Raw genomic sequence first — 57671 nt, 5'->3', positions numbered from 1 at the left:
TTTAGAATCGTTTCTTGTCTACTAATAGCCTCGTCCACACTAGAAATGGCCTGTGAATCTAAATAGCTTTTACTAATAAAATCAATGATCATATTGTAAAAGATACTAAAGAATATCCAAACTGCGATTCCAGATAAGGCGGACGTAGCAGCTTGTTTAAACCTTACAGAAAATAGAATTCCTAGATTTAACCAGAATGCGATATAAACAATACACAATACTAAAAAGCATACGATTCGAATAAACTCTTCAAACGTAATTGGTAACCCAATAATGATAATCCCTAATGCCATCACCAGAAAACCAAGTGCAAAGAATAATACAACATTAACTAATAAGGCGGCAACAAATTTTGCATTAATGACATAGTCTCTAGGAATCGGTTGTGCCATTAAACGAGTCAATGTTCCCTTATTCCGTTCAGAATTTATCGCATCGAATCCTAGTGCAACACCGAGTAAGGGCCCTAAAAACGTTACAAACGTAATAAACGGTGGTAACGTACCATCTGAAGTGGTAAATAGTTTCAAGAATAAGTAAGAATCTTTTGCAATCTGCTTCGCTTCATCGGATTGATCTAACGCATCTTTTATCGTTGTAATCGCTGTGTGCAACGAACCAAGACAGGTTAAGCCAATTATAATGAGCAGGATAATGATCCTCCAACTTCTAATATAGTCCGTAAACTCTTTTCGTACGATTGAACCAAATACAGATGTTCTTTTTTCTTTCTTATCTCGTTCTTCCGTATTGACTTGTTTTTTGAAGGTAATCTTAGATAGAACTTGCTCAAGCTTCATTTGTTTCACGCCCTTCAAAATACAGATGATAAATCTCGTCTAATCCGTAATTTTTCTTACTAATATTCGTTAGATTGCTATCATAGGACATAACAGTTCTAGCAATGGTCGGTGTAATATCTTTATCACAATAAATCTCAAGTGTATTGTGATTAAGTCGCTCCACACGACTTACTTCCTTCATTCCCTTTATGTCGTTTACCATGTCATCTTCAATTGGGTCGGCTTCTACATGGACAATATAAGCTACATTTTCAAATAATTGTCCAGCTAAATCATCCATATTCCCTTTCGCAAGTAACTTTCCTTTAACGAATATTCCAACTCGATCACATATCTGCTGTACCTGATGCAAGTGATGGGAAGAGAGTAGTACCGTTATGTTCTTCTCTTTATTTAATTTGTTAATCAAGCTTAATAGCTCCCGTACCCCTTCTGGATCAATTCCTAGGGTCGGTTCGTCTAAAATAATAACTTCTGGGTTCTTAATTAATACATCAGCTAGACCAAGCCGTTGCTTCATACCACGGGAATACTTTCCCGTTTTCTTATGCATAGCCCCCTCTAGACCTACTTGCTCTAGCAATGAACGGGCACGTTTTTCTGCTTCTTCCCTCGGAATTTCATTTAAGGATGCCGTATATAAGAGATTCTCATAGCCTGTCATATTTTGATAGAATCCTAGATCATCTGGTAAATAACCTACTCGCTTTTTTACTTCAAGTGGATTTCTTGTTGGGTCAATCCCACAGACATGGACTTTTCCACTTGTAGGCTCTGTCAAACCTAATAACATAAAAATGGTTGTTGATTTTCCAGCACCATTCGGGCCTAATAATCCAAAAATCTCTCCTTTTTGGATGGAGAGGGATAACTTATCAACTGCAGGTACATCGTCATAGATTTTGCTAAGCTCTTGTATTTCAATAATTGCCTCATTCACTCGTTATCTCCTCCCATATTTTCTTACAATAGAATACAATCCACCTACTACTACTAAAATAATTCCAAATCCAGCAAATCCCCAAGCAGTAGACGTTTTAACGGATACACGGAAATTAGCATCAGAGGAAGCTTCAGCACTAGATGCACTAAACGTGGTCGCATAATCCCCTGCTATAGCATCTTTTGGGGCTTTTAATGTAGCTTTAACGGTAGCTTTTTCTCCCGCCTTTAGTGTAGAAATGGTATCCTTGTCAAACTCTACTTCCCATTTTGGTGGAGTAGTTGATTTTAGATTAATATCGGTCAAATCCACGCTTCCTGTATTTTCAACTACTAAATCAACAACTGTATCTCCTCCAGCTGTAATATCATCACTTAGTACGCCATCTGGAGTGGTTAATGTTAACCCATACGTACCAGTAATGACAGCTTCTAATTCGATTTCACTAGAGGTTCCACCAGATTGTGCACTTACAGGAATTTTATACGTATCTGATTTCGCATTGTTAGCAGGTGTCACAACAATTTCTATCTTTTTTTCCTCATTTGGTTCCAGTGTGATCGATGTAACAGCCTTTCCATCTACCTTAAATTCGGTATTCCATCCATTTGGGGCTTTTGAGGTTAAGGAATAATGCTGCTCTTCTGCCGTTTGGTTTTTCAATGTCGTATTGTATTCAAAAGTTGAATCTGTATGTCCTTGCATATTTGGTTGGTCAATCGTGAAATTCGTTTTAAATGTACCTTTCTCTGTAACATTTACCGCTAACCCTAATGTACTTGTACTACTTCCATCTGCTACTAAATCAAATTCATAGGTTCCTTTTTCTACCTGAAGTGGTACAGTTACAACTAATCGTATATCTTGCTCATCGTTCGGGCGAATTGATAATTGCTCAATACTCGTTCCATTTGCTGTGATTTGATATTCCCAATCCTTTGGTAATCCTTTCATCCCAAACCTAACATTTTCAATGGAACTACCCGAATTAATAATAGAGACATTGTACTCAATATCTTCCCCAGGTGATACAGATAATCCCGTGTATGGAGTATAGACAGAGACCTCTGCATAGACAGTTGAAGTAAGTAACATTCCCCCCAATACTACTGCTAAAAGTGAATAGAACATCTTTTTAAGCATCTGACATATCCTCCTCTTTTTTTCTAAAATTCATCTATGATACGAGCAAAAATAACAGATGGATTTAATTTTTTTATAATTTTTCCATATTTTTTTGCTAAGATAGGCTCAGTGAATGTGAAGGGGGTAAAATAATGGATACGAAACAAGATGAGAAGCTACTAAAATTAATTGCTAAAGGCTCTCAAGCTGCTTTCAATCAATTCTATGAAACCTATGTATCCTTTGTCCTTCAAATTGCGATAACTGTATTAGCAGACCGCCGAGAAGCAGAGGATATTTGTCATGATGTCTTTATCGAAGTATTTCAAAAACCGATGCAATACAAGCCAGATAAAGGTAGTGTGAAGGCTTGGTTAGCGGTCAAAACAAGAAGTAGATGTATCGATCGTCTCAGAAAGCATCAACCTGCCTTATTAAATAAACTAGAAAAACTCGATACAATACAATCAGTAAAATTGGAAATGTACGTTTTAAAGGAGATAGAGAAAGAGATTTTAGAAGATGCAATGAATAAACTTCCGCCAAAACAACGGGAGCTTATATACGGGGCTTATTTTGAAGGTAAAACACAACGGGAGCTTGCAACCATTTACGGGAAACCAATTGGGACAATTAAATCTTCGATACGTTATGGACTACAGAACCTACGCAAGCAAAAGTCCTTACTTCATTGGGCAAGAACCGATAAGGAGTGAAACGCACGAATGAAACATATCCCAGAAGAATTAATGATAGATTATGTATTAGGGAATTTATCAAACGAAAAACGTCAATCAATGGATGAACATATATATCAGTGTTCACATTGTCAGGAAGAATTAACGTCGTGGAAGCTACTACTAAGGGACAATCAGAAAGTAACCCCTTCTGAAAGCTTAAATAAACGAATTAAAAACACCATTCATATAAAAGGGCACTCTAAACCAAAGATAGGAAATCGTAAAGCCTTCTATGTCATCGTAGGTGCAGCAGCCATATTCACTATATGCGTAGGACTATTGCAATTTACCCAACAGCAGCCAATTGCAGATAGTAGTGACCAAGAATATTTAACTGCACAATATGATTTAATACCGGAACAACCTTTCATGAATAACCCAGCTACTAATCAACTCGATATCATCCCGGTTACAATGGATCAAAATATTACCGGTAACATATGGTTAAATGAAGTAACTAATGAATTGTATTTACAGGTTGAAGGGCTTAGACCTTTGGAAAGTCAGGATTATCAAGTATGGCTTGTCCGAAATGATAATGATTGGCAGGATGAGCTACTACATCTAAATAATGGAATGGTTCATGTATATTATAAGGGACCCGATGTACAAACAATCCGTTTCATTAAAGTAAGTGTTGAACCACCTGGAGGTAGTAGGATACCTACAGGACCAGAGACATTGTATATTGATTTACAGCAGTAAGGAAAAGATTGTGTCTAGAACATAGCTAAAAAAATGAAGGGAAAAACCGAATGTTATACGGTACTAGCTAATCATTCGGTTTTTCCTCTATCTTTTTCTCACGCTCAAACTGGTTACACATGTATATAATTTATAAGGTTGTTAATAAAAACACGGATAATATAGCTCCAATGACGACAAAAATAACATTCAATCCAATATAGGCTAGGGCTACAGCGACAAGTCCACCAATTAATCCAATATGTGGTTTATCTGGATTTACACTTAGTACACCAGGAAAAATTAAAGCACCTAATGCTGCATACGGAATTGCATTTAACCATCTGTTTACCCAGTCCTTAAATTGTAATTTGTCTACAATAAATGCTGGAATAATCCTTGGAAGCATGGTTACTAAAGACATTCCAATGATGATGAACCATATCATGAGCGTTCCCCCTTCAACAAAAAGACACCACTATATCCACCAAGCACTGTACCGACAACAATTGCCCAACCACTACTCATGAACTGAAGGCAAATAGCATTAATCAACATCGCAATAAGTGCAATTAAGCCTACTCTTAGCTCCTTTTTAACGGAAGGAACTAATAATCCGATGAACATGGCATATAGCGCAATTCCCATACTTTGACTCAATGCTTCTGGAATTATTTCCCCTAACACACCGCCAAGTAATGAACCAATGACCCAAGATACGTATGCAATTAAGGTGAGCGAACCATAAAAGAAAAATCCCTTCTCTTCTTTTGCTTCTTTCGTATGTAAGGAAGAAACAGCAAATGTCTCGTCCGTTAACCCTAATGCTAATGGCAGCTTCCACTTTAACGCAACCGGCCGCATGCGATTCATAAAGGATAAGCTCATCACAAAATGACGAAAGTTTAACACAAAGGTTGCGATAATGATTTCCACAGCCCCTGCACCAAGAGCAATCATATTGGCTCCCATAAATTGACTTGCTCCAGCAAATACCAATACACTCATTAACGTAAGCTCTGTTAATGTAAGTCCGGCCTGTTTCGCAAGAACGCCGTAGGTTATCGCAATGGGAATATAACCAAGCATGATAGGAAAACCTACTGTTAGACCGCGTTTGATCATGGTCATTGACGTCGATACGGGATTCTTTGTTACGTTAACGGTCTCCATCCTAGTCTCCTCCACTTAGAAATTTTAACTAATTATAACTGATTTTATTAGTAGTGAAAACTTCTTTTCATTAAAAAAAGAAAATCTGCACTTTTGTACAGATCTCCTAAAGGATTATTTATCTTGCTCGGTTAAAATAATTGGATCTCCCTCTGTAATCACAATCGTATGCTCATATTGTGCCGAGCGACCACCATCAACCGTTCTAGCAGTCCAATTATTAGAATCTACTTTACTTTGCCAATCGCCTTCGTTTAACATCGGCTCAATCGTAATTACCATTCCTGGTTTTAAACGAAGACCTTTGTTAGGCAATCCAAAATGTGGGATATGTGGATCCTCATGAATCGTTGGTCCAATGCCATGGCCGGTAAAGTCTCTTACAACAGAGAAGCCTTCTCCCTCAGCATAGGTTTGAATTGCATGACCAATATCACCAATTCGGTTACCAGCTTTTGCTTGCTCAATTCCGATATAAAGTGATTTCTTCGTTACTTCCATAAGACGAAGACCTTTTTCATCGACATCTCCTACAGCATAGGTCCATGCAGAATCTGCTAACCCACCGTCTAGATTGACCACCATATCAATCGTTACAATATCGCCATCCTTCAGTTTGTCTTCTCTAGGAAATCCATGGCAGATTTCATCATTAATAGAAGCACAAGTTGCATAAGGGAATCCGTTATACCCTTTTTGCTCTGGAATAGCTCCATGCTTTTCTAAAAATCGGTCTACAAACGTATCAATTTCCATCGTACTAATTCCCGGTCTAATCATGTTGGCAATCTCTTTGTGAACTTGAACTAGTAAGTCTGCAGCCTTCTGCATTTGTTCAATTTCACGTTTACTTTTTCTTGTAATCATCTAATCGTCCTTTCTATTTATCAGCCTAAGCTGCTCATTACATATTTTTCATTTTCCTAGTGTACCACAATTTCTAAACACTTTCATTACACCATATATATTCACCGAAGCATGTACTCTCGACGAAACAAAATTCCCGGTTTCAACTTGCTTACCAGTACATTCGCCCTGTCACCATGATAAATGATACATACATTGTACTAGAGGAGGTGGCAATGCATGAGTAAAGATAGTGGAAATGGAAAAGGCTTTGCTTTGATTGTTGTGTTGTTTATTTTGTTAATCATTGTTGGTGCTAGTGGCTACGGTGGTGGCTACGGATCCGGATATGGCGGCGGTTGGGGCTATTAATCGTCGGTAATTATAAATATTCTATAACGGGAGGTGACATAATGGGACGCGGATTTGAAGGCGGATTTGCATTAATCGTTGTTCTTTTCATCCTGCTAATCATCGTTGGTGCAGGTGGATATGCTGGCGGATACTATTAAACGATAACGAAGGATGTCATGGTGATAATTCCACTATGACATCCTTTTTCATCATTATACATATTCGTTAACTTGATATATTTTTCCATTTTCAATACTTGCTTCATCATTCAAAATATCAATTAGAATGCCACCAACCGTATCACTATCTCTTAGTTGATTATCTTCCTTATACGCTTTAAACTTTTCTACGTCGTTAAAAGCCTCTTTAGCGCTTGATCGAATAGTTTGTTGCATATCCGTATCCATAATCCCAGGATTGAAGGCAATTATTTTATGACCAGTCTTTAATGTTTCTTGTTCGAGTGCTGCTGTTCTCGTATACATATTGATACTCGCCTTCGAGCTACAATAAGCAGCCCAACCATATATTGGCCTTTCCGCAGCACCCGAAGTAATATTGACACAAATGAAAGAGGTATTTATTTTCGAAGAGAAATCTAACATCTCCTTCGTTAATATCATCGGGACTACGGTATTAAGATGAACATGGTAGGCGAGTGCTTGATTATCTAGTTGGCTTACTTGATTTATCGGATCAATGACAGCTGCATTATTGATCAAATAGAGTAGTGATGGGTCATACTGCTGAATATCTGTCTTAACGTTTTCCATTGTTTCCTCTAATTCTTCCGTATTTCCAAGGTCACAAGTATAATGATGGTATTTCACATGATTATCGGCTGCAATTTTTTCAAGCTGTTTATTTATACTTCTTGATATACCTAAAACATGAATCCCAGACTCGAGAAATAGCTTCGCAATGGATTCTCCCAATCCTTTAGAAACTCCTGTAATTAGAGCTAATTTCATTTAAACTACCTCTTCTCATTGGTTAATAATTACGATTGAAATACGCTGTTCAATACTGTGTATAAATTGATTCATCTTTACATTCTGATCTTCTGATACTTTCTAGGATCTGGGACAAAACTATTTCTAACATAGGATAAACCGAACATGAAAGTTAGCGCATCAAATCCGCCCCGGAAATATACTACGCATCCGTGGGCGGCTGGTGAGCCTCCTCAGAGCTAAAGCTCTTCCGGGGTCTCAGGCAGTGCCCTTTCCTCCCACAGGAGTCTCCGTATATTTCCGGGGCTAATGTGGTGGTTGTTCGTATTTTATTAACTTTGTTTTCGTTATGTCCCAGCCTCTTCTATAACTTGTTTACTTCATTCCAATAATACACTAATGTTTCCATTCCTTTATCAAAACTGTCTAGTGGGAAGCTTTCATTTGGTGAATGTAGTCGATCATCTGGTGTACCGAATCCTAATAGAACAATCGGCATTTGATAGATATCCTCAATCCACTCCACTACCGGAATGGAGCCGCCCATACGAACATAAACCGTTTCTTTGCCAAATGCTTTTGTATAGCTTTTTGCTGCTTTTTCAATCAATGGATGGTTAGGTTCCACTTTATAAGCTTTTGCAGAAAGCTTTTCTTTCTTCACTTCTACGGTTACTCCTTTAGGTGCAACCTTCTTCACATGTGCTTCAAGAGCTTGTTGAATATCCACTGGGTCTTGTCCCGGAACTAATCGACACGTAATTTTAGCCGTAGCTGAGGTAGGGATAATGGTTTTCGTTCCTTCTCCTTGATACCCGCCGTATATTCCATTAACCTCAAACGTTGGGCGAGCCATCGTATGTTCCTTAGGTGTATAGCCCTTTTCTGATACGGTTTCCGGAATTCCAGTAGCCTTCACAAAGTCTTCTCCAGGTACTTGCTCCATTAATTTTCTCTCTTCCTCGGTTAAATCTTCTACGCCGTCATAGAAACCCTCTACTGTTACTACCTCTTCTTCATTTTTCATAGAGGAAAGAATATGAGATAGAGCCATAATCGGATTACGCACTGCGCCACCATACATTCCTGAGTGTAAATCATGATCTGGTCCGGTAACGGTAATTTCAATACCGGTGAACCCTTTTAATCCATAAAGAATAGTTGGTTGATTTTTGGCTACCATCCCTGAATCAGAGATTACTGCAAAATCAGCCTCGAATAATTCTTTTTTCTCTTGTAGCATTGAATAGAGATTTTCACTACCTATCTCCTCTTCTCCTTCTAAACAAACCTTTACATTAAGAGGAAGCTTACCGGTTGTTTTCATCAGTGCTTCAAACACCGCTAGATGCATAAACACTTGTCCTTTATCATCGCTAGATCCTCGTGCATAAAGTCGTCCATCTCTTATTTCTGGTTTGAATGGATCACTTTCCCACAATTCAATCGGATCCACTGGCTGAACATCATAATGGCCATATAATAGAACCGTTGGAGCTTCAGGCCCAGCTTCCATATATTCTGCATAAACGATAGGATGCTTTTGAGTCTCGATTTGTTGAATATTTTCAAAGCCAATTTCAGTTAAGTAGTCTTCTAAAAAGCTTGCAGCTTTTCTTACATCTTCTTTATGTATACTATCCGTACTCACACTAGGAATGGATAAAAATTCATTTAGCTTCGTTAATAATTGGTCCCGATTATCAGTTAAATATTGCAATGCTTTTTCACTCATTATGGACATCCCCTTTTAAACTAATATTGTGTTCATTTTAGCATATTTCTTTTAAAAATAACTATAAGACTTTCATGCTACAGATAAACTTCTATGAATACGATCAATCAAATACTACTGTACATAACTAAAAAGGACAGCACATCCGCTGCCCTTTTACTTAGTTACCTAATGCCTGTGATAAATCTTCTATTAAATCACGAACATCCTCGATTCCTACTGAAACTCGGATTAACCCATCGGTTATTCCTAGCTCTGCTCTTCGGTCTGCTGGGATTGATGCATGGGTCATTTTTGCTGGTAATGAAATTAAGCTTTCGACTGCACCTAAGCTTTCTGCAAGCGTAAAGTACTTCACTTTTTTCAATACTTCTTCCGCCAGCTCACCACTACCTACATCAAATGAAATCATTCCACCAAAACCACTCATTTGTTCTTGCGCCAAATCATGACCTCGATGTGATTCAATACCTGGATAATAAATTGTCGTTACTTTTTCATGTCCTTGTAAAAACTGAACAAGTTCATTCGTATTCGATTCAATTGCTTCCATGCGTAGTGCTAACGTTTTAATTCCTCTCATTAATAACCAAGAATCCTGTGGTCCTAATACTGCACCAACAGAATTTTGTAGAAAGTGAATTCTTTCTGCTAGTTCCTCAGATTTAACTACCACTAATCCTGCTACGACATCACTATGCCCACCAATATATTTGGTTGCACTATGAAGGACAATGTCTGCCCCCATATCTAAAGGCTGTTGCCAGTATGGTGTTGCAAAGGTATTATCAACTATTAGTAGTAGATTATGTTTTTTCGCTATGTCTGCCATTTTCTTTATATCTGTAATTTTTAGTAATGGATTTGTAGGTGTTTCAACATATAAAACCTTCGTATTCTCTTGTATTGCTGCCTCTACTTGTTCAGGATTACTCGTATCCACAAATGTATGATGTAAATCAAATCGATTTAATACTTTGCTCATTAATCGATAAGATCCACCATATACATCATCGGTTAGTACAACATGATCCCCTGCATCTAATAGCATCATGACCGTTGTAATGGCAGCCATTCCGGAGCCAAAAGCAAATCCATGAGTTCCATTTTCTAGCTCTGCTATCACCGTTTCGAGTGCATGACGAGTTGGGTTACCTGTACGAGAGTATTCATATCCGCGGAAGTTCCCTACACCATCCTGCTTATACGTACTTACCTGGTAAATTGGAACAGACACTGCTCCTGTTTGTTCATCACGAGTAATACCACCATGTACCATTTTTGTTTTTGAACGCATATTAAATCTCCTTCCCCATGACATCCGGGTAAATCTTTTTACTTAAATAACGATCACTACCATCTGGAAAAACGACCACAATATTCGTACCCTTCTCTGCTTGTTTCGCTTCTTCTAATGCTGCGCACATCGCGGCACCGGAAGAACTACCAACTAACAATCCTTCCTTACGGGCAAGGCTTTCCACCATTTGAAAAGCATCTACATCACTGATTGTATGAATCGAATCAAAATAGCTTGGATCCATAAAAGCAGGTAAAAATTCCATCCCAATTCCTTCCGTTCGATGCGGACCAGGCTCACCACCTGCAATAATTGATCCTTCTGGTTCTACAATCACAGTCTTGATAGTTGGATCTATTTCTTTAAAAAATCGAGAACACCCCATGAATGTACCACCAGAACCTGCTCCTGCAATAAAAACATCAACATTCCCATCTAAATCATGCCAAATTTCTGGAGCGAGGGTTTTATAATACGTATTTGGATTAGCAGGGTTGGCGAATTGTTGCGGCGAGAAGCTATTTGGGATTTCGCTTAACAGTTGCTCTGTTTTTTCAATTGCCCCCTTCATCCCAGCCTCTCTAGGCGTATGGACAATCTCTGCACCCAAAGCTTGCATAATCAGTTGCTTCTCCTGACTAAAATGTTCTGGCACAACAAAGATTACGTTTAAGCCTTTTTCTTTCGCTGAAAGTGCTAAGCCAATTCCAGTATTACCAGCTGTAGGTTCTATAATTGTGCCACCTTGCTTAATCTTCCCTTTTGTAAGAGCATCATCAATTAGTTCTGCTCCCAGACGGTCTTTTATACTTCCACCAGGATTATAAAATTCTAGCTTTGCATAGATGTTAACTCCATCTGGAATAGCATCAATATGGCGTATGTTAAGCAGAGGAGTATGGCCGATTAAATCATGAATCGATTGATATAATGCCACAGTATCACCCCATTAGTTAGAAAACTTCTCTCCAACCCTCTTTTTTCGCAAGCATCTCTTTTGCGATTTCCTTTGCACCTTCAAGGCTATGGTTGGCTGCCCAGCCGCATTGTACTTCATTACATGCCGGCACTTCAACTGCTGCTAAAACATCTTCCAATGTCTTTTCAAGTGTTACTAATACTTCGTCAAATGAATCATTGTTTAAAATAGCCAAATAAAATCCTGTTTGGCATCCCATTGGGCTAATATCTAATACATTGTCCATATGATTACGAATGTTTTCTGCCATTAAATGCTCAAGAGAATGTAATCCAGCCATCTCCATGTGTTCTTTATTTGGTTGCTTGAATCGGATATCGTATTTATATACCTTGTCTCCATTAGCTCCTTCTGTTACACCAACTAGTCGAACATATGGTGCTTTCACCTTTGTATGATCTAAATTAAAGCTTTCTACATTCATCTTTTTCATCATCTTTCACTTCTCCTTTAAACCTTATTTAAATGTTGCTAAGATAAGCCAAGCAAAATCATTCATTTGCTTGAAAGAAACATTAAACTGTTGCTCAGTAAAAATTTGTTCAATTGTGTCAATATTAGGATAATACTCTCTTCGTAAATCCTCGGCAAGATTAGAATATCCAACTTCCTCGGCCTCTCTTATCTTCCGTTGCTTAGCATTGTCCGATACAAAAAGTGTATCTGCAAATACAATTTTACCACCTTTAGGAAGTAATGTTGCAAAATTTTTAATTGCAAGTTCTTTTTCTTCATCATTTAGATGGTGAAATGCAAATGTGCTAACTATCGTATCAATTGGAGTAGTAGGCTTTGGAAAATCTAAAAAATCACCATCTAATACTGTTACATCGGGTAACTTCAACTTTGCGATGTCTCGCATAGCTGGTGAAGGTTCGATTCCAATCACAGTATGTCCATTCTCCACTAGCTTCTTTGTTAAATTGCCAGTGCCTACTCCAAATTCTAATACAGTACCAATCGAATTTTCTACCACTTCGTCTAATATCTGATCGTATTGATGAAAAACTTCTTTATATTCACGGTCATGCCCATTAACTGTATTATCATAGTTCTCTGCCCAATCCTCAAAAATCTCTAAGAATTCTCGTCCCATCTTCTCATCTCCATATAATGAAATCATAGTAAACCACTATGTTTAATATGAATTATATGTAATACATTATCACATGTTAACGGTTTTTAAAAGAAAAGAGATTAGTGCAAAAACTTAGGCTATTATGTATTAAATAATAATGGAAAGAGGCCGGGACAAAACTATTTCTAACATAGGATAAACCGAACATGACAGTTAGCGCATCAAACCCGCCCCGGAAATATACTACGCGTCCGTGGGCGGCTGGTGAGCCTCCTCAGAGCTAAAGCTCTTCCGGGGTCTCACCGATGCCTTTTCTCCCACAGGAGTCTCCGTATATTTCCGGGGCTAATGTGATTGTTCGTTTTTATTACCTTTGTTTTAGTTTTGTCCCAGCCTCTTAGGCATTATCTATTTTGTGGGAAAACTCGTTCAATCATATTACCAATTTCTTCAAAGAATCCTTCAATTGGTCTTCCCTCATCGACATCACGTGCGTAATTATCGGCTAAATCCATAAAATCTGGGTTAGTGGACACATATACATTGTCAATATTATTATCCACTGATTTTACGATGGATGAAATTTTTTCTTTCACCTCATCGGTTAATTCTCCATCCTTGTGATTTAAATTATTACCATTCTGATGTGTGTCTAGTTCAGCCGCAACATAGGCATTATTGTCTGTAGTCAGAACATACGCATTATCAATAACATTGATTCGTTGAACGATTAAATCCGCTGCTTCTTCAGCTACATCATACCGATTTGCATTGGTTTGTTCATTGGTATTATTTATATTACGTGTATTATTGTTTCCTGGATTATTTATATTTCGGAATCGATTTGGTTCCTCCAAGTCACGTTGCATCGTGTAGTTTCGATTATCACGCGTACCAATGCCATCTGGATGATTTTGATATCTTACGGGATCGATATTATTATTATCTGTTCCACGCTGGCCTTCTTCATTATCTGCTGCACAACCAGAAACGATAAATAAAGCTGCTGCAGCGACAGTAATAAGTTGCTTTTTCATTTTATCCCTCCCCTTTTCGTTTTTTAGTATGTATCAGTGTAAACTGTTTATGCTAATTAACCCTGACCTTAAATTGGAAACCACACCAAATAGTCTCTCGGAAATATATATATAATATGGGGAAGCTATAATTACCCTTGGAGTTTTAAGGAGGGGAATTCATGGATATTCCAGACTACGACAAGGCGTTGTACTACACATTATGGGGACAGTGGGATGATCTTCTCGTTCTAATGGTCCGCACAAAAGACGATTTGCTATCTAAGAAAATACAGAATTTCTTGCACGCTTATCACTATTCCCTAGATGAACAAAAAATTATCGATTCACACGACAACCTTCTTTACTATATAGACCACGCAATGAAATACACACCCGAAACCGCCTTAAAAATGTAGATAAAAAAACGCATTTGCTGTTCTTTTAAGCAAATGCGTTTTTTCTTATGACGACAGGAAAACAAATTATGTATCTTGATGAAACCTTCATAAAAAATAGCGATAAATCCGTTATTCCCAACCTGTATCATCACATGTTGGAATTATCTTTGTGGTTATGACCATGTTTTTTCCCATTATTGTGGTTGCTGTTGTTATGATGGCTACCTGATTTAGGCTCTTTGTCATTACCACGCTGTTTCCCCTTGTCCTTGCCATTTCCTTTACCGTGGTTTTTCTCTTGGTGCTTATCGTTTGTTTTGTCCTTCCCCTTGGTGTCTTGCTTGTTTTGACTTTTCTTGTCTTTTCCATTCATGCCAGGGTGTTTTTCTTTATTATTTCCCTTGATTTCCTTTGATTCTTTGCTCTTTTTAGGATGATTTTCTTTATGCTTATTCTTTTTTTGCTCATTACTATTTCTGTTCTTTTCTAATGAATTACTTTTTGAGGTGTTTAATTCTAATTCCTCATTATCAGCATTGTTAGTATCATCTTGTATAACCTGATTTGAATCTTTCTCGTTTGTCACGTCAGCTTTAGCGTTTTTATTAAGGTAAAATGATTGCAATACTTGACTATCCTCTTCTGTGACAATTGATTGTAACTCTTCATCAGGTTCTTCGGTAACCTTTTTAGCTAATGCTTCATTCATCGATTGATTATTTTCTTCTGCTACAACTCTAACGTCTTCGGGAATCTTAATGGTAACCAATTCCCAATCAGTCGTTTCAAAGCGTTCATCAATCCTATTAATAATCGGTTCTGTTTCTGTTTCCTTTATGTAATGAACACCAATCAAAACATTTTTAGCTGAATTGACAAAGCCTTTATCTTCACTTTTCATCATAATAATAGCAATGGCATCATCAATCTCTTTTCCGGTTAAATCACCAAGCTCATGGATAATTAATTCTGCCTCTTCATTAAAGGGAGTTACATTGGTAATCTCCAAGCTACTATTCACTTCTAGTTCCATACTCGGGTTAATATCAATATCCACATATGCATATGCTTCATCCCCATTTACTACCATATACAGCGGAAATAACATAATTAAACATATACATGCAATAGCTATAACACGCACAGTGAAAAACTTTTCCCTTAATCTAGAAGAGTTTTCATTTTTCGTAAAAGGCTCATAGGCAACTTCAAAACCAATTTCGGCTCCTTTAACCGGATAAGCTTTTTCAAATAAACCATCGTGTGTCATTACAATGGTATATTTCTGATGCTGCTCCATGACTATTCCTTTTTTCACTGGCCCACCCCTTTCAAATAGTCATTAAGAAACACATAATCCTCTCCAAGAATAATAAAAATGGCTAAAATGAATTTCCGATTACGCTCTAACGTTTTTTTACTCACATCAACTTTCTTAGCCAATTCTTTTATCGGGAGTTTTTTCTTTTTTTCGACATATTCACTTAACATTTTATCATCTCGTATCATTCTTGCAATACGAACTGCACTATCTCGTGCATCACGATGCTTTGGTGAAACTTCGACAAGATCTTGAAGTGATAGCTTATACATGGCCAGTTTGTTCTGAAATTCAAGAATCTCTTGTCTACGATACCATGCTTCTTGTTCTAGTTGATACTTGCTCTTAACTGCTTCTACTTCGGTTGGATTCTCCATTTTCTCTTCATCATAACTTTCGTCAAACGATATGGTTACAGGATATTTATTTTGATAACGAATATAATCAATTACTTTGCGTTTGACGATTAAGCTACTAAAGGTTAAAAAAGAGCTCCCACGATCTGGTGAATACATACGTATTGCTTCATTAAATGCTGACAAGCCAATACTAAACTCATCATCTCGCTCTGGATCAATGTATCGTTTACAAACTTCGGATACTGTTTTAGCAATAAAGGGTTGGTATGTCTTTAATAAGAAATTATGTGCGGCTTCATCACCTTTTTGTGCTTGATCAATTAGTTCTTCTATTGGGATGTCTTTTAACATTTCTCGTGTCAAAGTAGACCACCCCTAGCATTCATATATTTCGATTCTGCTACAATTTTTTTGGGTGTGTCGAATAGCTTATTTATTATTATATATTGTTTTATATTTAAACAGGTCATTTTTAACCCACCATACTTTACTAATTTTCCATTTCAAGAATATGACTATCTTACAGTACAAGTATTACAGGGAGTGTCACAAGAGGATTACATTTTGTTTAAAAATAGGTAACTTTCCCTATAAAAAAAGAAGAGACGAAATATCTCTTTCTTTTTATCGGTAGCTTTATCGAATTGTGGAAGCGTTTTAGATAATATTATGAAACGCGAAAAAGAAACTACATTATTACTTCGTCTAGGTCTAATAGGGTAAGTGAAGGTTCACTCCTTCTGAATAATAATAGTCAATAGGTACGAAGAGCCCTACCTTTCCGTGTTCTGTATGATTTAAGGTTGCAAATACAACCCCAATTACTTGGCCTCTTTCATTTATGATAGGACTTCCGCTGTTTCCACGATATACTGGTGCATCTATCATGAGAACTGGTAGATTCCAACTAGTTAATTGTGTATATCCGATTATCGTTCCTTGATTAGCTATTCCATTGAAAGCAAGTGGGTTTCCTATGAAACTTATTTTTTCATTTTCTTCAAAAACGGTTTGCTCTGCTAGCTCTAGGTACGGTAACTTCTCTTCACTTTCTGTTTTAAGTAACGCTAAATCCACATCTGGATAGGTTTCTAATACATCTGCATTATATAAGCCTAAATTAGGAAAAGCGACTGATACGTGCTTCTCATCATCCACTACATGGGCATTAGTTAAAATATACCCATCTTGATTGATAGCAAATCCAGTCCCTTTACTATCCTGTGTTTCCACTACGACTACAGCTTCTTTGTACGCTTTTATCTCATCATCAGCCGATAATTTCGCCGAAGTAATTAAAAAATCAATTGCTGGAATCGAAAAAGTCTTTGGAAAAAATGCTACAACATTAATTAGCATTGCAATAGCAATAAGCCAAAACGTCCATTTAGGAAACGGACGCTTTGGCTTTTTATCTTCCATAGTAGATTTGATGAGTGCTTCTTTACGAGCTTCCTCAACAATTTCTAGTAGCTCTTCCTCATCAAATTCCTCATATAAATCTTCGTCAATAATGTCAGGCTTTTGGTCATTATTACGTTCCATCACACTCACCCCACATTTGTCCTTCCGTACTATACAGCTCGTTGTGATATCCCTTGCTGCATCTTGTACATTTGGTAGTATGTTCCTTTTTCAGCGATTAACTGTTCATGGTTACCTTCTTCTATAATTTTACCATGTTCTAGGACAAAAATGTTATCCGCTTGTTGAATCGTTGATAATCGGTGGGCGATTACTAAAGTAGTTCTTCCTTTTTTCAAAACTTCTAGTGCATGTTGAATGACATTTTCCGTCTCCGTATCAATATTAGCTGTTGCCTCATCCAATATTAAAATAGCCGGATCAAATGCAAGTGCACGTGCAAAGGAAATAAGCTGTCTCTCACCTAAGGAATACGTGCTTCCTCCTTCTGTCACTCGCTCATCATATTTTTTCGGTAGCTTCTCGATAAAACGGTCTGCACCTACTGTTTTTAATGCTTCAATTGCCCGTTCTCTACTAATCTTCGGATCGTTCATCGTAACATTGGATATAATCGTTCCGGAAAATAGAAATGGATCTTGTAATACTATCCCCATATGACTTCTAACCTGTTGTCTGGACCAATTACTTGTATCATGGCCATCAATCGTAATTTTTCCTTTTTGCGGATCATAAAATCGGAATAATAGGTTCATAATCGAACTCTTTCCAGATCCTGTATGACCAACAAAGGCAACGGTTTCTCCATCCTTTATGGAAAGGGATAAGTCTTTTAATACATATTCTTCCTTCTCATAAGCAAAGGAGACGTTGTCGAATTTGATATTCCCCTTATAACGTGGAATTTCCTTCTGATTTACTTCTTCTCCATCTAAATCTAATAATTCAAATACACGACCACCTGCGACCCTTGCCTGCTCTAATAATGGTAGCTGGTTCACAATATCATTTACCGGTTCAAATAATCTCGTTAATAAATCCACGATAGCATAGAGCATACCTATCGAGATTATCGTCTCCAAATTTAATGAGCCGGTGCCAAAATACCAAATAAATGCTACAAAAGCAATATTTCGAAAGACTGTTACAAGGTTATAGGACGTAAGTGCACTTAGCTTCAATAGCTTTCGCTGATACTTAAAGTGTCTCGTATTTAATTCTTCAAATTCTTTCTTTGTCTGTTTCTCTCTTCGGAATGCTTGAATAATAGTCATCCCTTGAATGGCTTCATTAATCTTACCGTTTATCTCACTTATCGTGGACCGGATTACTTTATTATATTTCGTTCCAAAGAATTTATAGAATCGCATCCATACTAGTAGTAATGGAATCAAGAGCAAGAACCACACCGCAAGCTTCGCATTTAAAATAAATAATGCAACAAAGATTCCAGCCATATAGATAGCACTCGTAACAATAATACTTAAGACACGTTCATAAAGATCACGGATTGCCTCTGTGTCATTTGTCACACGTGCCACAATCTTCCCTGCTGGTTGATTGACGTAGTAATTAATTGGAATTCGTTGCGTATGCTCAAAAATATCATTACGCATCTTTTTAACAATCTGATTCGAAGCTTGTTGTAATAAAAATGTTTTATAAAACTGGAAAATACCAGCAATAAGTAGCAACCCAATGTATAAAGCTAATAACCATAAAATCGGTCGTTGTTCTGGTTGGAAAAAGCTATAAATGTCACTTACAGAGATTTTTTGCCCTGTAAAGGTTGTTACTTCTTCTTGTGACTTCACAGAAATTGTATTATCCTCTACTGTTCGCTCCCCAAGTATTGGAACTTCTCCTTCTACAAGGTAGTATTCCTTACCAATTTGCAGTAGGGAGTTGGTACTAATTATTTCATCCTCTTCATTCATACGATCTGCTCTCTTATAATACCGTTTATTGAATTCGACCGTATTTCGGTCATTGTCACCGCTTATTTCATACCATGTACCTTCTATACCGACAATGTGATCATCAATAATTGTCTTGGCAATTAAAGGTCCAGCTAACTCAAGAGCCGTTGCAATGATTAAAAATAAAATACCGATGATGATTTTCTTTTTAAATTGTAGTGCATATTGAAATAGTCTTTTCTCAGTAGATTTCTTTCGCATTAGGAGATCGCCTCCTTATCACCTTCAAGCTGCTGTTGTTCATACTGTTCCTTATACCATCCATCATTTTGGATTAATTCTTCATGTGTACCCTCTTCGGCAATAATTCCATCTTCTAACACAATAATATGGTCAGCATGTGTAACAGCGGATAACCGATGGGCAGCAATAAAGGTTGTTTTGTTTTTTCTTTCTTCTCGTAAATGCGCAATAATCTTTGATTCTGTTTTTCCATCTACAGCAGATAACGAATCATCTAGTATTAAAATTTCTGGATCCTTAATAAAGGCCCTCGCTAAGGCTACACGTTGTTTCTGACCACCGGAAAGGGTTACACCACTTTCTCCTACTTTCGTATCCAAGCCTTGTGGCAACTGCTTTATATCTTCAACAAAATGAGCTAGCTCCATAACGCGATAAATTTCCTCATCTGTCGCATCACTTTTACCAAATTGAATATTTTCTCTAACACTTTTCGAGAACATCACTTGGTCTTGTGGAACATAACCAATCCAAGAACGAATTTGATCCAAGCTCATCCGCTCTAAATCAACTCCGGATACTTTGATTTCACCAACTACTCCTGGATATTGACGGAGCATTAGCTTAAATAATGTCGTTTTACCGGAACCAGTTTTCCCTACTACTCCTATAGTCTGCCCCTTCGTAATGGAGAGGTTTATATTCTCTAGTTGATTTCGCTTTGTTCCCGGATAGGAGAAGGAAACATTGGCAAATTCTATTGTCTCTACTTCTGTTACCGACATTGGCTTCTCTGGGTCCTTTACATCGGCTTCATAGCCAATTGTTTCATTAACACGGTCCAAGGATGCATTACCACGCTGTAAAACATTGATTAATTCTCCTACAGCAAACATTGGCCAAATCAACATTCCTAAGTAAACATTAAAGGAAACTAAATCCCCTAAGGAAATCACATTTTGAAATACAAGTACTGTCCCATATCCGAGACCAATTGTATAAGATAAGCCAACTAGAATTTTCATCGTTGGTTCAAACATGGCATCAATTTTTGCAACTGCAATATTCTTTTGATACACATCCTCTGTCATGGCCTCAAAACGGTCCTTATCCTGCTTCTCCTGAACAAAAGCACGGATTACCCGAACACCACGAATAGATTCCAATACCTCATTATTCATATTTCCAAATGCAGCCTGTGCCTCAGTAAAACGAGCATGGATCGCTGCACCGTATTTATTCATAATAATAGCCATTATTGGAAGTGGAATTAAGGCAGCAAGTGTTAACTTCCAGCTTATCGAAAACCCCATCATCGCAATGAGCATAAACATAAAGGTCGTCGAGTCTACTAAGGTTAAGACTCCAAATCCAGCAGTTTGGGCAATGGCTTTTAAATCATTGGTACTTCTTGCCATCAAGTCACCTGTTTTGTATTTCCCGTAAAATGTTGGTGTCATGCGAAGAAAATGATTAATTAACTTTGAACGAGTCCATCTTTCCAAAATCACCGCCCCACTGAATAACGTATAATCCCAAATAAAGGAAACACTATAGTGGACTACGATTAATACCAGGTAACCGACAACTATTATCGTAAGTAGCTGGGAAGTTAATGTCTGAAATTGAATATGATCTATCGCATATCCAAGAAGTCTAGGCGGGATTAGTCCGATTGCACTAGCGATAATCAATGTAATAATGGCAAACGTATACCGCTTCCAATAATGCTTAAAAAACCAATCTAACTTTTTAAAAACCTGAAACATTACGTATCACCTTCTTTATCTCTTTCGTTGCTATTTTTGAATTGCTTTTAGCTGCTTTACATATTCAACCATTAAAAAATGCATGCGCCAATGACGCATGCATGTAAACGAACAGAATAGCTCTCACTAATCCCTTATATTACAAAAAGGCCACAGCACATGGGTGACCTTTTACAAAACGGAATATATTCTACCTTAAATCGAATCAAATTTCGTTCTTGTAAGAGGTCATATAATTATTCAATTGTAAAGCAACGTTGTTTACGATAATGATGTTTTTCATTTTGATGACCTCCTTTTCTTAATTTTGAATACTTTTTTAGTATAAATTGGTAATAATGAATAGTCAACATTTTTTTAAGATAAATTGTTTTCAAATATATTGACCTATACTCATACTAACAAACTTTTGTGCATTCTTTTCACCTTACCCTTTTCTTTTCCAGGTAACTCATAATTTTTTCAATAACCTACATACTAAACTCTAACCAGTGTTTTTAATGGAGGTTCCTATGTGGAAAAGAAATAAAGAAAATAAGGATACTATTTTCCCGGTTACAATTGATAAGCTAGAAAAATTGTTAGTAGATAAATTCAACAACAATCCCAATTTAAAGTTCTCAAAATACAATATAAACGATAAAAAAGTAGCTGTCTTTTTCATTGACTATCAAGTAGAGATTGATAAAATACAGCAATCCCTACTTCAGCCTCTACTTAATATGGATAAGAAAATAACCAATAGTACGCTACTTTATGAACTACCATTAAATTCTGGTTCTACCTCGCACACCTTACAGGATGTCTTAGAAAAATTAGTCATTGGCGAGGTATTTATCTATATAGAACTTGAATCTGAGATTGTCAGCTTTTCAATGATTTTAAAGGAAAGTCGTAATATCGAAAAAGCGGAAACAGAATCATTAGTACTTGGTCCAAAAATTTCCTTTACGGAATCACTTTCCAAAAACATGAATATTATACGGTCTCGAATTATTTCAAAAGATTTAGTATTTGAAGAAGTGAAGATTGGGCACTTATCTCCACGTGATGTTCGATTAGTTTATTTAAAATCCATTGCAAATGAAGTCGACGTCAATACAATGCGCCAACGACTTAATGAATTAGATGTAGATGAGATTGAAGATACAATTGTATTAAAACAATATATGGAGGATTCACAGACGAACCTTTTCCCGCAATTTGTTGAGACGGAATTACCTGACCGTTTTACTTACAATATTACAAGAGGAAAAATCGGTGTCTTAGTTGAAAATAGCCCAACAGCATTTATTGCACCGGCTACTCTTTTTTCCTTTTTGGAATCGACAGAGGATCTGTATATGCGTTGGCATGCAGGGTCCTTTCTACGGATTATGCGATTTATGGCGATGATTTTCTCTGTGTTGATTACACCAACCTATGTGGCCGCAGTGACATACCAATATGCTATTATACCAACGCAATTACTTATATCAATTGGGCAAACTAGGGCTGCCGTACCGTTTCCTCCAATATTTGAGGCCTTACTTCTGGAATTTTTACTAGAATTACTACGAGAAGCCGGTGCCAGACTACCAACAAAGGTTGGTCAGACAATGGGTATTGTAGGTGGTATCGTTATAGGTCAAGCAGCAGTAGAAGCCGGTTTAACCAGTAATATCCTCATCATCGTTGTGGCAATGAGTGCATTATCATCCTTTACAACACCTAGTTATTTATTTGGTACAACACTTCGAATCATTCGTTTTCCATTTATTGTACTTGCTGGAATATTAGGCTTATTAGGTATTGCATTCGGGCTATGTTGGCTCATTATCCATATGCTACGACTAACATCCCTTGGCCGTCCATATTTAGCACCGCTTTATCCATTACAAATTAAAGATTTTAACAAAGTGTTCTTTAGAGCACCCTTGAGCTATTCCAGTCGGAGAGCTAAAACCTATCGCCCCAAATCTATTATTCGTTTTAACAAAAAAGATGCCAAGCAGAAACGTGATATCGATGAGTAGGTGACATATGGAAATCAATCTGAATGTTAAGACCAATTTACAAATACGGGCATTTTACCTATTTTTTATCATCGCCGGATTACAGCTCGGTGTTGGCATAATAGGTGCTCCGCGCTTTATCTACCTGGAGGCAGAACGTGATTCATGGTTAGCTATACTGATTGCATTTCTGTTTACTTGTCTAGTGGTTGCTGCTATGTTTACTATTCTCAATCAATATGAAAATGCCGATTATTTTGGAATACATGTAGATGTGTTTGGAAAATGGCTTGGAAGAATATTAGGAACACTATTCATTTTATATATATGCATAAGCTTTCTTTCGATCCTAATGACCTACATTCAAGTTATTCAAATCTTTTTATACCATGCTCTTCCCAATTGCGTACTAACCGTTCTTATTATGATTCTTGTTGTTTATGCTGTATTTGGGGGAGTTAGAGTTGTAGTTGGGGTAACCTTTATACTCTTTATCATAACCTTTTGGTTAATTGTTACACTCTATGACCCGTTTATACGAATGAATTGGGATAACTTCTTACCATTGTTCCAATCTTCGTTTCCTGAGCTATTAAAAGGTGCTAAGGCTACCGCTTATACGTTATCAGGATTTGAGATTCTAATGGTTATTTATCCTTTTGTCAAAAACAAAAACAAAGCCAAACTACCGACATTTCTCGGTCTTACGTACACTGCAATCGCTCTTATTCTCGTTACCATGATATCGATCGGTTACTTTAGTCCAACAAGGCTAAAGAATATTAATTGGGCTGTACTAATATTAGTGAAAAGTACATCGTTTACGTTCCTCGAACGTCTAGACTATATTGTAGTAGTAGGATGGTTACTGGTCATTATTCCAAATCTCGTCTTATTAATGTGGGCAATTGCACACGGAATGAAAAGAATGTATTCTATTTCTCAGAAAAAAACCCATTGGGTCGTGACAATCTTGATTTTAATCATCGTGAATTACTTTCGATTTGATTACCAAATTACCGCCTTAACCGATTGGGTAGCCAAGTTAAGCTTTTGGGTCGTATATATATATCCGTTTATTTTGTTACCTTTAGTCTTGTTGAAGAAGAAATGGAAAAACAAAAAAGGCAGTGGTTCATCATGAAACGTTTACGTATCTTACTATTGCTCGGTATCGTTCCTATATTAAGTAGCTGTCTTGAAACAGCGCAATTAGAAGATCTTGGCGTGATTACCGCTCGTGGTGTTGATCGTATAGAAAATCAAGAAATTGAAATGAATATGACTATATTACAATTTCAAACCAATTTTACTCATCCTACTACCGTCGTTAAAGGAGTATCGGACACCATTAAGGGAGCAAGGGCCGATGCTAACAAGAAGGTAAGTCAATATTTAGTACCTGGGAAAATGCAGCTCGAAATATATGGTAAGGAACTCGCACAATCCGGGGTCAATCCTTTCACCGATACGTTAATACGAGATGCAGCGATTCCTGATACATTGTTATTAGCTGTCGCAGAGGAGAAAGCTAGGGATATTTTTCATATCCAAGTTGAAAATATTTCCACTAACCTTGGAGAATTTTTGCATGGATTAATTGAGCCATCAGGTGAATCTCAAATATTTCCTAGTGTAACCCTTCATAAGTTTGCCGCTATTATAAATACTGAGGGTGTAGATCCAATATTACCCATGATGGGTGTTCGTGATGATATCCCGACAATTACTGGCATAGCGCTATTTAAAGGCGATAAAATGAAAGGGCAACTCCCTATCGAACTGGAACACCTCTTTATCATTATGGATCGTCCTCAGACTGGAATATTACTTGAATTAATCATTCCTCGCGAAGCCGTTTCTGAATATCTAATGAATTCTGAGGAAGCGGAGAAGATAGGTGAGATAAGACTCGTGTTCTTAATCGAGCATGGAACTACGAAAAAGGTTCTTACAGACAAAGAAAAGCTTACATTTGATACGAACATAAGGCTTGATGTAAGCTTACAAGAAATCTCCAGCAAATATAATTTAGATGATCCGAAAGCAATTAATAGCTTAGAAAAGGAAGTAGAAAAAGTACTAACAGCCCAATATGAGGATATTCTGGAATATTTAAAAGAAATCAATGCGGATAGTTTCGGATATGGAACCGTTTATCGAATAAATAATAAGGATGGAAAATTAACCGATAAAGAATGGGACGAAAAGTATCCTAAACTTGATGTAACCTTTAATATTAATGTTAATATTATTCGACATGGAACTATAAATAAGTAGGGGTACGAAGAAACCCCTACTCATTTGCATATGACGTTAGTTGCTTACACATAACGATTAGCTATAATACTGTGCACTTTCTGTCACTTCTTCTGAAACTAACCCGGATAACACATGAACCCGTAGAATGAATCCTACTAGTTTAGCTTCCTCATTCTCGACAGCTAATGGATATTTCGATTCCAAGGCTTTCGGGATAAGATCATGAATATATTCATCTTGTTGAACGGTGACATAATCAGCACGTAAAATATCTACTAACGTTTTCTTCTCTTTTTTTGCTTGTATTGCATCATCAATGGTAATGATTCCCTTAACACGACGACCTCTATCAACAACATAGACACTGGAGATACCGTTGTCTTCCATTTCTTTAATTGCTACATTTAGCCCATCCTTTAAGGATACTAATGCATTCGGTTTAATCATAATATGTTCTGCCTGAAAGACTTTAGAACGGTCAATATCTTTAATAAAATCTGAGATATAATTATTTGCCGGGGCTTCAATAATCTCCTCCGGCGTTCCAACCTGTACCACATGACCATCCTTCATAACCGCTACCCTATCACCTAATTTAAATGCTTCATTTACATCATGAGTGATAAAGATAATGGTCTTTTGCAGTCGCTCTTGGATATCTAATAATTCCAGTTGCATCTCCCTACGAATTAGCGGATCAAGCGCACTAAATGGTTCATCCATGAGTAAAATATCTGGGTCATTTGCCAATGCACGTGCAAGCCCAACACGTTGTTGCATCCCACCTGAAAGCTCATCTGGATACTTATCTTCATACCCCTTCAGGCCTACTATCTCAATATTTTTTAAGGCAATCTGTTTTCGTTCTTCTTTGGATACAGCACGTATTTCTAGACCATATTCAACATTAGCCAATATCGTCCGGTGGCTAAATAGACCAAAGTGCTGGAAAACCATTGCAATTTTTTCTTGCCTAATCTTTTTTAAATCTTGCTTATTTGATTTCGTGATATCGATACCATCTATATAAATAGAGCCTGCAGTTGGCTTGTTTAATAGGTTAAAACAACGGATTAGGGTAGATTTTCCGCTACCAGACAAGCCCATAATAACAAATACCTCACCCTTTTTTATGTCTAAAGATGCGTCATAAACGCCTACCGTGTGTCCTGTTTTTTCCAGAATTTCTTCTTTCGTCTTCCCTTCCTCAACTAAGGGTATAACAGACCTCGGCTTTGATCCAAAGATTTTCGATACATGATCTATTTTTATCTTCGTCTCCATTAACTAATCCCCCTTTGGAACTTAGCTGCCACACCATTTGTCACCCGGTCGATAATAATCGCTAGAAATACGATACTAATACCTGCTTCAAATCCTAGTGCTATATCAATACGATTTATCGCAACGAGCACTTGCTCACCTAACCCTTTTGCACCAACCATGGAAGCAATTACTACCATTGCGAGTGCCATCATCGTAGTTTGATTCACTCCAGCCATAATCGTAGGCATTGCTTGTGGGAGCTGTACTTTGCGTAGCATTTGCCCCCTTGAGGAACCAAAGGATTGCGCGGACTCAATGACTTCTTTGTCTACCCCTCGTATCGCAAGCTCTGTTAACCGTATAACTGGTGGTAGTGCATAGATTAGTGTCGCAAATATTGCTGATACATTACCAAGCCCAAAGAAGAAAATAGCTGGAATCAAATAAATAAAACTTGGCATTGTTTGCATGGCGTCTAGAATCGGGCGCATGATATTGGAAAACCCTTTATTAAAGGCCATCCATATTCCTATCGGTATACCAATTATTAAGCAAATGATGACCGCTACGACTATTATTGCTATCGTAGTCATCATATCCTCCCATAACCCGAAGCTTCCAATTAGGAATATAAAGATTGCAAATAGCACCCCTGAGAAAATCGATTTAAAGTACCACCCTAGTAAAAAGATAACGATAATAAAGCTCCACCAAGGCATGGCTACAAGCATATTGTCAATAAAATTAATCGTTCTAGAAGAAATAAAATAAATTAAGTCAAATAAACCTTCTAAGTTTGTAGCTAAGAAACTAACAAACTGATCCACATAATCTCCTATATTCGTACGTATATCTGGAAAGCTCTCCATTAGTAGACTGCATGACGCAGTCCCTTCACCTCACTTATTATTCACTATAAATTAGAAAGCAGCCAACCAACAGGCTAGCTGCTATGGGCTTTACTGTAGTGCATTCTTAACCTTATCTGCTACCTCTTCTGATACCCAGCTAGTCCATATATCTTCATGCTGATTCATCCACCAAACGGCTGTGTCATAAGCATCTGCACCATTCTCATCCATATACACCAACGCTTCTTCTGTAAGTTCACTACTTGTCTCATAGTGACTTAAGAAGTCGTACACTTCTGGCACTTGCTCCTTAAAATCCTTATGAACAGCTACCACAACATCATTCGGAGGGAATTCCGTCGCTTTTGATTCATTCCAAATTGCTTCTTCATATGGTGCTTCCTCTAGTAGTGTTAAGTCATATTTCGCCGTTATTAATGTAGGTTCCCAGTAGTACCCTACCCATGGCTTGCCCGATTCGTAAGCATTAACTAAATCCGCAACTGCAGCAGAGTCAGAACCTGGCATAAAGTTATTCATCGTTTCGTCTAATCCATAAGCCGTAAATTTATCATCAATAGCTTCTGCAACTACCCATCCACTCGGGGCATTAATAATACGACCACGTCCTGGATCTTCTGGGTCTTGAAACACATCAGGGTATTTCTTTAAATCCTCTACTGTGCGTAAATCCGGTGCTATAGGTTCAATACCACGTTCCGCATCTCCTTCGATAACATAGGTAGGAACATACAATCCTTGATTATTATCATTGAAGTTTACCGATACCGTTTCAAAGTCTCCAGCCTCTGTTGCTTCTTCATATAATTCTTTAATATTATCTGTCCATATTTCCATATAGGCATTAATATCACCTTGACGAAGGCCCTGTACTGTTGCTGTCGAAGATCCGGATGTTACTTCTATATCATAGCCAAAGCCTTCTTCCATAATTATTTGTGCAATACTATTATGAATACGAATACTATCCCACCCTGCATCTGCTAGAACAATCTTATCAAGCTCACCATCTGAACTAGATCCACAAGCAGAAAGGATTATCAATATACTAGCTAAAAATAAAATGCCAATCTTTCTCATTAATATAAGCTCCTTTATCGTCTACTTTTTTTCGAATCCATGATAATCCCACACGAAATAGATAATATAAAATTCCTAATTATCCATAAATTATAAATATAATTATTCCGCTTAATCTAAACCGCTATTTTAAATGAAAGGTGAAAACACTATCCACTTTAGAGGAGAATAATAGAAATGGTGTGGGGGTAATGAAAGAATATACCATGAATACAACAACATCTATTATGTTACTGAAATATTCCTATTCTATCAAACGGCATAAGTATGGAAATTATTGAATTATGTTACATTTTCCAAGCTTAAAGTTATATAAACATATAAAATTAGCTTTATTACCACCGATTCTCTCTATAACTAACGTATACTCCTGTTTTACTTCTCCATCATCTTGTGACAATAGTGGTCATTATACTATGCCAAGTCAGATTCGATCCATCCATCACGTTATCCCCTCAACTGCTTGCATTTTCAAGGTGATAATCATTGCATCTCCATGTATACCTTGCTATGATATAATAGTTCAAAACGTGAACTATTCAAAACGTGAACCATATTACATCATTAGGGGGTGCTATTACGTGGAATTAAAGGATCTCGTGGAAAGGTATCAGAGTGCAATTACCCACGTTTATCGACGAGTAAACATTATTTTAAAAGAAAAAATCCAATCCGATATAACAACTGATCTATTTACGACATTACATTTTATTTATAAGCGAAAAAAATGTACCAGTACGGAAATAGCAACTGAATTTGGAATTGGCAAAAGTGCTGTTACAGCGCAAATTAATAGACTTTATGAAAAAGGTCTAATTGAACGTGATCGTGATGACGATGATAGAAGAGTGATTTATTTATATGTATCAGATAAAGGGATAGATTTTGTTGAAAATACGGAAAAGGAACTCTTTCAAGAGCTAGGCAATTATTTAGGAGATTTTGATGAGAAAGAAATTTATACCTTTATTTGTTCATTAGAAAAATTAGCTGAGAAAATGAAAGTACAATAAGGAGAGGAAATGTCGTATGAAACAAATCATTCGTTTACGATGGTTCATAGCCGCTGCTTGGATAATAGCTGCTGTCGGCTTATTTATCTTTGCCCCTAACCTCCAAGAACTAGTGCGGGAAAAGGGACAAATTACTGCACCAGAAGATTCACCATCATCTCAAGCAAGTAAGCTTATTGAATCGATGTCTGATGATAGTACCTCAAATTCCGCAAGTGCTGTTCTAGTGTTTCACGAGGATAATGGATTTGATGATGAAAAGAGAAATGAAGTAATCGAGGCGATTGATCTACTAGAAGCAGATCAGGACAAACTGGGGATTTCTGATGTATTAGCATTTCATACAGATCCCGCTATTGAAGAACAAACCGTCTCTGAAGACGGGAAGACGATAATTGTTCCCTTTCAAGTATCGTTAGAAAATCAAGAAATAGAAGAAGCCCGTGAAGGAATCTATACGGCACTTGAATCTATTGATCTAGAACATTACTTAACTGGTGAATCATTTATTACCAAAGACATTATTATTAATTCTGAAGAAGGTTTAAAGAAAACGGAGCTTATTACCGTTGGATTAATTCTTATCATATTATTTGTTGTCTTTAGATCCTTTATCGCGCCATTTATTCCGTTATTAACAGTAGGTATTTCTTATTTAGCTGCTCAAGGAATCGTGTCCATTTTAGCAGATAAAGTAGATTTCCCACTGTCCACCTTTACCCAAATATTCATGGTAGCCGTCATGTTTGGGATAGGGACAGACTATTGTATTCTATTAATTAGTCGATTTAAAGAAGAAATGGCTAATCACGATACAATCAAAGATGCCATATTACACACATACAAGTCTAGCGGTAAAACTGTGCTATTTGCAGGAATTGCCGTGTTAATTGGCTTTTCTACCATCGGCTTATCAACCTTTTCATTATATCAATCTGCTGTTGCTGTAGCGGTTGGTGTAGCCGTCGTATTAATTGCCTTAGTCACATTAGTACCATTTTTCCTAGTTGCTCTCGGAAAAAAACTGTTCTGGCCTTTTGATAAATCCGTTTCTCATAAGGATAGTAAATTATGGGGATCGATTGGTACACTCGCATGGGCTAGACCAATTATTGCATTAGCGATTATTGCGGTGATTACCGTGCCGGCTTTATTAAGCTATCATGGTGACAAATCGTATAACTCTCTAGAAGAGATTGGAGAGTCCTATGACTCTGTAAAGGGATTTAATTATATAGCAGATAGCTTTGGACCAGGTCAAACGATGCCAACTACTGTTGTATTAGAAGCCGATCAACCTGTAGATACGGCGGAGGCATTCCAACAAATAGAGACTCTCTCGGAAGCAATTGCCAAAATAGAAGGAGTAGAGCAGGTTCGTAGTGCAACTCGACCAACTGGCTCCATTATAGATGATTTTCTTGTAGACAATGTTACCGGCCAGCTTGCTGATGGAATTGGCCAAAGTACCGATGGTTTATCTGAAATCCAAGCAGGATTACAGGACGCTTCAGGCGAGTTGAAAGATGCAGAACCTCAATTGCAGGAAGCACAAGATGGAATCGATCAATTATTAGAAGGAACGGCGTCAGCTAATGACGGAATTGGTGAAATTCAAACCGCACTTCAGGACATTCAAACAGGCATTAATTCCGGAGCTCTTGGTGCTGGAGAAGCGAAGGCTGGTCTAGAGCAAATAAAAGATAACCTTGATCAGACAATCGAAGGAAATAAAGAATTACTAAAAGGTTACCAAGAAGTGGCGAAAGGATTAACCGAGCTTAATGACGGACAGTTTAGCACCATAAGTCAGCTTCCTGGAACAATTAAACAAGTTTATAACAGTCTAAGTACTGTATTAAGCAATCATCCTGAATTACAGCAGGATACGGATTTCATGACGGCTTATATGACATTAGAGGAGCTTTCAAAACAAACAGAACCGTTAGCAGATATCCAAAATATGATGCAAACGAATGTTATTATTCCTTTAAAACAATTAAATGATCAACATGAACAGTTCAACCTAAACCAATCCATTCAAGCACAAGAACAATTATCTGCTGGTATCGGCGAATTAATAGGTGGTATTGAACAACTAGAATCTGGTCTAAGCCAAGCCGCTAATGGGCAAGGACAAGTAGTAGCCAATATACCTAGCTTACGCGATGGATTATCACAAATTTATGGTGGGCAGGAAGAACTGAAGACTGCTTTTGAAGATATGCAAAGTCAATTAGGCGAACTATCATCCGGCCTGTCAGAAGGTGCAGATGGTTTACAGCGAGTTGGCGATGGTCTATTACAAGTTAAAGGATATCTAGAAGACATTGAAACAGATACGAACAATCCAATTGTCATGATTCCGGAAGAAGCTTTAAATAATGATGCATTTATAGAAGCAGCTAATATGTATCTGTCTGATGACAAAACGATTGTAAAATTTGAAGTCGTCTTAGGCTATAACCCTTATTCGACTGATGCTTTAAACATGATTGATAAAATTAGTGACAAAGTAGACGAAGCAAAAAGAGGTACCATTTTCGAAGCAAGTGATGCGTTATTAGGTGGAATCAGTAGTACGAATCATGACCTACAGAACGTGTCAGATGAAGATTACGCTAAAACAGTGTTATTTATGATTATTGGAATCTTCATCATCCTGATTATTTTACTACGTTCCATTATTATGCCAATCTATCTTATTGGATCGTTAATCTTAACTTACTTTACGTCCATGGCTATAGCCGAAATTATTTTTGTTAATATAATGGGGTATGATGGACTTACATGGGCAGTACCATTCTTTGCCTTTGTAATGTTAACCGCTCTTGGTATTGACTATAGCATTTTCTTAATGGATCGCTTTAATGAATATCGTGATGGAAATTTAAAGGATGCCATGTTAACAGCAATGAAGAAGATGGGAACCGTTATTATTTCTGCAGCAGTTATCCTAGGTGGTACATTTGCTGCCATGCTCCCTTCAGGAGTTCTTTCTATCTTACAAATTGCTACCGTTGTCCTTCTTGGATTATTCTTATATGCCCTAGTGATGTTACCACTGTTCATTCCAGTAATGGTAAAACTATTTGGTAATGCAAACTGGTGGCCATTTAAAAAGAATTAATTACCCTAATAAAAAGCATGTGGAATCTTATTTTAGGTTTCACACGCTTTTTCTTTATAACTAATCTATCCGATCCTTTTCTCTAGCCAACTTATCTCGTGATTTAGTCTCTGGTGGTTGTTCTAGCCACTTATTTTTAATCATGATGTCTACTCCACTTTTGGAATAGGCAGCTACCTCCAAGGATAATCGCTCATAATTAAGCATGAGGTCGCTTCGTTGGCTTGCTGCAGCTGCAGTGGCATAGTTTCCAACCCCTGCTTGCATTAATAAAGAGACATGGAACATCATCATTTTATCAGAGAAGGTCCACGTTGTTGAATCACTAACAGCTACATCAGGTACCTCAGGAGCTTCGATATCCTCCTTCATTAACAAATCGTTAAATAGTTTAAGATGTTTCTTCGCAATTTCCTTTCCTCTTAGCATGAATTCCTGTACTTCTTTATTTGGAGAGGTTTGGGCAAAAGAAATACAAAGCTTCATTCCTAAAGCATTAGTCATAATATTCATATATAAATAGGAAATTTCTATAGCATTTAGTGGTCGCTTCTCATTAAAAGGTTTTAAACCACTTAAATATTGTTTACTACGGACATAATCCGCTTCTTTAGGCACCATAATATATGGATGCCGTGCATTAACCCCTTTTTCTAGTTGAATATCTAATGTTCGATTATATAGTTCGGCTGTGGATTGTAATGCTTGTGTATAATAATCTCGTATATCCTTTCTCGTACACATCGTAAGAAATCCACTGTAGGCAACCATCCCTACCCTTGCCATATGATTCACATAGTTTAAGCAGAAAATATCCGTATATAGCCATGGCGCTTCCATATTCACATCGTTTTCCTCAAATGCCATCGGTACCGCGTAATCTTCTTTTTCAAATATCTCCTTCATTTTCTCTAAATGAGATATAGAAAGCTCACTAGCATGCTGAACAATAGGAATAATATCGCTATCTTCTAAATCCTTCAACATATAAAGCAGTACCCATTTTGACATACTGTCATTCATGTAATTAGTCCAAAGTGAGGCTATTTCTCCTGAAGTTAAATTTATATTATTATTCACGGCTTACCTCCTAAGCATGGTTCATAATTACGTATATTATCTCCTACCTTTTCTTTTTTATCAGATTTCACCTCATTAAAAATGTTCTTGCCTCACTTAAGAGACAAGAACATGCTCATACACTTATTTAACGGAATCTTTGATTATTTCAACTACTCGATCACGTGATTTTTCACTTTGAAATTCTTTCATTTTGTCTAGCATGATTGGTGCTTGCTGAACTAATTTCTCTAGTTCCTTTACGAGGGTATCATCTGTTAAATCCTCTTCCTCTAGAACCCGAGCATAGCTCTTATCTTGAAATGACTTCGCATTAATAATTTGATCCCCTCTACTTGCTTCTCTTGATAGCGGAATAAGTAGCATTGGAATTTGTAGTGCTAAAAATTCAAATATAGCATTCGATCCTGCACGGGATAGGACGAAATCTGTTGCTGCAAATATATCTTTTAGCTCTTCATTTACATATTCAAATTGTATATAGCCATCTTTTTTAATGGAATCATCTATTTTACCAGTTCCACAAATATGAACCACTTGGAATTGAGGTAGTATTTCATCGAGTGTGCCTCGAATGGTTGCATTTATTTTTTCAGAACCACCACTACCACCCATAATTAACAACACTGGCTTGGTCCGATTGAATCCACATAATGCAAGTCCCTTGTCTTTATCACCTTGAAATAGCTCCTCGCGAATAACTGCACCAACATATTCCGCTTTGTTCTCGGGTAAGTATTTCATTGTTTCTGGGAAGGTTGCTAGCACTTTCTTCGAGAATGGAATGGCTAGTTTATTAGCAAGACCCGGTGTGTAATCCGATTCATGAATGACTGCCGAAACACCTCGCATTTTAGAAGCAAGAACAACCGGAACAGATACAAAACCACCCTTAGAGAAAATAACTGCCGGCTTACGTTTCCCGATGATTCTCCAGGCTTGAAGTGTACCTTTCATTACTTTGAATGGGTCTTTCATATTTTCTATCGACATATACCGTCGTAATTTTCCAGTTGAGATTGGATAATATGTGACACCCTCTAACTGTTCAATTAATGTGCGTTCAATTCCATTTTTAGAACCAATATAATCAATTTCCCATCCCTCTCGCTGGAATACAGGAATTAATGCCAAGTTGACAATAACATGTCCTGCAGAGCCACCGCCTGTGAATAGAATTCGTTTGTTTTTCATAATATCTTGAAGTCCCCTCTTTCCAATTACTAAAAAAGCTTTAGAAATGCCTACTTAGCGACGCAAACGAGAATTCAAGAGGCCCTGATTTCTTACTTTCGCTAGACATCTTTCTATACACTTTCTTTTCTTTCCACATCATCGTATAATTACGTTTATGCATGATAAACCATTACCTCTCTATCCTATTAAAAAATATCGGAAAAAGGAAGCATTATATGTATCAGACTAACAGTTTAAAACAAAAGTTGAAATTATTTATCTATATTTTCTTTCCCATTTTAATTACACAAGTAAGCTTAAACCTAATGACCTTCTTTGATACAGTCATGTCTGGGCAGGCTGGAGCAGAAGATTTAGCAGGAGTAGCTATAGGCTCTAGCTTATGGGTACCTGTATTTACTGGGATTAATGGGATTTTACTAGCAATTACCCCGATTATTGCCCATTTATTAGGTGCGAAAGAGGACCAATCTATCAGTCAAAAAGTACAACAGGCCATCTATCTTTCCATCGGGCTAGCAGTTGTCATCCTACTCATTGGATTCATTCTACTAGATCCAGTTCTCCAAATGATGAGTTTAGAAGCGAATGTGAACCATATCGCCAAGTATTATCTTATTACATTAGGTACTGGTATTATTCCTTTATTCATCTTTAATACGTTAAGAAGTTTTATTGACGCTTTAGGACAAACACGCATATCGATGGTGATTATTTTAATCGCTTTACCAATTAATATCCTATTTAATTATATGTTTATCTTTGGTAAGCTTGGTGTGCCTGCTTATGGCGGAATTGGAGCTGGTATTGCAACAGCACTAACCTATTGGGTGACCTGTGTTATTGCCTTTCTGATTTTAGCTAGGATGCATCCATTTCGTGGTTATAGCTTGTTTACAAAATGGGTCAAGCCTAAGGTTACGGATTGGTTAGAGCAATTAAAGATTGGTGTACCAATCGGATTTGCCATTTTCTTTGAAACCAGTATATTTGCTGCTGTAACATTGCTGATGAGCACATACAATACCAATACAATTGCAGCTCACCAGGCTGCTATGAATTTTGCCTCACTTCTCTATATGATTCCGTTAAGTGTTGGAATTGCATTGACAATCACTGTTGGATACGAAGTCGGTGCCAAAAGAATGCATGATGCAAAAATCTATGGTCTTCTAGGAATAAGTGGTGGAATCTTTATTGCATTATTCAATGGTGCCATCCTCTATATTTTCCGAGAAGGGGTAGCTGGATTGTATAATTCAGATCCAGATTTGATTCATTTAACGGTTCAATTTATTGGCTTTGCAATTGTGTTTCAGGTTGCCGATGCTTTTGCCGCTCCTATTCAAGGAGCACTACGAGGCTATAAAGATGTGAATATGACCTTAGTTATTGCCCTTGTTTCTTATTGGGTGATTGGTTTACCAACAGGATGGGGACTTGCTAACTTCACTTCCTTGGAACCATTTGGCTATTGGGTAGGCATCATCGTCGGCTTAAGTGCAGGCGCTATTGCCTTATTAGGAAGACTACTATTCATTCAGAAAAAATACCAGAAAGAAATGATAGACTCATCCGCTAGTTGATTGGTGGATGAGTTTTTTCATTTTTCGTTCCCTATCTAGAAAGCAGTGCCCATCAAAAAAACGCTTGAAATAGCAATTACCGAACATGTTAGATTTTCACTCTAACTTCTATATATCGGTACAGAATTCCAAGCGTCTTATTTATTCTCTATTATAGGACCCTTCAATGTACTACTTATAACCAATTGAACCTTCCAAATCATAATTCTGTAGTTCTTCCTTTTTTATATCCTTATGTTTATCATCTATAATTTCATAATCAAATTGCAACACTTTATCATGGGAAAAGTATGTGTATGTTATAGATAGTTCATTTTCAAAAATCACGGTTGTATAAAATTGTGGAGCTTTAAATCCAAAAACCCCTTCAACAGATGCTAATTCGGATTTATCATATCCCTTTTCATTGATAAGATAATTAGTCACTCTTTTTTCATAGATATATTTGTTTATTTCCACATACAAAAACGGAGACAAGAAAATGGCTAGGATAATAAGGAACACAATTAAGGATACCTTATGAAACATCGGCATCTTATTTTTTTCAAATGCCAATACGAATACCTCCACTTCTACTAAACTATTCGTTATCACTAGAAGCACCAAATCTTACAAAGCCTTTCTCTTTACGAACTTCCGTTATGAACTTTGCCAACAATATTCTGAATCAATATGTTGTTCCATCTAGATTATCTTTGAATCGTTAGGGAATTCATTCGTCCCGAAGCACTGCTTATTCCATAAATATTTCAACTGAAGTAGTACGTGTTTAAATTTGTATACTCTATAACGATTATACCATATTTGTAATTAAATTCTAAATTAACTAATAATTATAATGTAGTTAGTATGAAGTAGTTGCGTATAAACGTCTCAGAATAAAGATTAATTCAAAAAGGCTTGAGGTCCTATTCCTCAAGCCTTTTGATTGTGTCCTTATATGGTTAAATAAACAAACCTGCAATGGTTGCCGACAAGATAGAAGCTAAAGTTGCTCCTAATAAGAGTTTTAGCCCAAACTTGGATACTTCTCCACCCTTTTCTCGGTCAATTCCCTGAACTGTTCCGGCAATAATTCCAATGGATGAAAAGTTAGCAAAGGATGTTAAAAATACAGTTACAATCCCTACTGTTTTTTCTGATACTTGTCCTAACAATGTTTGGAATTCTAACATGGCTACAAATTCATTAGTTACAATCTTAGTTCCCATGATACCACCAGCTTCTATTACTTCGCTAGCTGGGATACCCATTAGAAAACCAATCGGTGCTAGTACATAGCCGAGTATTTGTTGAAGGGTAACACCAGCAAAAATAGCTTGAATAATCCAGTTAACAAGCTCCAATGCAGCGATAAATGCTACTAGCATCGTACCTACGATTAGCGCAATTTTACCACCTTCTAATGCACCATTTCCCATCGCTTCGAATATACTCTTATCATTAGAAACATCTGAAATATCAACCTTATCCTCCGCTTTTGGAACATGCACTGGCGCAATTACCGATGCAATGATTAAGGCGCTAAACATATTTAATGGTAATGCCACTAATACATATTCTGCCGGTAACATTTGCATATATGCTCCGACAATAGATGCTGAAACAGACCCCATCGCAGAGGCACTGACAATGTATAATCGATTCGCTGTTAAGTGATGGAACTGTGAACGAATAGCTATTAAAGCCTCGGACTGTCCAAAGAAAATACTATTCACTGCATTAAACGATTCTACTTTTGGCAGCCCCGTAATTTTAGAAATAAGTCCGCCTAAATATTTGATGATCATTGGAAGTATCTTCAAGTAAGTTAAAACAGATAATATAGTAGCAAAGAAAATAATTAACAGTAAGACATCAAAGAAAAAGACGCCACCTTCTGCTTGCATGACACCACCAAGTATGAAATCGACTCCTGCATTACCGAATTCAATCAATTTATTAAATACAGATGATATGCCATTAATAATCGTTTGACCGATCGTTGTAGAAAACATGAACCATGTAATGAGGAGTTGGGCAAGAATCATAACTCCAATTCCTCGATAATTAATTAAACTACGTTGATTTGATAATAAATAAGCAATAACTAAAACGACAATGATTGCTACTATCCCAAGAATAATATTCATATGATGTATTTCCTCCTAAGTTGTCTACATTACTCTATTAATAATACCCAATTTAAGTTGTAATAACAGGAATAAAGATAATATCTCACTCCCAAAAATAAAAATCCCTGCTATAACTCCCGTTATAGCAGGGAAAGACTATTATTTATCCTTCTAATAATAAATCGTAAGGATCTTCCAGTAGTTGTTTCACTCGAACTAAGAACTGAACTGCCTCTTTACCATCAACAATTCTATGGTCATAAGAAAGTGCCAAATACATCATTGGACGAACTTCGATAGAATCGTCAGGCATCACAACTGGACGTTTAATGATATTATGCATTCCTAAAATCCCAACCTGTGGTGCATTTAAGATTGGTGTAGAAAGCATAGATCCGAATGTTCCACCATTTGTTATCGTGAAGGTGCCACCTTGTAGTTCTTGAATTCCAAGCTCTTTATTACGAGCTTTTTTACCTAGGTTAGCAATCTCACGCTCAACACCTGCGAAGTCTAAGCGATCTGCATCACGAACAACTGGTACTACTAATCCATCATCTGTTGAAACGGCAATACCGATATCATAGTATTTTTTAACGATAAGGTCTGTACCATTAATTTCGGCATTTAGCAGTGGGAAGTCTTTTAATGCTCCAACAACTGCTTTTGTAAAGAATGACATGAAACCAAGCTTCACACCGTGTTTTTCCACGAATTTATCTTTTCGCTCGCTACGAAGCTTCATTACATTGGTTAAGTCTACTTCGTTAAAAGTAGTAAGCATGGCAGCTGTTTGCTGTGCTTCTACTAATCGTTTGGCAATTGTTTGACGTCGGCGAGACATTTTAACAACTTCAACAGGCTTATTGTACTCTGTTGCTTCCGCTTTAGGTGCTTCTTTCTTAGCTGGTGCAGGCGTTTCTGTCTGCTTTGGAGCGTTAGCAGCAGTTTCCACATCTTCCGGACGTACACGCCCTAGCGGATCACGAGTTGCTACCGTACTTAAATCAATATTTAATTCACGAGCGCGTTTTCTTGCTGCTGGTGAAGCAATAATATCACGGCTTGAACCAGACTCTTCTTCCGTTTTTGGCGCTTCAGCTTTAGGAGCTTCTGCTACTGGAGTTTCTTCCTTAGCTGGTGCCTCTGCCTCTTCTTTAGCAGGCTCAGGAGTTGCGCCGCCTTCAGCACTAACTTTTGCAATAACATCACCAACTACTACGTCATCGCCTTCTTCACGTACGATTTCAGCAATAACACCGGAAACTTCAGCATTCACTTCTACATTAACCTTGTCTGTTTCTAATTCTACAACAGGGTCACCTTTTTCTACTGTATCCCCCACTTTTACTAACCATTCGGCAATTGTTCCTTCTGTAATCGATTCGGCAAGTTCAGGTACTTTAATTTCTTTCACTGGAATCTCCTCCTAATGTCGGGTTAATTGCTTGCTGTATAATTCTCTCTTGTTCTGCTTTATGCACATTTGGATCACCAACAGCTGGCGCTGAACGATCTGGGCGTCCAATATATCGTAAGCTTTGACCTGGTTTTACTAGGTCTCTTAGATAATCATCTACAAAATCCCATGCTCCCATGTTTTTCGGTTCTTCTTGAACCCAAACAATTTCTTCAAGATTTGGAAGTTCTTTTATCACTTTTTCCAACTCTTTCATTGGGAATGGATAAATTTGCTCTAATCGCACTGCGCGTAGCCAATCATACTTTTCATTAGAATTATCAATAGCCTCTTCAATATCTACCATGACTTTACCAGTACCAATAAGTAAACGTTTCGCATTTTTCTTACTTACTTTTAAGTTTGGTTGATTACGTAGTGGCTCGAATTTCCCTTCTGTGAAATCCTTCGCAACTGACGCAATACGTTGATTTCGAAGTAAGCTACTCTTAGGAGTCATTAGTACTAATGGACGTGCTTCTTCCTTATTACGTAAAGCTGCCTGTCTTCGAATTAGATGGAAGAATTGCGCAGATGACGTTACATACGCAACAATCCAGTTATTCTCAGCTGCCATTTGTAAGAAACGCTCTAATCTTGCACTAGAGTGTTCAGGCCCTTGTCCTTCATAGCCATGTGGTAACAACATAACCATATTAGACTTATCTCCCCATTTAGCCCGGGCAGCAGAGATAAATTGATCAAAGATCGTTTGTGCTACGTTAGCAAAGTCACCAAACTGTGCTTCCCATAGAACTAATGTATTAGGAGCTTGAACACTATAGCCATATTCAAATCCTAAAACCGCCACTTCGGAAAGTGGGCTGTTTCGGACTTCAAACGATGCATTAGTGTCTACCCCATGAAAGATACTATACTTTTCGTTTGTAACCGCATCATTTAAAACGGCATGACGGTGTGCAAATGTACCACGTTCAGAGTCCTGACCTGTTAAACGAATAGGAATACCATCTTTAAGGATACTTGCATAAGCAAGCGCTTCCCCTGCACCCCAATCAACTGTATTTCCTTCGTTTAATGCTTCTTTACGACGCTTGAAGATTCTTGCAAGCTTTTTATTTTCTGTAAAGCCCTCAGGTCGCTTGAATAATTCTTCATTAAGCGATACTAAATCATCCATGGATACAGCAGTTTCATATTTTTCTAAATCGGTATTTAGAGCATCTGGCATTGGTTTACATTCTACTTTAGCAATTTCCGTTTCTTTCATACCATCGTAAATTGCTTTTAGATTTTGTTCAACCTTATCTACCATTTGGTCAAATTCTTCTTTAGTTACTACTCCTTTACCCATTAATTCATTAGCAAAAACATTGGCAGGAGTTGGATGATTATCGATCAGGCTATATAGCTTAGGTTGTGTCACCCTAGGCTCATCCATTTCATTGTGACCATAACGACGATATCCGACCAAGTCTATTAAAATATCCTTGTTGAACTTCTGACGATAGTCATAAGCGAGTTTAATCGCTGACACACAAGCAATTGGGTCGTCCGCATTTACGTGAATAACTGGAATCTCGAATCCTTTTGCTAAATCACTTGCATAACGAGTTGAACGGCCATCCTCCCTGTCCGTTGTATACCCTAGCAAGTTATTCGCAATGATGTGTAATGTTCCACCGGTTCTATATCCAGGTAAATTTGCCAGATTTAATGTTTCTGCAACGACACCTTCCCCGATAAATGCAGCATCACCATGAATTAATACTGGAATCGCTTTAGAAACATCTTGCTTTGGATAACCACTTTGCGTACGATCATCCTGTGCTGCTCTAGCAAATCCTTCTACTACCGGATTAACAAATTCCAGATGTGATGGATTATGTGCTAAAGTAATCTTTATCGTTGTTTCTTCTCCATCTTTTACATCCTTAACCGCACCAAAATGGTATTTAACATCTCCAGTCCATCCATAGTTAATGCCTCTAGAACCTTCTGAAGGAATTAACTCCTTGTTCGGTGAATGATGGAATTCAGAGAAGATTTTATCCATTGGTTTACCTAATATATGCGCTAGCACACTTAATCTACCACGGTGTGCCATCCCCATCATAATATTTTCCACTTTATCTTCTGTCGCATATTTAACAATATGATCAAGCATAGGAACCATGGATTCTAGTCCCTCAATAGAGAAACGCTTTTGTCCGACAAAAGTCTTCTGTAAAAATCCTTCAAAACCTTCTACGTTTGCTAAACGATCTAATAGTTGCTTTTTCTCTTCATTGGTTAAATCTAGACGAGCTTTTCCTGACTCAATATAATCGGATAACCATGCTCTTTCTTTATCACTATCTACATGGTCATATTCAAATGTAATCGTACCCGTATAATATTTTCTTAGTTCACGAACGACATCAAGCGCTGTATCCACACCGACAGGCGCTTTTTCCCAAACCCAATTAGCAGGAATTTCTTTTAAATCTGCTTCTGTTAAACCATAGGTCTGTGGGTTAAGTAATTCCGATTTTCTTTCCTCGTTAATATTTACTGGGTAAATATCTGCTTCCAAATGTCCAAAACGACGAATAGCCTCAACTAATCTATAGGTTGAGGTAATTTTCTTGACATCGCTTATGGAAGTGCTTGTAGAACTTTGTTGAATACTATCGGTTGAAGTGCCCAACCAATTAGGAGCTCCATATTGATCAAACAACTGTCTTAAAGACTGATCAATAGCTTGAGGGTCCTCTTTATATAGCTCATACTGTTCTTCCACATACCCCATGTTAGGACCATGAAACTCTCCCCAGAATCTTTGTGAAGATTCATCATTTTGTGCCACGTCTTATACCCCCATTAGAAGTTAACATTTCTCCGTATGAAAACGGTTTTTAATTGCAATTCTATTATAGAACTGACTTAATTCTACATCAACTAATATACCTTATTTTCAGGGCGGAAACAATATATCTTATGCCCATTATTCTAGAATTGTATCGAATTAGTAATTTGCCGAATTTTCTTACTTATCATTTCATACAATTGTAACCAATCTTAGTTCACATTCTGAATATTTTTCGCTATAATGAGGACAGATATAATGAACTTTTCTTACATATGTATTTAATTTAAAGGAGGCCCCAACATGAAGTTAGCCCTAATTATAGGTGTTTCAGTAACATTTCTAGTATCCATCTTCACTGCTGGCTATGAAGGCAAACCAGGAGTACCTAAGAAAAATCAATAATCGAAATAAGAGAAACTAGCTTCGATTTGGAGCTGGTTTTTTGTTTGGCTGGGGTTTTGTGGGGGGATGTCTGGGTTTGATTACTCGATATAGTATGGATTTTTATGGGAGATAAGTTCCGGGTTGTGCTCTCTCTGTTACCTTTTTTACCGCGCTTTCTACTTTTTGGGCTCTGATAGACTCTCTCTGTTACCTTTTCTACGGCACTTTCTACTTTTTGGGCTCTGATAGACTCTCTCTGTTACCTTTTCCACCGTGCTTTCTACTTTTCGGGCACTGACAGACTCTCTCTGTTACCTTTTTCACTGTACTTTCTACTTTTTGGGCACTGACAGACTCTCTCTGTTACCTTTTTCACCGCGCTTTCTACTTTTTGGGCTCTGACAGACTCTCTCTGTTACCTTTTTCACCGTGCTTTCTAATTTTCGGTCACTGATAGACTCTCTCTGTTACCTTTTTCACCGCACTTTCTACTTTTTGGGCACTGACAGACTCTCTCTGTTACCTATTTCACCGTGCTTTCTACTTTTTGGGCACTGACAGCCTCCCTCTGTTACCTTTTCTACCGCAATCTCCCAAATTAGGGCACTGACAGACTTCCTCTGTTACCTTTTCCACCGTAATCTCCCAAATTAGGGCACTGATACTCTCCCTCTATTACCTTTTCCACCGCAAACTCCCAAACAAAGTTACAAACAATCCCCCTTATGCTACAGCAAACAAAAAAGCCACCCACGATATTAGTGAGTGACGTCCAACCTAGATTAATTTCGGGAAGCCTTGTTGTCTTAATGCTTCATATATGATGATTGCTGCTGTATTGGATAGGTTCAAAGAGCGCACCTTGTCATTCATATGAATTCTAAGGCATTGATCTTCTTTTCCTACTAGTAGGTCCTTAGGAAATCCTGTTGATTCTTTGCCAAAGACAAAGAAAATGTCTTCCTCCACATTGCTATAATCATAATCGGTATAATGCTTTGTACCGAAGTTCTCAATATAATAAAACTTCCCTTGTGGATATTTATCATATAACTCAAATATGGATTGATATTCCGCCATATCGACATGTTGCCAATAATCTAATCCAGCTCGGCGAACCGCCTTTTCATCCGTAGAAAATCCTAATGGATGAATTAAATGTAGCTTTGTATCTGTTGCTAAGCATGTTCTTCCAATGTTCCCTGTATTAGCTGGAATTTCTGGTTCAAATAATACGACATGTAAACTCACTATTCATTTCTCCTTGCTTTATTCCTTTGCACTAGTAACTGAACTATTATATCACTAATCACCAATACGGAAAAACTTATAGTTTATATTCGGTGTATAGGCACTTGAATCTTCATATGACCAATATCGATGTCGGCTGTTTTGAGTATGAGCGTTGACTAAAGGCATCCCGTCCCTATCTTTAGCAACGACAATAGTGGTATGGTCCCACCTGCCATCTCCTTGAAAATCATAGCAAATAACATCACCCGGCTGCAGTTCGCTGGCAGAATCAACTTCTGTCCCCTTTAAACCGTGCGTCGATCCAGCTAAAAACCATCGTAAAGAATGGGCAACAGCCCAACTATAACTCCAATTATCACCTGTATACCACCAGCCCTGACTCCGATTCGGCGCTCCTCTCATTGGCGCTCCACCTGCACGCAAACATTGAGAAACATAGTTAGTACAATCGACATCGAATTTTCGATATTGTGGATTATAACTATTCCACCACCGTTCCGCATACTGAACTGCAGCAAGGCGATCATAGCTGAATCGGTCATACTCACTTTGCCCAGAATCAGGTTCTAATTTGCCAGGAGGTTCTTCCGTTTGTCTTACAAGTGTTTGCTTGTGGTCCATAATGTTGCCATCTTTTAAAATAAACTCGTACGGGATGGTCCGTTCTTCCCGTGTAAAATAATCCCCTTGCTTCAGTAGCATAGTTAAGTGTAAATGGTAATGTACCTTTTCCTCCTGATCATACTTCATTCTTTGATAAATATGACCTTTCCCATGTACTCGAACAAGCTTGACATCACGCTTATCATGTAATAATTTATGATTTTCTATCCAATCGAACTTTGGATCACTTGATTCAAATAGCTCCAACCAGAATTTTTTCAGTATATTCATATAAAACCCCTCCACTACAATATATATGGAGGGAAGGCGTGTCTAAGATAAAATTTCTTCGTGTTTTAATAAATATTCTTTCTTATCCAATCCACCATTATAACCCACAAGTCTGCCATCAGATCCGAGGACACGATGACAAGGAACGACAATGGAAAAAGGATTCTTGTTTATCGCTCCTCCAACTGCACGGACAGCCTTTGGATTTCCAATAGCTATTGCAATATCCTTATACGTTTTTGCCTTTCCAAAAGGAATCTCATCAACCAGTGTTTGCCACACTTTCTTTTGAAAGGCAGTCCCATAGAAGGCAAATCGGAATGTGAATTCTTTCCTATCCTTTTGAAAATACGCAACAAGCTGGTCCTTTATTGGAGCAACCTTTGCTTCACCATGAACAAGGGAAGTATGTGGAATATGCTTTTCCAGCCAATTTATTACCTTCGATTCATTCTCAGAAAATGTTCCGTAATCAATGCGGTATAGTTGTTCCCCGTCCGTCAAAATGAGTAACTTTCCGATTGGTGTGTCAATTTCACCATAATAAATCGTTACCATAATCCATTCACCTATCCTTTAGATGATTGTACTTCACGAAATGCTAAGCCCTTTTCCATTTCAAAAAGCACATCCTGATCCGATTCTTTTTCCATTGCTTTTGTTATTGCATCAAATGCTTCCTCTGTTCCGATTTTACCTAGGGACCATGCTGCTGTACCACGAATTACCGGACGCGGGTCATTATTCATAATGGAAATTAATTCGTCTACTGCCGTTTTATCCTTATAATGACCAAGTCCAATGATCGCATTTCGTTGAATCGGTTTTTTTCCGCGCCAAGAACCTGAAATATGGCCAAACTGTTCTTTAAATTCCCGATTGGATATGGTCAGCATTGGTTTAAGTAGTGGTTTAGCAATATCATCTTCAGGTTCAAATTCTGGATGATGATGAAAATCGACCTTCTGATTCTTCGGACAAACTAACTGACATGTGTCACAGCCATAGACGCGATTTCCAAGCTTGGAACGAAACTCTTCAGGAAGAAAATCCTTTGTTTGCGTTAGAAAAGCAATACAACGCTGTGCATTCAATTGTCCCCCTTGAACAATCGCTCCAGTTGGACATGCATCAATACATTTACGACAATCTCCACAACCATCCTCTATCGGGCTGTCTGGTATGAATGGAATATTGGTAATGAGCTCCCCTAAATATACAAAGGAACCAAATTCTTCGGTAATCAGCAAGGTGTTTTTACCTGTAAAGCCAACTCCTGCACGCTCTGCTACGGCACGGTCCGATAACTCTCCCGTGTCCACCATCACCTTTGTAACAGCATCCGTTACTTTTTCATGGATAAATCGTTCTAATTTCTGTAGTCTGTCCCGAAGAACATCATGGTAATCCATCCCCCATGATGCACGACAGAAAAAACCTCTCCGTTCTTCCTTCCTACTCTTAGGTGCATCTTTTCTCATCCGGGAAGGGTATGCCATGGCAATAGAAATGATGGATTGGGCTTCAGGCAACAATCGTTTTGGCTCCGTTCGTTCTTCATTGGTACCTTTTTCAAAACCCGATTGATACCCTAGCTCTTGCTGTCGCTTCAACCGCTCTTTTAGTTCCGTGAACACATCAGCCGTTGTGAAGCCAATCTTATCAATACCAATTTCTTTACTGTAGTCAATAATTTCCTGTTTAAGCTGGTCGGTATTCATCGCCACGCCTCCCTTCTCTGATTATCTTTACCATACTACGTGGAAATTGTTTTGTTAAGTATTCTGAGGAATTATTGTAGAAGAAAAGTAAAAACGCAACATCTCGTAAGTAATTACGAGACACTGCGTTAGGACATATGTATGGAGCGGGTGATGGGAATCGAACCCACGACATTAGCTTGGAAGGCTAGAGTTTTACCATTAAACTACACCCGCATCAAGTGTATATATTTACTTTAATAATTACTCACGCAAGTCATGCCCCTGCGTCTGCTAGTTTTTCGAGGAAGCATATTCCTCGGGGCAACTCGTAGCTTATTCGGTAGATGTTTCGCTCGTGGCTAGAGTTTTACCATTAAACTACACCCGCATCAAGTTTATATATTTACTTTAATAATTACTCACGCAAGTCATGCCCCTGCGTCTACTAGTTTTTCGAGGAAGCATATTCCTCGGGGCAACTCGTAGGTTATTCGGTAGATGTTTCGCTCGTGGCTAGAGTTTTACCATTAAACTACACCCGCATTAAGTGTATATAGTATATTATGACTACTCACACATATTGACAATGTTTTGTGAATGCAAAAATTATTATAGCAACATTTTCGACAGGATGCAAGGAAAATTTTAATTTTTTCTATAGTTTTTGTAAATATTATCGCTAATTTGTACAATTTTGTCGGTATGAAACAGAACTCTAAACCCCATTCCCTCCCAAGTCTAACCCATTTTAATAATACGAATATTATCTAAAAACAATCATTTACAATACTATACGGAAGTAATAAAATAGTCATAACACTAAGGAGGGGAATAGCGTTGTCTTTATTTCCAGTAATCTTATCACAAGCTAAATTTATCCATCGTGACAGTTTAAAATTTCCTATTGAAGAGCGCGCACTTCAGTTTGGCGATGGTATATATGAAGTTATTCGAGTATACAAAGGAAACTATTACTTATTAGATGAACATATCGATCGATTATATCGTTCTACAGAAGCTATTAAAATTAAACTCTCGCAATCTAAAGAGGAATTAAAAAAATTACTATTAGAATTATTAGAACGTAACAATGTAACAGAAGATGGAAAGGTATATATGCAAGTATCCAGAGGTTCAGCACCTCGTGACCATGTCTTCCCGACCGATGTGGAACCAAATGTCTATGCCTATGTACAGCCTCTTGCTCGTAATCTAGAAGCTTTACTAAACGGCGTTCAGGTCATTACCCACCGTGATATCCGTTGGGAGCATTGTTTTATAAAAAGCTTGAATCTATTACCTAATGTCATGGCTAAGCAAGAAGCAAAAGAGCATGGCTGTTATGAGGCAATCCTTCATCGAAATGGTCGGGTAACGGAATGCTCTGCTGCGAATGTTTATTTAGTTAAAAACGGCACGATCTATACACATCCTGCAACAAACAACATCTTACATGGGTGTGTTCGGATGGCAATTGAACGATTCGTCGATAAATTATCCATTCCATTTATCGAGGAAGCTTTTACCTTAGAGGAAATGACAGAAGCTGATGAACTCTTCTTATCTAGCAGTACTTCCGAGGTTATGCCTATTGTTCAGGTAGACGGGAAACTAGTTCAAGACGGAAAGCCTGGTGAAATAACAAGAAAGCTACAAGCAGCATACGAGAAAGATGCCAATATAAACGAAAACATCATAGCAAACGCATAATGAACGGCTGTCTTATTATCCGGGAAAATTCCCTTAATGAGACAGCCCTACTTTCTTTCACACCATTTTATCCATAAGGAGGTCAAAATGAAGAAAATCACCATTATAGGAAATCCGGGAGCTGGAAAATCAACCTTAGCAAGGCAGCTTGGCGACAAACTTAATATCCCTGTCTATCATATGGATTCCTTATATTGGAAGCCGAACTGGCAGCCAAGTGAGGATACCGAACTAATCCAAAAACATGATGAAATATTAAAGCAGGATATCTGGATCATTGATGGCAACTATAGCGCAACCTTACCAAATCGGTTTGCGGATGCGGATACGATTATTTTCTTAAACTACTCAACCCTACGTACATTATATGGGATAACAAAAAGAAGAATTCAATATCGGAATCGGACAAGACCAGACATGGCAGAGGGCTGTCATGAGCGATTAAACATAGACTTCATCCGCTGGACAAAAGATTACAACAAAAATAAAGCACCCAAAATGTATAAAAGATTAGCAAACTTAACGAACAAAGATATCCATATTTTTAAAAATAGAAAACAATTAACGGATTGGCTACAACAAAAACAACTAAACTAGCAATTTGCAATTGCTTCGAAACCCGAAGTAGTTTAAAATGGGAAATAAGTATTCGTCTTCTCTGTTGACAATACGCTAGTTAGCCCTATACAGACGGTTAATTTTCGAAATATTCCATCTGCAGGAAATCCAATTTACAAATCGGAGGTTTAATCAATGACAAAACGCGCAATCACGACAGAAGATTTTATGAGCTTGGAAGTATTTAGTGATCCACAGTTTGCTCCTGATGGAACTACATATGCTTATGTTTCAACTACAATCAATGATAAAAAAGAATACGAATCCAATCTATTTGTTCAAGACCTAAACGAGAAAACAGCTAAACAATGGACATTCGGTCACCATAAAAATAGCAACCCCCGTTTTTCTCCGGATGGAACGAAGGTGCTATTCCAATCCAACCGAAGTGGTGTGCCACAACTATGGCTACTTCCTTTAGACGGTGGTGAAGCAAAGCAGCTTACGACCTTTAAAAATGGTGCTGTCAATGCGGAATGGTCCAAAGACGGAAAATTAATCCTATTCACTGCTTCATTAGACAAAGATGACGATGTTACCAATCAAAAGGAACTGTCAAAGGAAGAACTCCAAAAAGAAAAAGAAGAAAAAAGTAAACAACCACTTCATGTTACGAATCTAAAATACAAATCTGATGCACAAGGATTCCTTGATGATAAGAAAGCTCATATTGTTCTTTATGACGTGGAAAAAGAAACCTTCACCCAATTAACAGAAGGTGACCATCACTACAGCTATCAAGATATTTCCCCAGACGGCTCAACCATTCTATTCTCAGCTAATTTAAGTGAAGAATCGGATTACGAGCTAAAGAGTGATATCTATCTATTAGATACGGCTACAAAAGCTATTACACGACTAACAGATGGTGACGGTGCTTACTACACAGCAAAATATTCTCCAAGTGGAAATAAGATTGCTTATCTAGGACATAAACAACAATATTTAAATGCGACTTTAACAGAGCTTTATGTCTATGATGTTCAAACGAAAGAAACAGTATGTCTAAGTGAAGACTGGGACTTCCAGCTTGGCGATTTAATGGTAGGTGACACTCGCCTAGGCGGTTCAGAAGGTGGTCCAGTATGGTCAAGTGATGAGAATAAAGTATTTTTCATTGGATCAGATAATGGTGCTGTCAATCTTTATGAAGTCAGCTTAACTGGAGAATTAAAAAGCTTATATCAAGCAGACAGCCATGTATTTGGTTTCAGCTATCATCCAACAAATGAGAGCTTTGTTATCGGGGTGAGCACACCTACTGTTCCATGTAATTTCTATTTACTAGATTCAAAAGCTAATGTAGAACAGCTAACAGATGCAAACCGCGAATTTATAGACAATGTTGCAACGAGCGTTCCAGAAAGCATTACCTTTAAAGCGAAAGACGGCTGGGATATTCATGGTTGGGTGTTACGTCCTTATGGATTTGAAGAAGGAAAGAAATATCCATTAGTACTAGAGGTTCATGGAGGCCCACATGCTATGTATGGACAAACCTTCTTCCACGAACTACAGTTACTAGCAGCACAAGGTTATGTCGTCTTGTATACCAACCCTCGCGGAAGCCATGGTTATGGTCAAAAATTCGTTGATGCTTGCCGTGGTGACTATGGTGGTGGCGATTACGGTGACGTTATGTCTGCCGTGGAATATGCACTAGAGACTTATGATTTTATCGACCAAGAACGACTAGGTGTAACAGGAGGAAGCTATGGTGGTTTCATGACGAACTGGATTGTAGGTCATACTAATCTCTTCAAAGCTGCAGTTACACAGCGTTCTATTAGTAACTGGCTTAGCTTCTATGGAGTAAGTGACATTGGTTACTTCTTCAACAAATGGCAGCACGGCTATGATTTACTAGACGACCCTAAAGCATTATGGGATATCTCGCCTTTAAAATATGCAGATAAGGTAGAAACTCCACTATTAATTTTGCATGGTGAGTTAGATTACCGTTGCCCAATTGAACAAGGAGAGCAGTTCTTTGTAGCATTAAAACATTTGAAAAAAGAAGTAGAATTCGTTCGCTTCCCAGGTGCTAATCATGAACTAAGTCGTAGTGGAAAGCCAGAAATGCGTGTAGAACGTTTAAATCATATTTTACGCTGGTTTGACAAGTATTTGTAAAATAGCGATTGAAATGAAATATGGCGAGTGTCTTCATAGAAAAATAGAGACACTCGCCTTTTTACGCTATTTTATCCTATTCATTATCTAAATTATCCTTAAGAAACGTATTCAATACCTGCTTATACCTCGCCTCATCCATAACAAACGACTCGCCATGGTTCGCCCCGTCAAAGGTCACTAGCTCAGCCTTACTTTTCGTATGTTTATAGAGCTCATGTGTCATTTCTGTCGGAACAAAGGTATCACCATTCCCTGTTATATACAAAATAGGTACCTTTGCTTTTTTCACTTGCTCTAGTGCAGAAGCTTCCTTAAATGAATATCCAGCTCGTGCTTTCGTTAGGAGACTTGTAGAATGAATAAAGGGAAAAGCAGGAAGGCTAAACATTCTATCAATCTGATAGGAGAACAAATCATGGACAGTTGTATACGGACTATCAGCAATTACTACTTTCACATTATCCGGTAGCTCCTCCCCCGCCGTCATTAGAACCGTGCCAGCTCCCATTGATAATCCATGAAGAATGATCTCTGTATCCGGACCTAACTTATTAATCAATAAATGAATCCAATCGACATAATCTAATCGGTCCGGCCAACCAAATCCATAGTAATTACCTTCACTTTTGCCATGACCTCGTGAATCAGCAGTAAAGAAGTTATACCCTAATTCCTCATAATAGTACTGGCCGTATAAGCCCATATCACTTCCACGGCCTAAATACCCATGAGCAGCGATAACAAGCTTATTCGTCGGTTTTTTTGCCTCAAGGAAATAGCCTTGAAGTAATAAACCATCCCGTGACGTCATCTCCATATATTCAAACTCCTGGTCAGCTACCCAATCACGCCAGCCACCTTCTAATAGCACATCCATTGTTTCAGCAGATACTTCAAGGTCCTTATTCCCACTTAAGAAATCCTTTGGTCCCCGATTTATCGCTAAATCATAAAAATAAAAACTAGCCATAACATCTATAATGAATAAAATAATAAATAGTCCAGCTAAGCCCTGTATTATCCTTCTCTTCACCATATTTCCCCCTAGCGTTTACGCTTGTTGTCTATCATACTATTATACTAGAAATTTTACACAAAATTTAAAATTCTTTTTGGTAGATATTTGTAACCTCACCAAGATTACACATTATTTTTCAAAAAAAGCGCTAAGAGGGAAAAATACATGGAAGTTACCTACATAAAATCAGCTCCGGAACTATACCTATACTCCAAAAGCGACATCGGTGAATGCCTTATAGAAATAAGGACAGCGAAGCTCACCATCTGCCTGAAGAGCAATGTATATTTCCGGAGCGAATGACTTATCGTATCATCGATTCCATTTATTTTGATTTAAATATGTCTTCTTTCCATTAAATGGATGCCAATTCCCATCATCCCTACACCCATTAATACTAAAACACTAACTGGTATTAAAACCTCTGACAGCGGATAGCCATACACCACTATGCCTTCTAGAGCCTGCATCCCATAATAAAGCGGATCAGCTTTCGCCAAGGTTAATAATAACTTCGACTCCACAATCTCAATTGGCCAATATGCTCCACCAATCATTGCCATACTAACTGAAATAATCGGTAGTATAGCATTAAATTGCTGCATGTTTTTTACAATAGCTGTAATTAAAAGAGAGAGTGCAACAATGGCAAATACATAAGGAATTAACAGTAATAATGTTTCAGCAAATCGTTCATTAAAGTCAACTCCTACGATATACCGGAATACTGAAAATGTGATAGCCACCTGGATATAACCGGTAATGAAGCTATAAATTAAATTCGCAACATACATCTCCCACTTTTTCACCGGGGATAAAATCATTCGGTCCCATATCCCCTCTCTTTTTTCCAATAAGATGGAGATTACATTATAAGCAATCGTATAAATAACAAAGAATAAGGAAAAACCAAATATGTGATGGAGGTTACTATTATAAACAAACGCGCCTTCCCCACGAAAACTCGTTGATTCGATAGAAAAAATTGGTTCACTTAATTCCTGCTTCATTGTTTCTACAAATGCTTCTTGCTCCGCTTTTGATGTTAGACCACTCTGCTCGATAAGCTGTTCTTGCATACGTTTATCTAAATAAGCAGATCGAATAGTGCGTTCAATTAGCCCTGTGTTAAAGGAATCGACCCCGACAACAATTTGAAAGTCCTCTTCCTTTAAGACAACACCTAATTCACTCTTCCCATCGGAAACCATCTCTTTTAGTTCATCCTCTGTCACCCAGATAAAATTCATCGACTCTTCCAATTCCAAAAATTCTATTATAGAAGCGTCCACATGATGTTCTGCATAGACCGGAACCGTTATATTGCCTGGGCCCGTTGATCCACCAAAGATAAGGGCAAAGATGATCGACATGCCAGTAAACATCAAAAATGTAAACGGAGCACGGATAAACTGCTTTAGCTTCGCGTTTAAGATTCCAATCATGAAGATACCCCCCTCTTCGGAAAACATAAAATAGCAATTACTACGACCGCTAGCCCAAAGCATACTAAATAGATTAGCTGATTCCCTATGGCACCAAGCTCTTCCCCCCGTAATATAGTCAAATATGCTGTCATACTAGCACCATTTGGGGTTAGATTTCCGATAAACTGAATCGTTTTAGAAAATTCACCAACAGGTGCAAAGCTACCACCTAAAACAGCAAATACCGTGACTATAATACCGGAGAAGATATGGATTATCGATTCTGAGTTACCTCGGAAGCTCAAAGAAACTAATAGAACTGCAAGACCACCTACCGCAAGAGAAAAGGCCAACGTTACTAGTAAAAATCCCGTTAATCCTGGCCATGTCACACCAAATACAAATCGCGAAAACGTAAAGATAATAATAGCCTGGATAAACGCAAACATCGTTCCAGAAATCCATATACCAAGAAAATACAACCATCTTGATACATTCGCTACAATAATTCTATCTAATACATGCATTCTCTTTTCGTTATACGCAATAGAACCGATAGCACTTGCTATAAACAAAACGTTCATCAATACCATACCTAACGTATAATAAGCCTGGGATGTGACAGGTTCTTTTTCATTGATTGTTACGATCTCACTTTTTATACTTGCTTCATCTAACTGCAATGTTTCCATCTCCAATTGATTATCCGCAACAAACTTCCCTAACGTCATTTGCTCTTGAAATTGTTGCAAAATACGATGGATAATCGTAACACCAGATTGGTGTCCTTCATTTTGTATAATGAGAAATGCAGGTTGTTCATCCTTATTTCCAATTAAATTAGATAGCGTATCATACGTAAAATTCTCAGGCACTTCAATTAACGAAGTATACGAATCATCTGCTAGAATGTTCTCACGCTCAGAGGGATTAATATACTCTACTTTGATAAATTCCTGGACTGTTTCATTTTCCAAGACCGATTCCTTTAGTAGTTTAATTGGTGCCATATGATCGATGTTCGTACGAATCTGTTCCAATACATCAGGTGGAAGTACCTTCTCCATATCCTGCAAAAACCGTTCAACTTGCACCTCTTCCGCTTCGTGTTCCAAAAACGCCACTTGAAGTGTTATTGGCTGACTCTCCCCGTTTATCCAATTACCTAACGCAGTGGATAGAATCGTAATAAGTAATACCGGAAGCGCAAGAAGTAATAATAATTCTTGAGGGTTTCTTAAGATAATGAGACCTTGCTTTTTAATAATATTCCACAGCATCCTATTCCCCCCTCTAATCTCTTAATGCCCTGCCAGTAAGGTGTAAAAATACATCCTCTAAAGTAGGGGCTTTGTTATCGACAGAGTGTAATTCGATTCCGTGCTCCTCTGCTATTTGAATTACTTCGGAAAACATGCGAACCGCTCTTGGTACGATAACGAGCACTTCCTTTTCTCCTACTGTCACACTCGTTACAGAAGGATGTTCACGTAACGCAGTAAGAAACCCTTCACTAAAGCGATCCGCCTTAATGGATATCGTATTCTCGTTGGATAAGATTTTCTTAATTTCATCCTTTGTACCAGATGCAATTAGATTTCCTTTATCCATAATGTAAATACGGTCACATAACAGCTCTACTTCCTCCATATAATGACTCGTGTACAATACGGTCATTTTTCGTTCTTGATTTAGCCGTTTAACCGTCTCTAAAATATAATTACGGGATTGCGGATCAATCCCAACAGTCGGTTCATCCATAATAATCACTTCTGGGTCGTGAAGCATGGCTACACCGATATTTAATCGTCGTTTCATTCCACCTGAAAATTTCTTTACAATGTCTTTGCGTCTATCGGTTAAGCCAATTTGCTCCAATACTTCATCGACCTTTTGTTTTAATTTCTTTCCACGCAAGTGATAGATCCTTCCGAAGAAATAAAGATTCTCCTCCGCTGATAAATCTTCGTATAGAGCAATCTCCTGCGGTACAATGCCTACTATCTTTCGGAAGCTACTAGGATTTTTGACAATGCTTTTGTTCTCAAAAAGGACGTCCCCGCTGGTAGGCTCTACTAATGACGACAGCATCGAGATTGCTGTTGATTTACCAGCACCATTCGGACCAAGAAGTCCGATAATCTCACCTTTTTCTATAAATAAATTTAAGTTTTTTACCGCTTCAATCTGTTTATATCGTTTCGTTAAGTTCACCAATTCGATCATTTGATTCCCCTCCTAAATTTAGAATACGAGAAAACCTCCAATTTACATACTACCTGGAGTCATGAAAAGAAATTCTTGAGGTATGACTTGAGTCACTTTTTTAAGAGAGAAACGTGAAATTTGGATTGATATGCCTTTTGCTAATAGAGAATGTCCGTCTCTGTTTTCATCGTGCCCAATAATCATTGCAGGTTATCTACATAATGAGTGATACCTCTTTATTGTACGGACTTCCTTGTCAATGTTAAAACCCGAATAGGGTGTAAAATATGTTTGACATCACCTTCGTCTTTTTTATAATGATAGTGTCAAACAAGTTTTACACCCTTTCAATCAAAAGCAGATGTAGTAAGCAAATTCTAATAAAAGATCACCGAAAAAGATGGGGATAGACCAAGGAGAGTTAACAGCTTTCAGTATTCTGGCAAGCCTTATTAGCTTTAAATCTTGTGAAGACTATAGAAGTTAAAGGTAAACAAAGAGGAGGAGATTGTGTGAAGACCCGAAAAATAGGTGCGATTATAATTGGTACCGCCATGCTTATTGTGTTATGTTATTCTATTTTTAAATTTATTACTGGAAAGGAAGTAGGGTTCCAGGAAGTTATCGTAATTGGGACGCTATGGATGATGTTTTTCTCTGCAATCACATGGGAAACAAAGAAGAGAAAGATGGAATATTAATCGAAGAGGAACTTGGACAAAGAATTACAGAAAAAAGCTCCAAAATCAGTTACTTCATTCTCATATTCTTCATTGTGGTAGCAGTAGCTGCTGACGAAATAGTTAATGGTACTATCAACGTTTTTCTGTTAGCAATATTAGGTTTAGCAATGATTATATTACCTTTAGTTGAATTTTTGGTCGCTAGAAAGTTTCAATAATTATATAAATTGGAATGATAATACCGCGAGCTGTTTTGACAGCTCTTTTTTTGATAAAATCCATACGATGAAATTATCGGTCAAGACTTTCTATCGCTTGGATAAGCTTATAAACGCAAAAAGAAATTCTCAGAGCATTTCGTTCAAAGCTATTGTAGGCTAAGTAGAATTTCAAAGAAGTTGAAAGTCCTTCAAGAACGTGTTACCAGATTAAATCCATGTAAAGGCTTCTTTTCAATCCTCTCCTATTTCCAAATACCTAAATAGAGTAGGCGCATGAATCACTCATGCGCCTCTCGCAGTTCCGTACGTGCGGGTCATCGCATACGGCTCCTCCATGATTATTCCCTTTGGGAATGATGTTCATTGTAAATATCAACCAGAGAA

The 57671-nt window shown here is 37.6% G+C and carries 49 protein-coding genes, 1 tRNA gene and 1 pseudogene (1 of these 51 running past the window's edge); 15 read left to right on the top strand and 36 right to left on the bottom strand.

The features are described 5' to 3' along the window. The 3 genes in view from AAIB49_RS10910 to AAIB49_RS10900 are tightly spaced (at most 3 nt apart) and all read right to left on the bottom strand, a layout consistent with a single transcriptional unit that may run on beyond the window. Positions 1-800 carry the 5' portion of an ABC transporter permease gene (locus tag AAIB49_RS10910; RefSeq protein WP_339216032.1) on the bottom strand. Its footprint begins 244 nt before the window's first position, so the window shows 800 of its 1044 coding nt (coding positions 1-800); it begins with the start codon at positions 798-800; the stop codon falls past the left edge of the window. Next, a complete protein-coding gene (locus AAIB49_RS10905) occupies positions 790-1743 on the bottom strand; it encodes an ABC transporter ATP-binding protein (protein ID WP_343458084.1) in 954 nt (317 codons plus the stop codon). Before AAIB49_RS10905 ends, AAIB49_RS10910 begins: the two co-directional genes overlap by 11 nt. A 3-nt stretch (positions 1744-1746) precedes the next feature. Then, the gene (locus tag AAIB49_RS10900; protein WP_343458083.1) at positions 1747-2889 is read right to left on the bottom strand and encodes a COG1470 family protein; all 1143 of its coding nucleotides are present in this window, start codon (positions 2887-2889) and stop codon (positions 1747-1749) included. A 134-nt stretch (positions 2890-3023) separates the two neighbouring features. Here AAIB49_RS10900 and AAIB49_RS10895 point away from each other — a divergent pair, with 134 nt between their 5' ends. Both AAIB49_RS10895 and AAIB49_RS10890 read left to right on the top strand, forming a co-directional pair. Beyond that, complete coding sequence (locus AAIB49_RS10895; protein ID WP_339216037.1) at positions 3024-3587, top strand: RNA polymerase sigma factor; 564 nt, start codon at positions 3024-3026, stop codon at positions 3585-3587. Between the two features lie 9 nt (positions 3588-3596). Continuing rightward, a complete protein-coding gene (locus tag AAIB49_RS10890) occupies positions 3597-4316 on the top strand; it encodes an anti-sigma factor domain-containing protein (RefSeq protein ID WP_339216039.1) in 720 nt (239 codons plus the stop codon). A gap of 130 nt (positions 4317-4446) precedes the next feature. Here the strand turns inward: AAIB49_RS10890 and AAIB49_RS10885 are convergent, their stop codons facing one another. The 3 genes from AAIB49_RS10885 to map all read right to left on the bottom strand — a co-directional run bounded on the left by AAIB49_RS10885 (position 4447) and on the right by map (position 6335). After that, a complete protein-coding gene (locus tag AAIB49_RS10885) occupies positions 4447-4743 on the bottom strand; it encodes an AzlD domain-containing protein (RefSeq protein ID WP_339216041.1) in 297 nt (98 codons plus the stop codon). Continuing rightward, a complete protein-coding gene (locus AAIB49_RS10880; RefSeq protein WP_339216043.1) occupies positions 4740-5468 on the bottom strand; it encodes an AzlC family ABC transporter permease in 729 nt (242 codons plus the stop codon). Before AAIB49_RS10880 ends, AAIB49_RS10885 begins: the two co-directional genes overlap by 4 nt. Before the next feature lie 114 nt (positions 5469-5582). After that, a complete protein-coding gene (map, locus tag AAIB49_RS10875) occupies positions 5583-6335 on the bottom strand; it encodes a type I methionyl aminopeptidase (RefSeq protein ID WP_339216045.1) in 753 nt (250 codons plus the stop codon). A gap of 219 nt (positions 6336-6554) precedes the next feature. Between map and AAIB49_RS10870 the strand changes: the two are divergent. Together AAIB49_RS10870 and AAIB49_RS10865 are read left to right on the top strand one after the other, a co-directional pair. Next, positions 6555-6647, top strand: a pseudogene (locus AAIB49_RS10870) (YjcZ family sporulation protein); the annotation flags it as partial. A gap of 80 nt (positions 6648-6727) precedes the next feature. Then, positions 6728-6826 (top strand): YjcZ family sporulation protein, encoded by a 99-nt coding sequence (locus AAIB49_RS10865; protein WP_186869287.1) that lies wholly within the window; start codon positions 6728-6730, stop codon positions 6824-6826. A gap of 54 nt (positions 6827-6880) precedes the next feature. On the opposite strand, the gene AAIB49_RS10860 is transcribed toward AAIB49_RS10865, so the two are convergent. The 7 genes from AAIB49_RS10860 to AAIB49_RS10830 all read right to left on the bottom strand — a co-directional run bounded on the left by AAIB49_RS10860 (position 6881) and on the right by AAIB49_RS10830 (position 13750). Further along, entirely contained in the window at positions 6881-7639 is a 759-nt protein-coding gene (locus AAIB49_RS10860) for a (S)-benzoin forming benzil reductase (protein ID WP_339216050.1), read from the bottom strand. A gap of 346 nt (positions 7640-7985) precedes the next feature. Then, on the bottom strand, positions 7986-9356 hold the full coding sequence (locus tag AAIB49_RS10855; protein WP_343458082.1) for a dipeptidase: 1371 nt from the start codon (positions 9354-9356) through the stop codon (positions 7986-7988). 160 nt (positions 9357-9516) lie between these two features. Next, positions 9517-10653 carry a bifunctional cystathionine gamma-lyase/homocysteine desulfhydrase gene (locus AAIB49_RS10850; protein ID WP_343458081.1) on the bottom strand — a complete coding sequence of 379 codons (1137 nt, stop codon included), beginning with the start codon at positions 10651-10653 and terminating at the stop codon, positions 9517-9519. 1 nt (position 10654) lies between these two features. Further along, on the bottom strand, positions 10655-11593 hold the full coding sequence (locus AAIB49_RS10845) for a PLP-dependent cysteine synthase family protein (protein WP_339216056.1): 939 nt from the start codon (positions 11591-11593) through the stop codon (positions 10655-10657). A gap of 16 nt (positions 11594-11609) precedes the next feature. After that, positions 11610-12071 (bottom strand): S-ribosylhomocysteine lyase, encoded by a 462-nt coding sequence (locus AAIB49_RS10840; protein WP_339216058.1) that lies wholly within the window; start codon positions 12069-12071, stop codon positions 11610-11612. A 21-nt stretch (positions 12072-12092) separates the two neighbouring features. Continuing rightward, entirely contained in the window at positions 12093-12731 is a 639-nt protein-coding gene (locus AAIB49_RS10835; protein WP_339216059.1) for a class I SAM-dependent DNA methyltransferase, read from the bottom strand. Positions 12732-13117: 386 nt separating this feature from the next. Further along, the gene (locus tag AAIB49_RS10830) at positions 13118-13750 is read right to left on the bottom strand and encodes a YhcN/YlaJ family sporulation lipoprotein (protein WP_339216061.1); all 633 of its coding nucleotides are present in this window, start codon (positions 13748-13750) and stop codon (positions 13118-13120) included. A gap of 161 nt (positions 13751-13911) precedes the next feature. Between AAIB49_RS10830 and AAIB49_RS10825 the strand changes: the two genes are divergently transcribed. Beyond that, positions 13912-14148: a YhdB family protein gene (locus AAIB49_RS10825; RefSeq protein WP_186869278.1), complete on the top strand. Its 237-nt coding sequence runs from the start codon at positions 13912-13914 to the stop codon at positions 14146-14148. Between the two features lie 130 nt (positions 14149-14278). On the opposite strand, the gene AAIB49_RS10820 is transcribed toward AAIB49_RS10825, so the two are convergent. The 5 genes from AAIB49_RS10820 to AAIB49_RS10800 form a co-directional block, all read right to left on the bottom strand. Beyond that, on the bottom strand, positions 14279-15448 hold the full coding sequence (locus tag AAIB49_RS10820; protein ID WP_339216064.1) for an anti-sigma-I factor RsgI family protein: 1170 nt from the start codon (positions 15446-15448) through the stop codon (positions 14279-14281). Beyond that, the gene (sigI, locus tag AAIB49_RS10815; protein ID WP_255488095.1) at positions 15445-16173 is read right to left on the bottom strand and encodes an RNA polymerase sigma-I factor; all 729 of its coding nucleotides are present in this window, start codon (positions 16171-16173) and stop codon (positions 15445-15447) included. The genes AAIB49_RS10820 and sigI overlap by 4 nt, the downstream gene beginning before the upstream one ends. Positions 16174-16521: 348 nt before the next feature. After that, positions 16522-17355: a S1C family serine protease gene (locus AAIB49_RS10810; protein WP_343458080.1), complete on the bottom strand. Its 834-nt coding sequence runs from the start codon at positions 17353-17355 to the stop codon at positions 16522-16524. A gap of 29 nt (positions 17356-17384) precedes the next feature. Beyond that, positions 17385-19415: an ABC transporter ATP-binding protein gene (locus AAIB49_RS10805; RefSeq protein ID WP_339216070.1), complete on the bottom strand. Its 2031-nt coding sequence runs from the start codon at positions 19413-19415 to the stop codon at positions 17385-17387. Next, on the bottom strand, positions 19415-21166 hold the full coding sequence (locus AAIB49_RS10800) for an ABC transporter ATP-binding protein (RefSeq protein ID WP_339216072.1): 1752 nt from the start codon (positions 21164-21166) through the stop codon (positions 19415-19417). The genes AAIB49_RS10805 and AAIB49_RS10800 overlap by 1 nt, the downstream gene beginning before the upstream one ends. Before the next feature lie 512 nt (positions 21167-21678). On the opposite strand from AAIB49_RS10800, the gene AAIB49_RS10795 reads away from it, so the two are divergent. The 3 genes from AAIB49_RS10795 to AAIB49_RS10785 are packed head-to-tail and all read left to right on the top strand — an operon-like array spanning position 21679 to position 25440. Then, complete coding sequence (locus tag AAIB49_RS10795; protein ID WP_343458079.1) at positions 21679-23181, top strand: spore germination protein; 1503 nt, start codon at positions 21679-21681, stop codon at positions 23179-23181. Between the two features lie 7 nt (positions 23182-23188). Continuing rightward, positions 23189-24304 carry a GerAB/ArcD/ProY family transporter gene (locus tag AAIB49_RS10790; protein WP_343458078.1) on the top strand — a complete coding sequence of 372 codons (1116 nt, stop codon included), beginning with the start codon at positions 23189-23191 and terminating at the stop codon, positions 24302-24304. Next, positions 24301-25440 (top strand): Ger(x)C family spore germination protein, encoded by a 1140-nt coding sequence (locus AAIB49_RS10785; RefSeq protein WP_343458077.1) that lies wholly within the window; start codon positions 24301-24303, stop codon positions 25438-25440. The genes AAIB49_RS10790 and AAIB49_RS10785 overlap by 4 nt, the downstream gene beginning before the upstream one ends. A gap of 57 nt (positions 25441-25497) precedes the next feature. On the opposite strand, the gene AAIB49_RS10780 is transcribed toward AAIB49_RS10785, so the two are convergent. From AAIB49_RS10780 to AAIB49_RS10770, 3 genes are all read right to left on the bottom strand, one after another. After that, on the bottom strand, positions 25498-26706 hold the full coding sequence (locus AAIB49_RS10780) for a quaternary amine ABC transporter ATP-binding protein (RefSeq protein WP_339216079.1): 1209 nt from the start codon (positions 26704-26706) through the stop codon (positions 25498-25500). Then, on the bottom strand, positions 26706-27557 hold the full coding sequence (locus AAIB49_RS10775) for an ABC transporter permease (RefSeq protein WP_343458076.1): 852 nt from the start codon (positions 27555-27557) through the stop codon (positions 26706-26708). Before AAIB49_RS10775 ends, AAIB49_RS10780 begins: the two co-directional genes overlap by 1 nt. 90 nt (positions 27558-27647) lie before the next feature. Next, a complete protein-coding gene (locus tag AAIB49_RS10770) occupies positions 27648-28640 on the bottom strand; it encodes an ABC transporter substrate-binding protein (RefSeq protein ID WP_343458075.1) in 993 nt (330 codons plus the stop codon). A 581-nt stretch (positions 28641-29221) separates the two neighbouring features. Between AAIB49_RS10770 and AAIB49_RS10765 the strand changes: the two genes are divergently transcribed. Both AAIB49_RS10765 and AAIB49_RS10760 read left to right on the top strand, forming a co-directional pair. Next, on the top strand, positions 29222-29653 hold the full coding sequence (locus AAIB49_RS10765) for a MarR family winged helix-turn-helix transcriptional regulator (protein ID WP_343458074.1): 432 nt from the start codon (positions 29222-29224) through the stop codon (positions 29651-29653). Positions 29654-29669: 16 nt separating this feature from the next. Then, positions 29670-32783: an MMPL family transporter gene (locus AAIB49_RS10760; RefSeq protein WP_343458073.1), complete on the top strand. Its 3114-nt coding sequence runs from the start codon at positions 29670-29672 to the stop codon at positions 32781-32783. A 60-nt stretch (positions 32784-32843) separates the two neighbouring features. Here AAIB49_RS10760 and AAIB49_RS10755 read toward each other — a convergent pair whose 3' ends face one another. Both AAIB49_RS10755 and AAIB49_RS10750 read right to left on the bottom strand, forming a co-directional pair. Next, the gene (locus tag AAIB49_RS10755; RefSeq protein WP_343458072.1) at positions 32844-33863 is read right to left on the bottom strand and encodes a DUF3231 family protein; all 1020 of its coding nucleotides are present in this window, start codon (positions 33861-33863) and stop codon (positions 32844-32846) included. A gap of 123 nt (positions 33864-33986) precedes the next feature. After that, positions 33987-35057, bottom strand: coding sequence for an undecaprenyldiphospho-muramoylpentapeptide beta-N-acetylglucosaminyltransferase (locus AAIB49_RS10750; protein WP_186869264.1), 1071 nt, complete (start codon positions 35055-35057; stop codon positions 33987-33989). Positions 35058-35275: 218 nt separating this feature from the next. Here AAIB49_RS10750 and AAIB49_RS10745 point away from each other — a divergent pair, with 218 nt between their 5' ends. Next, entirely contained in the window at positions 35276-36646 is a 1371-nt protein-coding gene (locus AAIB49_RS10745; RefSeq protein WP_343458071.1) for an MATE family efflux transporter, read from the top strand. Between the two features lie 171 nt (positions 36647-36817). Here the strand turns inward: AAIB49_RS10745 and AAIB49_RS10740 are convergent, their stop codons facing one another. From AAIB49_RS10740 to AAIB49_RS10700, 9 genes are all read right to left on the bottom strand, one after another. Next, positions 36818-37201 (bottom strand): DUF3139 domain-containing protein, encoded by a 384-nt coding sequence (locus AAIB49_RS10740; protein ID WP_339216090.1) that lies wholly within the window; start codon positions 37199-37201, stop codon positions 36818-36820. Between the two features lie 389 nt (positions 37202-37590). Beyond that, positions 37591-38778: a NupC/NupG family nucleoside CNT transporter gene (locus AAIB49_RS10735; protein ID WP_186869262.1), complete on the bottom strand. Its 1188-nt coding sequence runs from the start codon at positions 38776-38778 to the stop codon at positions 37591-37593. A gap of 145 nt (positions 38779-38923) precedes the next feature. Beyond that, on the bottom strand, positions 38924-40177 hold the full coding sequence (gene odhB / locus AAIB49_RS10730) for a 2-oxoglutarate dehydrogenase complex dihydrolipoyllysine-residue succinyltransferase (RefSeq protein ID WP_343458070.1): 1254 nt from the start codon (positions 40175-40177) through the stop codon (positions 38924-38926). Next, positions 40164-43028, bottom strand: coding sequence for a 2-oxoglutarate dehydrogenase E1 component (locus AAIB49_RS10725; RefSeq protein WP_343458069.1), 2865 nt, complete (start codon positions 43026-43028; stop codon positions 40164-40166). Before AAIB49_RS10725 ends, odhB begins: the two co-directional genes overlap by 14 nt. A 1164-nt stretch (positions 43029-44192) precedes the next feature. After that, on the bottom strand, positions 44193-44666 hold the full coding sequence (locus AAIB49_RS10720) for a tRNA (cytidine(34)-2'-O)-methyltransferase (protein WP_339216097.1): 474 nt from the start codon (positions 44664-44666) through the stop codon (positions 44193-44195). A gap of 54 nt (positions 44667-44720) precedes the next feature. Beyond that, positions 44721-45563, bottom strand: coding sequence for an amidase domain-containing protein (locus AAIB49_RS10715; RefSeq protein ID WP_339216099.1), 843 nt, complete (start codon positions 45561-45563; stop codon positions 44721-44723). A gap of 42 nt (positions 45564-45605) precedes the next feature. Further along, the gene (locus AAIB49_RS10710) at positions 45606-46121 is read right to left on the bottom strand and encodes a methylated-DNA--[protein]-cysteine S-methyltransferase (protein WP_339216101.1); all 516 of its coding nucleotides are present in this window, start codon (positions 46119-46121) and stop codon (positions 45606-45608) included. An 11-nt stretch (positions 46122-46132) separates the two neighbouring features. Next, positions 46133-47284 (bottom strand): tRNA epoxyqueuosine(34) reductase QueG, encoded by a 1152-nt coding sequence (gene queG / locus AAIB49_RS10705; RefSeq protein ID WP_339216103.1) that lies wholly within the window; start codon positions 47282-47284, stop codon positions 46133-46135. 142 nt (positions 47285-47426) lie between these two features. Continuing rightward, a tRNA-Gly gene (locus tag AAIB49_RS10700) sits at positions 47427-47500 on the bottom strand. Positions 47501-48103: 603 nt separating this feature from the next. On the opposite strand from AAIB49_RS10700, the gene dat reads away from it, so the two are divergent. The 3 genes from dat (at position 48104) to AAIB49_RS10685 (ending at position 51727) form a co-directional block, all read left to right on the top strand. After that, positions 48104-48976 carry a D-amino-acid transaminase gene (gene dat, locus AAIB49_RS10695; protein ID WP_343458068.1) on the top strand — a complete coding sequence of 291 codons (873 nt, stop codon included), beginning with the start codon at positions 48104-48106 and terminating at the stop codon, positions 48974-48976. An 87-nt stretch (positions 48977-49063) separates the two neighbouring features. Next, on the top strand, positions 49064-49573 hold the full coding sequence (locus AAIB49_RS10690) for a DNA topology modulation protein (protein WP_339216107.1): 510 nt from the start codon (positions 49064-49066) through the stop codon (positions 49571-49573). A gap of 156 nt (positions 49574-49729) precedes the next feature. Continuing rightward, the gene (locus AAIB49_RS10685) at positions 49730-51727 is read left to right on the top strand and encodes a S9 family peptidase (protein WP_343458067.1); all 1998 of its coding nucleotides are present in this window, start codon (positions 49730-49732) and stop codon (positions 51725-51727) included. A 76-nt stretch (positions 51728-51803) separates the two neighbouring features. On the opposite strand, the gene AAIB49_RS10680 is transcribed toward AAIB49_RS10685, so the two are convergent. From AAIB49_RS10680 to AAIB49_RS10665, 4 genes are all read right to left on the bottom strand, one after another. Continuing rightward, entirely contained in the window at positions 51804-52766 is a 963-nt protein-coding gene (locus AAIB49_RS10680) for an alpha/beta hydrolase (protein ID WP_343458066.1), read from the bottom strand. Between the two features lie 317 nt (positions 52767-53083). Next, on the bottom strand, positions 53084-54193 hold the full coding sequence (locus AAIB49_RS10675) for an ABC transporter permease (protein WP_343458065.1): 1110 nt from the start codon (positions 54191-54193) through the stop codon (positions 53084-53086). Further along, positions 54190-55455: an ABC transporter permease gene (locus AAIB49_RS10670; protein WP_339216115.1), complete on the bottom strand. Its 1266-nt coding sequence runs from the start codon at positions 55453-55455 to the stop codon at positions 54190-54192. The genes AAIB49_RS10675 and AAIB49_RS10670 overlap by 4 nt, the downstream gene beginning before the upstream one ends. A gap of 13 nt (positions 55456-55468) precedes the next feature. Further along, positions 55469-56401: an ABC transporter ATP-binding protein gene (locus AAIB49_RS10665; RefSeq protein ID WP_339216117.1), complete on the bottom strand. Its 933-nt coding sequence runs from the start codon at positions 56399-56401 to the stop codon at positions 55469-55471. 494 nt (positions 56402-56895) lie between these two features. Between AAIB49_RS10665 and AAIB49_RS10660 the strand changes: the two genes are divergently transcribed. Further along, entirely contained in the window at positions 56896-57084 is a 189-nt protein-coding gene (locus tag AAIB49_RS10660) for a hypothetical protein (protein ID WP_343458064.1), read from the top strand. The last annotated feature ends 587 nt before the right edge of the window (positions 57085-57671 follow it).

Source organism: Ornithinibacillus proteolyticus, from assembly GCF_039581225.1.
GTDB lineage: Bacteria > Bacillota > Bacilli > Bacillales > Amphibacillaceae > Ornithinibacillus > Ornithinibacillus massiliensis.
This window is presented reverse-complemented; position numbering and strand designations above follow the sequence as displayed.

Excerpts from the sequence above, each read along its gene's own strand:
- AAIB49_RS10835 (WP_339216059.1), bottom strand. The coding sequence starts at position 12,731 with ATGGGACGAGAATTCTTAGAGATTTTTGAGGATTGGGCAGAGAACTAT.
- AAIB49_RS10780 (WP_339216079.1), bottom strand. The coding sequence starts at position 26,706 with ATGGAGACGAAGATAAAAATAGATCATGTATCGAAAATCTTTGGATCA.
- AAIB49_RS10795 (WP_343458079.1), top strand. The coding sequence starts at position 21,679 with ATGTGGAAAAGAAATAAAGAAAATAAGGATACTATTTTCCCGGTTACA.
- AAIB49_RS10880 (WP_339216043.1), bottom strand. The coding sequence starts at position 5,468 with ATGGAGACCGTTAACGTAACAAAGAATCCCGTATCGACGTCAATGACC.
- AAIB49_RS10675 (WP_343458065.1), bottom strand. The coding sequence starts at position 54,193 with ATGATTGGAATCTTAAACGCGAAGCTAAAGCAGTTTATCCGTGCTCCG.
- AAIB49_RS10885 (WP_339216041.1), bottom strand. The coding sequence starts at position 4,743 with ATGATATGGTTCATCATCATTGGAATGTCTTTAGTAACCATGCTTCCA.
- AAIB49_RS10715 (WP_339216099.1), bottom strand. The coding sequence starts at position 45,563 with ATGAATATACTGAAAAAATTCTGGTTGGAGCTATTTGAATCAAGTGAT.
- AAIB49_RS10690 (WP_339216107.1), top strand. The coding sequence starts at position 49,064 with ATGAAGAAAATCACCATTATAGGAAATCCGGGAGCTGGAAAATCAACC.
- AAIB49_RS10825 (WP_186869278.1), top strand. The coding sequence starts at position 13,912 with ATGGATATTCCAGACTACGACAAGGCGTTGTACTACACATTATGGGGA.
- AAIB49_RS10685 (WP_343458067.1), top strand. The coding sequence starts at position 49,730 with ATGACAAAACGCGCAATCACGACAGAAGATTTTATGAGCTTGGAAGTA.
- AAIB49_RS10665 (WP_339216117.1), bottom strand. The coding sequence starts at position 56,401 with ATGATCGAATTGGTGAACTTAACGAAACGATATAAACAGATTGAAGCG.
- AAIB49_RS10860 (WP_339216050.1), bottom strand. The coding sequence starts at position 7,639 with ATGAAATTAGCTCTAATTACAGGAGTTTCTAAAGGATTGGGAGAATCC.
- AAIB49_RS10800 (WP_339216072.1), bottom strand. The coding sequence starts at position 21,166 with ATGTTTCAGGTTTTTAAAAAGTTAGATTGGTTTTTTAAGCATTATTGG.
- AAIB49_RS10785 (WP_343458077.1), top strand. The coding sequence starts at position 24,301 with ATGAAACGTTTACGTATCTTACTATTGCTCGGTATCGTTCCTATATTA.
- AAIB49_RS10850 (WP_343458081.1), bottom strand. The coding sequence starts at position 10,653 with ATGCGTTCAAAAACAAAAATGGTACATGGTGGTATTACTCGTGATGAA.
- AAIB49_RS10760 (WP_343458073.1), top strand. The coding sequence starts at position 29,670 with ATGAAACAAATCATTCGTTTACGATGGTTCATAGCCGCTGCTTGGATA.
- AAIB49_RS10830 (WP_339216061.1), bottom strand. The coding sequence starts at position 13,750 with ATGAAAAAGCAACTTATTACTGTCGCTGCAGCAGCTTTATTTATCGTT.
- AAIB49_RS10775 (WP_343458076.1), bottom strand. The coding sequence starts at position 27,557 with ATGGAGAGCTTTCCAGATATACGTACGAATATAGGAGATTATGTGGAT.
- AAIB49_RS10750 (WP_186869264.1), bottom strand. The coding sequence starts at position 35,057 with ATGAAAAACAAACGAATTCTATTCACAGGCGGTGGCTCTGCAGGACAT.
- map (WP_339216045.1), bottom strand. The coding sequence starts at position 6,335 with ATGATTACAAGAAAAAGTAAACGTGAAATTGAACAAATGCAGAAGGCT.
- queG (WP_339216103.1), bottom strand. The coding sequence starts at position 47,284 with ATGAATACCGACCAGCTTAAACAGGAAATTATTGACTACAGTAAAGAA.
- AAIB49_RS10865 (WP_186869287.1), top strand. The coding sequence starts at position 6,728 with ATGGGACGCGGATTTGAAGGCGGATTTGCATTAATCGTTGTTCTTTTC.
- AAIB49_RS10900 (WP_343458083.1), bottom strand. The coding sequence starts at position 2,889 with ATGCTTAAAAAGATGTTCTATTCACTTTTAGCAGTAGTATTGGGGGGA.
- AAIB49_RS10805 (WP_339216070.1), bottom strand. The coding sequence starts at position 19,415 with ATGCGAAAGAAATCTACTGAGAAAAGACTATTTCAATATGCACTACAA.
- AAIB49_RS10790 (WP_343458078.1), top strand. The coding sequence starts at position 23,189 with ATGGAAATCAATCTGAATGTTAAGACCAATTTACAAATACGGGCATTT.
- AAIB49_RS10680 (WP_343458066.1), bottom strand. The coding sequence starts at position 52,766 with ATGGTGAAGAGAAGGATAATACAGGGCTTAGCTGGACTATTTATTATT.
- AAIB49_RS10810 (WP_343458080.1), bottom strand. The coding sequence starts at position 17,355 with ATGGAACGTAATAATGACCAAAAGCCTGACATTATTGACGAAGATTTA.
- AAIB49_RS10895 (WP_339216037.1), top strand. The coding sequence starts at position 3,024 with ATGGATACGAAACAAGATGAGAAGCTACTAAAATTAATTGCTAAAGGC.
- AAIB49_RS10855 (WP_343458082.1), bottom strand. The coding sequence starts at position 9,356 with ATGAGTGAAAAAGCATTGCAATATTTAACTGATAATCGGGACCAATTA.
- AAIB49_RS10670 (WP_339216115.1), bottom strand. The coding sequence starts at position 55,455 with ATGCTGTGGAATATTATTAAAAAGCAAGGTCTCATTATCTTAAGAAAC.
- AAIB49_RS10710 (WP_339216101.1), bottom strand. The coding sequence starts at position 46,121 with ATGGTAACGATTTATTATGGTGAAATTGACACACCAATCGGAAAGTTA.
- AAIB49_RS10745 (WP_343458071.1), top strand. The coding sequence starts at position 35,276 with ATGTATCAGACTAACAGTTTAAAACAAAAGTTGAAATTATTTATCTAT.
- AAIB49_RS10840 (WP_339216058.1), bottom strand. The coding sequence starts at position 12,071 with ATGATGAAAAAGATGAATGTAGAAAGCTTTAATTTAGATCATACAAAG.
- AAIB49_RS10890 (WP_339216039.1), top strand. The coding sequence starts at position 3,597 with ATGAAACATATCCCAGAAGAATTAATGATAGATTATGTATTAGGGAAT.
- AAIB49_RS10770 (WP_343458075.1), bottom strand. The coding sequence starts at position 28,640 with ATGAGAAAGATTGGCATTTTATTTTTAGCTAGTATATTGATAATCCTT.
- AAIB49_RS10735 (WP_186869262.1), bottom strand. The coding sequence starts at position 38,778 with ATGAATATTATTCTTGGGATAGTAGCAATCATTGTCGTTTTAGTTATT.